The following is a 57671-nucleotide window of genomic DNA, read 5'->3' as shown; positions in this document are numbered from 1 at the left end:
GGAAGATATTCTTTTAAATATAAAAATCAATGAAACAAAAGTAGTTGTTATTGATATAGCAGGAATTACAGTAGTTGATAGTTCTGTTGCATCACATTTAATAAAAATAGCTAAAGCAACTAATCTTATGGGATGTCGTTCAATTATATCTGGTATTTCTCCTGTAATTGCTACAAATATTGTTAACTTAGGAGTTGATACCTCAGATATTGAAACAACAAATACTTTAAAAGATTCGATGATAAAAGCTTATGAATATATTGGTTATGAATTAGTAAAGAAAAAGTAATGTTAAAAAGTAATACCTCTATATTTGATGATATTATTGTTATTGATATCGATATTGAAGATTTATATATTCAAAATTATTATTTTGAGTTTTCAAAATTAATTTCAGAGAATGAAATTTTAAAAGTTGTCTTTAACTTTGAAAATATTGATGTTTTAACAAGTAGTGATATTCAAAGTGTTCAAAAAATAGTTGATACATTACACTTAAATGGAGTAAAATCCATTGTATGTGGAATAAACCCTTATAGTGCATCTTTAATTTATACTTTTATAGATAAAATAAAATTTACTACGACTTTAGATGTAAAAGACGCAATTGATGCAATTTCAATTAAATAAATCGACAGATATACAATCTATAATTTCGCAAATTGAAAAATTTGTTTTGTCTAAGACTAAAAATAAAATCATTGTATCAGAAGTAGTTATTATATCTTCTGAGATTATATATAATATTATTAAGTTTGCACCTTTAGGAGAATTTTCAATAGCTTCACAAAATAATATGTTTATAATAAATGCAAATGATACAGGAAAAGGTTTTTCATTAACTTTAGAAGACAGCTTAAAAGAAGGGTTTAGTACAGCGAATAGTTTAGGGCTTGGACTTCCTTCTCTTTTTAGAATGTGTGATGATATAAAAATTACAACTTCAAATATAGGGACAAAGATTTGTTGTTTTAAGGAGTTTTAAATGATGGAATATTCAAAATCTGTAAAACCTTTTATTTCTGAAAAAAATTGTGGAGATTTTGCATTTTTACTAGACTGTGAAGATTCTTATCTAATTTGTATTGGGGATATTGGAGGACATGGTAATTTCAAGATATATGAGCTAGCTTTAAAAATAGAAAAAGAAGTAACCTTAAATAAAGAAAATAAGATATTTGATTTATTTAATCATATTAGTTCTATGAAGTCTGTAAAAGAATATGGTATGACTTTATTTATTGGAAGAGTTAATAAAGAACTCCCTGTGTTACATTATATTTGTATTGGAAATCTAAAACTTCATCTAATCAAAAAAAATCATGTAAATATATTAAAAAAACAAAATGGTGTTATAGGTTTAGAGATTCCTTCAACTATAGAACATAATCTTATAAAATTATCAGATAACACAAGTATTATAATTTCCACTGATGGTATAAATGACTATAGCAATTATTTATCTGAAATTGTTAATATTGATGATTTAAAAACAATAAGCAATACATTAATAAATAATTTTGCATTAAAAGATGATGATGCACTTTGTTTTGTCTTTAAATATAGTGGCAATAATATACAAGTAAGAAAAAAGATACATAATAATACTTTTATAAATAATGAAAAGATAGATATTCCAAACTATGAAGAAATAGTCGAAACTTCTAATGATGTATCAAATTCACAATCTGAAGTTTTTGCTTTAGAAAAAAAATACTTATTTGTTTCTATAAATAATTCTTTATTATCAAGAACAAAAGTTAATACTATGGTTGAATATTTGCAGTTTGATAAAATGACATCAATAAGAGTTCAAACAATAATTTTAGAATTATTAAAATTTGATATTGTACATTTAGATGTTTATGTAAATGAATATACTTTTCAAATACATACACCTTTAAATGAAGAGTTAGTAAAAAAAATAATACCTCTTTTTTATGATGCTAAATTTAATTATATAAAAGATAAATTTATTATCGAGTTTAAAATTTTGAAATATATTAACATAAATGATGATGAATATAAAGAACTAAAGCAAATGTTATTTGTTGGTTTAGATAAAAAGAACTATGAAATATATAAAAAAGAAAAAGAAAAAGATAAAATGCTTACAAATCAATCAAAATTAGCTTCAATGGGTGAAATGATAGGATCAATTGCACATCAATGGAGACAACCTTTAAATGAAATAGGAATAAAGGTTCAGAAACTAAAATACTATTATAGAAAAAATAAAATTGATGAAGATTTTATAGATAATCATATAAAAAGTAGTATGAATACGATAAAGTTTATGTCCCAAACAATTGATGATTTTAGAAACTTTTTTAGAGTTGATAAGAAGAAAACTATATTTCAAATTCAAAGTTCTATAGAAGAGATAATTAATATTCAAAAAGCACAATTGAAAAATCATGATATTGAAGTTGAGATTAAAGGTAAAGATTTTAACTTTTTAGGTTTAAAAACTGAATTTCAGCAAGTTATTTTAAATCTTATAAGTAATTCAAAAGATGCTTTTATCAAAAATAAAGTATCTAAAGCAAAAATAAAAATAGAGTTAAAAGAAAATAAAATTGAGATAAAAGATAATGCTGGAGGCATTAAAGATAGTATAATTGATAGAGTTTTTGAACCGTACTTTACTACTAAAGAACAAGGTGAGGGTACTGGTATGGGACTTTATATGTCAAAAATGATTATTGAAGATAATTTAAATGGTAAAATTAATATATCTAATATTAATAATGGCATTAAAGTTAGTATATTTTTAGGGATTTAGTTATAATTAATCCCCAAAATTAGCAAAAGCACTCTCAACATTTGGGATGTTTTTGTAATGGGTTTTAGATAATCTTACTTTTTTTGTTTTAAGATTACAAACAGCAATTCTAAAACTAGCACCCATGTAAGGTTCAACTACACATACAATATTGTCATTTATTTGTCTAGTTACATGGATAGTACCTTGTAGTGAATTAAAAAAATACTTTGGATAACTCAAAGGAGTAATTTCAACAATATCAATACTTTCAGGCGTTTGTAAAGTCTCCACAATCAAAGCAGCATCTTCATAGCTATCAAATTGAATACACCAATCATCAAAATATTTATTAAAATGTTCTAAATCTTCATCAAGAAACCCACCAGCCAAAGACTGTAACGCAAAAATAGACACAAAACCACCTTGTATATGAAAAGTTTTAAAAATTGATTTTAGCATATTTTGCTTTTAAAAATATATATCAAAGAAACACAGATGTATAATTACAAAATTATAGATTATTACTAGGAAGTTTATGTGCTAAATATAAAAGTATATTATGAGGACACGGATGTAGGTGGGGTTGTTTATTATGCCAACTATTTGAAGTTTTGTGAGAGAGCTAGGTCTGAGCTTTTTTTCAAAAAAGGTTTATCTCCTCATCAAGATGATGAGTTTTTTGTGGTTAAACATGTTGAGGCTGATTATATAAAGTCAGCTGTATTTGGGGATGATTTAGTTGTTACTTGTAAGCTTACAGAGAAAAAGGCTGCATCAGTTGTGATGTACCAAGAAGTTTTAAGAGATGGGGAAGTTTTATTTAAAGGCTCATTTAAATTGGCTTATTTAAAAAACTTTAAACCTACAAAAATACCAAAAGAGATGTTCGAGGTTTTAAATGATGAAAAATAGTATAGTTTTAAAATGTTTAGTTTTATTAGTTTTAGTTAATGGTTTTGCTTTTTCAAAAGATGCTTTTGAGTTAAAAAATACTAATGAAATTTACTTTCTACCAAAGCATGCAGATAAAACAAAAGATAAAATTATAGATTTGATAAAGCAATCAAAAGATAGTATTTATATTTCTATGTATAATTTTTCATATAAAAAGTTTGCTAAACAATTAGTAGAAAAGTCAAAAGAAAAAACTAAAATTACAGTTATTTTTGACAAATCTAAAGTAAAAAAAGATGATAAAATATATAAATTACTAGAGAAAAATGGTATTAAAACAATAATTGCAGATAAGAAACTACATACTAAAATAGCAATCTTTGATGAAAAAATTTTAGTTTTAGGTAGTACAAACTGGACAAAGGATTCTTTTAAAGACAACTATGAAGTTATTTTATTTACAAGAGATAATAAAATAATTCAAAAGTCTAAAAGCTTTATAAAAAAGTTTGATTAAAAGCAAAAAAAAACTCTAAAAGTTATATATAGTTTTAAAAATTAATTAGCTAATATTTCAGAATCGGAGATTAAGATGAAATATATAATAGCTTGTATTGATAATGATTTAATGATGTTAGATGAGCTTTACAATAAGCTTTCAAGGATTGTAGATAGTGATTATATTATTGAAAGTTATATTAATGCAGAACAGGCTTTAATAGGATGCTTCAATGATATAATTGCAGGTAATGAAATTTTAATCACCATAAATGGAAAAAATAATTCATCTTTAAAGTATGATGAATTTCTTTTAGAACTTTATAAAAACTCACCAAATACTAAAAACATAATTTTCCAAGATACTATAGATATAAAAAGTTTAGAAAAAGTTATTAATGAAGCTTCTGTTTATAAGATTATTCCTCGTACTTTAAAAAGAGTTGATTTTGAATTAATGATTTTAGAAGCTATTAAATTAAATGCACAAGAACGAAGATTAAAAGAGTATCAAAAAGTTTTAGAGTCAGCTGTTGATAAAAGAACAAAAGAGCTAAATAATATTAATGTAAAACTAAATGTATTAGCTACTACTGATTCTTTGACCGGTGTTAAAAATAGAAGAAGTTTTTTTGAATCTTGTGGACCAATGATATCTTATAATCGTAGAGAAAAAAAGAGTTTAAGTACCTTAATGATTGATATTGATAAATTTAAATTAATAAATGACAATTATAGTCATAAAGTTGGAGATGAAGTAATAAAACTTATGGCTCAAACTACCCAATCACTTTTAAGAAAGAGTGATGTCTTTGGTAGACTTGGAGGAGAAGAATTTGGTGTTGTTTTACCAAATACTTCTTTAAGGGGAGCAAAAAAAGTTGCAGAACATATAAGAAGTGAAATTGAATCATTAGAGTTTATAACTTCAAATAAATCAAAAGTTAAGTTTACTATTTCTATAGGAGTTAGTGTTTTAACTCCAAATGAGAATGATTTGAATAGTTTATTACATAAAGCAGATTTAGCTTTATATGAGGCTAAAAAGAATGGAAGAAATAGAGTTGAAGTATATTGTGAAGATATTGATAATGAGTGAGAATATCTTTACTAAAATAAAAGTAATAAAATAGTAATATAAGACTATATTATATAGAAGGATTATACGTGTTAGAGATTTTTGTGATGGGATATTGTTTATATTTTGCATTAAATATTTATACATCATTTATGCAAGTAGGTTATATTAAAAATGCAAGAAATTTAGAACCTATTATATTAGAAAAAAACAAATATTATGAAGCAGCAAATTATGCTGTAGAAAAAGAAAAACTAGCGATTGTTTCATCATTTTACGATTTTATTATTTTCTTTATGTGGATTGGTTTTGGATTATCTTTTTTAGATTCATTAGTTACTGTTGAGCAAACATGGTTAAAAGCTGTAGTTTTTATAGATTTATTTATAATAGTAAACTGGGTTTTAACTTTACCTTTTGATTTATATAAGACTTTTAAGTTAGATAAAAAGTATGGTTTTTCAAATATGACAAGTTCATTATTTATAAAAGACACTATAAAAACTGGTATTTTATTTTTAATTTTTGGATCAATTGTAATAGCTGGAATTTCATTTATCATTGAAAATTTACCTTCATGGTGGATTTGGGGATTTGCTTTTATTTTTGCTGTGATTATTATCATAAATATGGTTTATCCTTTAGTTAGAGATAAAATGTTTGATAAGTTTGAACCTTTGAAAGACAAAGATTTAGAAAGTAAAATTGAAAAATTACTTGATGAAGTTGGATTTAAAAGTTCAGGAGTTTTCTCAGTTGATGCAAGTAAAAGAGATAACAGATTAAACGCATATTTTGGTGGATTAGGTAGTACAAAAAGGGTTGTATTATTTGACACTTTAGTTGAAAAATTGACTCACAATGAATTACTAGCTGTATTAGGCCATGAATTAGGTCACTTTAAAAATGGAGATATTCTAAAAAATATCGGAATTATGGGTGTTGTTATGTTTGTTTTCTTTGGTATTTTTGGTAATCTACCAGAAGAGTTATTTTTAGGTTTATCACTAAATCAAGAACCAGCAACAATTATTGCTATTTTTATGATTTTTTCACCAATATTATCATTTTTCTTAATGCCACTTATTTCTCTTATTTCAAGACATAATGAGTATGCAGCAGATGAGTTTGGTTCAAATTTACAATCTAAAAATGATTTAGTAAATGCACTTTTAAAGCTTGCAAATGAAAATAAATCATTTCCTTTATCTCATCCTATTTATATTTTCTTTTATTACTCTCACCCACCTTTAGTGGAGAGATTTAAAGAGTTGGGATATGATGTACACAACAGCTCAAAAGATGCCTTAAAAGAGGAATTAAATATAGATGAATAGTGTTATTGAGGTAAATACACTCACACTTACTTTAGCTATAATAGCCATAACTTTAATAGTTATGGCTATTTTGCATTTTATTAAACAAAAATATGAAGACAAACTTCAAAATTTACAAGATGAAATATTCTTGAAATTAAATACCGCAAATGAAAAAATAGAACTTACAAGCTCTTTTTATGAAGATAAAATCAAAACTATTCAAAATCAATCTGATCAAATTCAAGAAAATCTTATTGAAACTTATGAATTGAGATTAGAAAATTTAGCAAATGAATATAAAATAAAAGAAGACTCTTTTAATGAAAAAATTAATCTTCTTGAAGAATCAAAAGAAAAAATGAAATTAGAGTTTGAATCTTTAGCTACAAAAGTTTTCGAACAAAGCCAAAAAAAATCAAATGTCACTTTAAATCAGTTACTAACTCCTTTTAAAGAGCAGTTAAACTCTTTTGGGAAAAGAGTAAATGATATTTATAACGAAGAAACAAAACAAAGAAGTTCATTACTTACAGAAATAAAAAATCTAAAAGAGCTAAATCAACAAATCTCAACAGATGCCGTAAATCTTACAAAAGCCCTAAAAGGTGATAACAAAACTCAAGGGGATTGGGGTGAAATGATTTTATCTTCTATCTTAGAACAAACGGGTTTAAGAGAAGGAAAAGAATATTCAACTCAAGGCTCTTTTACCGATGAACATGGAAAGAGATTAAGACCTGATGTTATTGTTCATTTACCTTCAAATAAGGATATTATTATAGATTCAAAGGTTTCACTAAAATCATATATTGATTATACAAATAGTGAAGATGAAGGCAAAAAAGTCCTTGCAAAAAAAGAATTAGTTAAATCAATAACAACACATATAAAAGGACTTAGTTCTAAGAAATATGAAGAGATTGAGGGAGTTAGAACTTTAGATTTTGTGCTTTTATTTATTCCTATTGAAGGTGCTTTTTTACTTGCTAGTACAGAAGAAGAAAATTTATTTAAATTAGCTTTTGAACATAATATTATGTTAGTTTCTCCTTCAACTTTATTTGTTACTTTAAGAACCATAGAAAATATTTGGAGAAATGAACAACAACATGAAAATGCATTACTTATTGCAAAAAAAGCTGGATATTTGTATGATAAGTTTGCTTTATTTGTAAAAGACTTAGATGAAGTTGGAACACATATAAATAGAACACAAAAATCCTATGATAGTGCGATGAAAAAGCTATCAACTGGAAATGGAAACCTACTTAAAAGATCACAAGAGTTTATAGATCTAGGAGTAAAACCTAAAAAACAAATTGATAATAAAAATTTATTGGAAGAAGAATAATATGGAATTAGCTCACGATTTTGCACAAAACTTTTTAACACTTTTAGATGCTTTTGCTCTTTATATAATAGTAGGACTTTTTATTGCTGGTATTTTAAAACAAATAGTACCAGCAGATTTTGTATCAAGACATTTAGGTAAAGACTCAACAAGTTCTGTAGTAAAAGCTACATTATTTGGAATACCTTTGCCTGTGTGTTCTTGTTCCGTTATTCCTTTAGCTCAAGGACTCAGAAAAGAAGGTGCTAGTAAAGGTGCTGTTCAAAGTTTTTTAATTTCAACTCCTATTACTGGTGTTGATTCTATTTTAGCAACATTTTCACTTTTTGGTTTGGTTTTTACTGCTTTTAGAGTGATTTCTTCAATTCTTATAGCTATTAGTGTTGGTTTAATTCAAAATCTTTTTGAAAAAAATGAACAAGTTAATAATAAAATAAAACCAGCTTTTAGTGTAAATCCTATAACTACAAAGTCTCAAGTTAACTTTGCCCAAAATTTCTCTACAACAATGAAAGAAGCAAAAGAAGAAGTAGAAAGTTGTTGTAGTAGTACAAATGAAAATAAAAAAGGTTTTTCAATAAAAGCCGTATTTACTTATGCTTATATTACACTTTTTTCAGATATGACAAAGGCTTTATTAGTAGGTCTTATTTTAGGGAGTTTGTTCATTACTTTTATTCCAAAAGAGTATAGTAGTATGCTTTTTGATAATCAATTTCTAACATATTTTGTAATAATGCTTTTTGCTATTCCTTTATATACTTGTGCAACAGCATCCCTTCCAATAGCAGCAGCTTTAATGATTCAAGGTATGAGTGGTGGTGCTGCTTTTATTTTTCTTACAGCAGGTCCTGCAACTAGTGCAGTTACTATGAGTATTGTTTATAAAATGCTAGGAAAAACATCTCTTATTATATATGTATCAACAATATCTATATTAGCTCTAATTTTTGGGATTTTATTTGATTTATTTTTTGATAATTTGGAAATATTAAAAGTTTCAATGGAACATGAGGGTAGTTCTTTTGTTGAAAGTATTGCTTCATTAGCTGTTTTACTTTTAATTTTTTATCATTTATTTAAAGATAAGTTTTCAAAAAAAGAGCAAACAAAATCTTGTTGCTCTTAAAGTTTTAAATGAACTATTATTTTAGTTCATTTAAAAGTAAAATATCTACTAAATCACCTTTTTTAATATCTTCACTATCTTCTCTTTGAATAAGTAGAGCAGGGCTTTCAAGCATATTTGTTAAAATAGCACTTGTTCCTTTTTTCTTACCATCAAAGTTAATAGTATATTCGCCATTTGTGTACTCAACATTACAAGCTGTAAATACTGTTTTTGGCATTCTTCTTGGGAAGTTTTCATTTATTCTAGCTTTCACTATTGGAAGCTTTTCATTTGAACCTCTAAGTTTATAAATAAGTGGTAATACATATAAAATAGCACAAACAGTTGAAGAGTAAGCAAAACCAGGTAAAGCAATAATAGTTTTACCATCTTTAACAGCTGCAAGTAAGTGCATACCAGGTTTTATAGTTACCCCATGAAATAAAACTTCTGCTTGAAGTTTATCTTTTATAACATCTTGTACAAAATCATAATCTCCAACTGATACACCACCAGTTGTTACAACTATATTAGATTTTGATAGAGCAGTTTTTAGCATATTAGTAATTGAATCAATATCATCTTTTACAATCCCCAGTTGAAGAGTTGAAGCACCTGCTTTTTTACATAAAGCTTCAATAGTTAGATGGTTTGAACTTCTAATTTGTGAAGCATTAGTTTGTGTTTCTCCAAGATCTAAAATCTCACTTCCTGTACTAGCAATCGCAACTGTTGGGTTTACAACCACTGGAATTTGAGCTATATTCAATGAAGCTAATACTCCAACTTCAGCAAATCCAACAACAGTACCTTTTTTGATTAAAACTTCATCTTTTGCATAGTTTTCACCAATTGCTCTTGTGGCAAATCCAAATGGCACTTCTTTTATAATAGTGATTTCATCACCATTTACTTCTACATTTTCAATAGGTATTAATGTATCACTACCTTGTGGCATAAGTGAACCTGTAAATGTTTTAATACAAACACCATTTTCAACTTTTGATTCTACTACAGTTCCTGCTGGGTTTTTATCAATAATTTTAATTGTTTTTAAAGTTTGGTCTTCATGTTTGATAGCATATCCATCCATTCCCGATGTAGGAAACTCAGGTGAGTTATGATCAGCTATAATATCACTTGCTATTACTTTTCCAATAGCATTTATTAAAAACTCTTTTTCTGTAGTGATTTGTGGTAGTTTTATATTATTTAGTATTTCTAAAGATTTATCATAGTTTATAAATTGTCTCATTTCATTCTCCTAATAGGTAAATGAAATATTACCAAAAAATAAAAAATACTTACTTAATGCAAAGTATTTTACTTTGCATTTTGTTCGATAAATTCTTTGTATTTTAAAGCAGTGTTGTAGCTTACTTGTGCTTCTTTTGACACAGAATAAACTGTGATTTTCTGATTAAACATTCTCATCATATTTACAGAAGCTTCAATTTTTCGTTTAGCTGTTTCTTGTCTAGTTTTAGTAGCTTTTTTAGTAGCTTTACTTTTCTTTTCAGTTAAACTTTTTTGATACTTCTCTTCTTCTAAATGAAGTTTTTTATATAGTTCTGCTTGACCATGGTCTTTACAAAGCTCTTGTAATATTTTTAAGTCTTTTACTGAAACTGTAATTCTTATTTTTAAGCCTTTAAATTTATTTTTGGGGCGAAATTATAACGACACATAATTAAAATTTGCTAAATTTGGTTTTATCCAAATGAATTAACAGTTAATTATTTGAGTTTTTATTATTTAAATTATATTTGTAAACCATGATTTGTTCAAATAACATATCACCAAAAGCAGGATTTATCTCTTCATTGTCTTTTAATACATTTAAAATTACTATTCTAATTTGCTCTTCTGTCATATTTACTGCAACTGGTAAAATAGTTTCGGCAATTTTTTGTTTAAACTCTTCTTGTTCTTCTAGTGTCATTTTATTTCCTAATGAGTGAAAGTATCTGAAATTATAATGAATTTTTCTAAATGTTTAGTAAAATATAGACAATTTATATAATTAATATAAAATTTATAAATATAAAACAAAAATTTGAGAACTTTTTCGATATACTTTCAAAAAAATTTAACTAGGATATATATCTTGATTGAACTAAGTAAAAAAATATCTAAACTAGTAGGAAAAACAAATGCTGAATATAGCCTTATTAAAGAAGGTGATAGAGTATTAGTTGGTTTTTCTGGTGGTAAAGATTCAACTACCCTAATTCATGCATTAAAAAGACTACAAAGTGTTGCTCCATATAATTTTGAATTTAAAGCTGTTACTGTAACTTATGGAATGGGTGAGCAAGTACAGTTTTTAGCAGATCATTGTAAAGAACACGGTATTGATCATGAGATTGTTGATACGGAAATCTTTGAATTAGCTGGTGAAAAAATTAGAAAAAACTCTTCATTTTGTTCATTCTTTTCAAGAATGAGAAGAGGATATTTATATTCTACTGCATTAGAGCAAGGATATAATAAAGTTGCATTAGGACATCATTTAGATGATGCAATGGAATCATTCTTTATGAATTTCTTTTATAATGGGACTATGAGATCAATGCCTCCTGTTTATAAAGCTGAAAATGGATTAGAAGTTATTAGACCTTTAATTTTTTGTAGAGAAAGACAATTAAGAGCATTTGCTGATAGTAATGAAATAAGCGTTATTGGTGATGAGGCTTGTCCTGGTCTTAGATTTGATGTTAAAATGCCTTATGCAAGAGCAAAAACAAAAGAGTTATTAGCTAAATTAGAAGAAGATAATCCTCAAATTTTTGTATCAATGAAAGCGGCATTTAATAATATCCAATTATCTACATTTTTTACAAAAGATGAGCTAGATAGAATAGATCCAATAGATGAGGAAGCTTAATATATGAAGCTTCTAATTTCTTCGTGTTTATTAGGAGAAGATGTAAGATATGATGGAGGTAACTCATCAATTGCAATGGGTGCTTCTTTTAGCTTCTCTCAAAAAGAGTTATTTATGGATATATTATGTGAAAATGAAATATATTCTTTTTGTCCAGAAGTATCAGGTGGTTTAACAACACCAAGACAAGCAGCAGAATTAGTAAGTTCTAATAAACCTTTTAAAGTATTAACTAAAGAAGAAGATGACGTGACTATAAACTTTTTACTTGGAGCAAAGAATGCTTTAGATCTTTGCGTAAATGAAGGTATTAAAGTGGCTTTATTAAAATCAAAATCTCCATCATGTGGAAATAGTTTAATATATGATGGAACATTTTCTGATAAATTAGTTGAAGGTAAAGGTTTAACAGCTAGATTATTAGAAGAAAATGGTGTTGTTGTTTTTAATGAAACACAATTAAAAGATTTAAACAAATTTATAAAAACTAATTCTTAGTTTTTATAAATTCTCATTTACTAAATTTGAAAGTCTTAATGGATCTAAAGCACCACTAACTCTTTTTACTTCATTTCCTGCTTTATATACTACTAGTGTTGGAATAGATCTAATTGCATATTTTGCACCTAAAGCTTGATGTTCTTCTGTATTTACTTTTACAAATAAAGCTTTTAGAGGATACTTTGTTGCTGTTTCATTAAAAATAGGTGTCATTATTTTACAAGGTCCACACCAAGGTGCCCAAAAATCAACTATTACAGGAATATCTGAATTTACTATTACATGATCAAAATTTTCTTCATTTAATTCAATTGGATGAGTTTCTAATAATGAATTTTTACATGAACCACAATTTGCTTTAGAATATGAATCTTTTTTGGGAATAGCATTGACTTTTAAACATGATGGACATACAACATTTATTTTACTCATTTATTTAAGCCTTTATATCTAAAAGTGAATCTACAACTTGTTGTTGTGTAACAATTCCTTGTGCATTTGCTTCATAAGCTATAACTTGTGGAATTTGATTAACTATTGAATTTATAAAATCAGCTGTTACTTCTTGAGTTGCAGGATCGCCAGTGATATTGGCAACTTGTGCTAGGTTTGAAGCTGTTTGAGTTACTTGTGCTTGTGCGGCTAACATACCATTTAAACTATTACTGTCTGTTATTTGCATCATTTACTCCTTCATTTTCTTGGCTACTTAAAAGTAGCATTTTATTTAAGTTTGCAGCTCTTGCTATTGAAGCATCTGCACTACTTAATTCGCTTGGTGCTCCTGCAGACCTTGAAAGTTTAGCAAGCTTAGCAAGTGCTGCATCTTTATCTTGTGGTAGAGATGTATCAAGTCTTACATGACCTCCTGTAGCATAAAGTTTACCATCGGGTCCTACTTGATAGTTATATGAAATTGCACTTTTTGTATCACCTAAACTTGCATGTTGTTGTTCATGTGCTTTAGTTTGTGCATCAAGTCTTTTGAACTTTTCTAATACTCGTTGATAGTCATTTTCATCATAGTTTTTTCCAGAAATATCAACAGTATCATTTTTTTCAAAGGATGATTTTTGCTCCTCTTTTTTATCAATTGCTGCAAGTTGTGCTTTTTTAACTGCGATTTGTTGATTTATAGAAGAGGCAGATTGATATCTATCAAAAATTTCCATAATACACCTCAAGTTTATATATGTAATAATTTTAGCTAATTTTTAAGATTAAGTAAATAAGAGAAATTAAGTCCCATTAATTGGGACTTAATATAAGAGAAGTATTTAATAGTTGATAGCAACTTTATAGTTTGGATCATCTTCTTCATAAGTACAAAATGGTCCAGCATTTTTAAGAATTTTTTTACAATCTTTACTTAAATGTCTAATAACAAGCTTTTTATTCGCATCAGCATATTTTTTTGTAATTGCATCAATTGCTTCTACTCCTGAAATATCCATAACTCTAGCATCTTTAAAGTCTAATACAATATTTTCAGGATCATTTTCAATATCAAAGTTTTCATTAAAAGATGTAACACTTCCAAAAAATAAAGGTCCATCAAATTCATATACTTTTGAACCATCTTCTTCTACGTGTTTGTTAGCTGTAACTTTTGCATGATTCCATGCAAAAACTAAAGCAGAAATAATTACACCAGAAATTACTGCAATAGCTAAATCTTCAACAATTGTAATACCTGTTACTGTTACAAGTACAAAAGCATCACTTTTCGGCATTTTTGTAATTCTAGCAAAAGAACTCCATTCAAAAGTTCCGATTGAAACCATGAACATGATACCCACTAAAATAGCAACAGGAATAATATTTAAAAGATCAGTTAATGTAGCAACTAATAAAATAAGTCCAATAGAAGCCACAACACCTGATAATCTGCCAAGACCTCCTGATGTGTAGTTGATAATAGATTGACCAATCATTGCACATCCTGGCATTGCACCAAAGAAACCACAAGTAATGTTTCCAGTACCTTGAGCAATACACTCTTGATTTGCACTACCTCTTGTATTACTAATCTCATCTAAAACTGATAAAGTCAGTAATGATTCAATAACACCAACAAGTGCAACAATAACCGCATAAGGAAGTACAAGCATAAATGCGTCTAAATCTAAAATTACATCAGGAACATGAAATTGTGGTAATAAACCTTTAAATTCTGTTAAGTTTGCTAAATCACCTACAAGTTTAGTATCAGCCCCTGTAAAATAAACAACAAGAGTAAATAAAATAATAGCCACTAAACCACCTGGAACAGCAGATGTAAGTTTAGGTAAAAAGTACATAATAGCCATTGTTCCGATGATAATCCCATACATAATCATTCCAGCACCATCTAAAAATTTAAATTGACTAGTAGCAATAACGACAGCTAAGCCATTTACAAATCCATGAAGTGCAGGTTGAGGAACTAAACGAATAAATTTACCCATTTTAAAAGCACCAATTAAAATTTGAATAGTCCCTGCAACTATACCTGTAAGAGTAATATATTGAATTATTCCAAATGAAAGTGCATCACCTGTTAATCCTTGAGCAATTAAAATCTCTTTTGATGCAATACTAACACCTACTAAAACAATCGCAACAGCACCTGTAGCACCAGATATCATACCTGGTTTTCCACCCATTAATGCAGTAATTAATCCAAGAATAAATGCAGCATAAAGACCAACTATAGGACTTACTTGTGCAATAAATGAAAATGCAATAGCTTCAGGTACCAATGCAACTGCTACAACAAGTCCAGATAAAATATCACTTTTAGGGTTTTTCCCTATAAAAGTATCTTTTATGTTTAACAAATTTTTAACCTTTGTGTTTGTATTAATTCGCGATGATACCTAAGATGTACTTAATCTTAGTTAAATGATTTTTTCAATAAAATAATGCGATGAAATATAATTTTTTTAAATCAGTTACTTTTAAATTGATAATGTTAGTTTTTATTGTAATGTTTGCTTTAATAACTGCATCGTTGATATTTAACTCACATATTGATAAATTAAAAAATCAAATTGATAATATCTATTTTGGGAATTTTATACCTATTGTAAAATTAGAAAAAATTCAAGATAATTATAGAAAAATTATTTCATGTCGAACTCTAAGATATATTTGTGATTTTAAAAAAGAACAAGCAACTATTGAGAAAGAGTGGGCTTACTATTTTAGTGCTTACAAAAATACAAAAGAAAAAGAAGTAGTTAAAAGTGTTGATAAATCAATAAAAGAAACATTTAAAGTAAATAAACTTCATATTTTTAAAAGAGTAGTAAAAAAAATTGACTATTTAATAGAGTATGAAACTCAAATGGCATTTAAACAAAGAAAATTGTTTTTAGTTGATTATCAAAGTATGAAAAGCTATTTACTTTATAGTGTTATTTCTATTATAATTTTATCTTTTGGATTAATCGGATTTATTATTTTACAAGTAGTGAAAAAAGATAACCAATTAAGAATTCTTAACAAGAAATATAAAATAGATTCTATTACAGATGGAATGACTAAATTATATAATAGAAAATATTTTGATACAATTTTTGATAATATGCCATTTATTGCCAATGCAAATAACTGGCAATGTGCTTTTATAATTTTAGATATTGATTTTTTCAAACAATATAATGATACTTATGGCCATGATTTAGGTGATGAAACACTTAAAAAAGTAGCTAGTACTTTAAAAGATTATTTTAATCAAAAATACGAATTTGTATTTAGATTAGGTGGAGAAGAGTTTGGTGTAGTACTGTTTGATATAGATGAGACTACTTTAGAAAGCTGTTTGGAAGATATTAATAGAAGAATTATTGATTTGAAAATTGAACATAAAGGTAGTAAAATACTTGATGTTGTTTCAGTATCAATTGGAGCTATAATGTATCAAGCAAATAGTTATATTTCAGCTAATAAATTATATAAATTAGCTGATGAATGTTTATATAAATCAAAGCAAAATGGTAGAAATCAATACCATATTCATAAAGGGGAACAATGACATTTTTGTTTAATAAAAACAATCATTTCAATTTAGCAAATATTGTAACATTTTTTAATATTACAGCAGGAATATTCGCAATTTATTTTATAACTCATCAAGAGTTTTTTGCAGCAGCACTTTTTGCATGGCTTGCAGGGGGTTTTGATATTATTGATGGAAAAATTGCTAGAAAATATAATCTATCTACGGAGTTTGGAATACAATTAGACTCTTATGCAGACTTTTTATCTTTTGTTATTGTTCCTACAATGTATATTTATTTTGCAGTAATTGATACAAAAGAGTTAGAATTAAATACTGTATTAGTAATTTTTGCATTTGTTTATTATGTAATTTCAGGTCTTAGAAGATTAATTCAATTTAATATTAATTCAAATGAAGGTGAAGTTTCAAAATATTTTACTGGAGTTCCAACACCACTTGGTGCAATTTTATTATGGCTTACATATCTTGTATATTTAACAGGATTTATAAGTGAAACTATAGTTTTAATATTAATGATTATAATAGGTTTTTTATTAAATTCAAAAATTAAAATTCCTCATCCTTAAGTAGCATAGTTAATGAATGAAATTGTAAGTATTGATTTAGGATCAAACTCTTTTAGAGTTTTGAAATATAATTGTAAAGACGAAAAGATTATTGCAGAGTATAATGAAGTAGTAGGTATGGCAGATGGTTTAGTTGATACAGGACTAATCTCAAATGAAGCCATGCAAAGAGTAATTGATGCTATAAATAAATCTATTGAAATAGTTGAATATGATACAAAAAAAGCAGTTGCAGTAACAACAGCTGCTATGAGAAAAGCTAGTAATAATCAAGAAGTATTGAAATATTTAAAAGAAAAAACTGGTGTTGCTTTTACAATTATTAATGGAGAAGAAGAAGCTAGATTAACTTTGTTGGCTGTAAAATATGCCTTAAAAAGAGAAAAAATTAACTCATCAAAATTTATACTTTTAGATATTGGTGGAGGTTCTACAGAAATAATAGTAAATACAAATGATACTTATCAAGCTCATAGTTTTGATTTTGGAATTGTAACTATGACACAAGAGTATTTACATTATCATGATTTAAATAGTGATTTAGAAAAAAGAAAAAAAGAAATAAAAAAGTATTTAGATTCTTTAGAAATAAATTTAGATGAATATACTTTTGTAGCAACAGCTGGCACACCCACTACTGTTGCTGCTGTAAAATTAGGTCAAGACTTTTTCTCTTATGATAAAGATATTGTAAATGGAACGATTGTAAACTTAGATGATTTACAAACTTGCTTAACTTTACTTTCTAACTCTTCAAAAGAAGAGATTACTAAACTTGTTGGTCGAGGTAGAGTTGAATTTATAGAAGTTGGTATTTTTATTTATCAAGCTATTTATGAGGTTTTAGAGAAAACTGAATCTATTGTTTTAGATGATGGTTTAAGAGAAGGTGTAGCTATAAATGCCTGTTTAGTGTAAGACTTAAGATAAAAGTCTTACACTTTGTTCTTGTACTATGTTCGCTTGAGATGCTGCTAAATATCCACTGTTTGCATTTACATTTGTTTTATTAAAGTCTGTTGATTCTTTTCCAAAATCTCTATTTTGGTTAGCTTTATTTTGATTATATAAATTCTGTTGTTCTATTATGTTTTCTTTAGCACTACTTTCTAATCTATTTCCAAATTCAGTAAATTCAGAAGTAATACTTTGTAATTGTCTTGAGGCTTCTTCAACTTGTTTTGAAACTCTTTGTAAATCTTCAGGGTTATTTAGATTTGCTTCATTCAATTCTCCAAAAATATCATTTGCTATTTGTGGCGTATTTGGTTTTTCTATAGAAAAATTGTTGTTACTTGTATTTATTTCAATATTAGTTGATTCATCATTTAATTCTTGATTTAATAAAGTTTTATTATTAAATTTTGTTTCATAAGCAATTTGATTGAAGTTTTTTAAATCTTCATTTATTTCTTGTTTTATATCATTTTTATCTCTTGCTTCATATTCATAGTTCTCTACTTTTTGTAAATTATCTTGAATATTTGAAAGAAATTCATTTTGTTTATTTAAAGCATTTTCAGAAATTTTGCTAATAGCAAGACCTTCATTTATTGATTGAATATTTAATGATAACTCATCTCTTTTTTGATTATATTGATTTACAGATAATACTAAAGATGCATTTTCTACATTTTCAATCTTTTCACTTTGGTGGGTTCTCCCACTTTGAAGGGAGGTAGGGGTATTATTAAGGGTATTTATATTGTTATTAATATTATTTACATCCATAATCACTCCTTACTATTTATCTAATTCTTAAATTATATTTAAACTTAACTAAAAAAATGATAAAACAAATAATTTAGGTTTTTATATCTAAAGGTTAATTAATATAATTTTCTATATAATATCCACTTATTTTAAAACGGAGAATTATTATGAAAATGACGGGCGCACAAATGGTTGTAGAATCATTACATCAAGAAGGGGTTGAAGTAGTATTTGGATACCCTGGAGGCGCTATTATGAACGTCTACGATGAAATATACAAACAAAATTATTTTCAACACATTTTAAATAGACATGAACAAGCATCTATCATAGCTGCACAAGGTTATGCAAGATCAACTGGAAAAGTTGGTGTTGCTATTGTTACATCAGGGCCAGGTTTTACAAATGCAGTTACTGGTTTAGCAGATGCTTATATGGATTCTATTCCTTTGGTTGTTATTTCAGGGCAAGTTCCTACTACTATTATTGGAACTGATGGATTTCAAGAAATAGACGCTGTTGGTATTTCAAGACCATGTACAAAGCATAATTATTTAGTAAATAATATTGATGATTTACCAAGAATTATTAATGAGGCATTTCATATCGCAAGTACAGGAAGACCAGGTCCTGTACATATTGATATTCCAAAAGATATTACAGCTGAGATATCAAGTTTTAAATATCCAGCTAAACTTCATTTGCCAACTTATAAGCCAACTGTCAACTACAATAAAAGACAGTTGAAAAAAGCAATGGATGCAATATCTAAAGCAAAAAAACCATTATTATATATTGGTGGAGGTGCTGTTTTATCTAACTGTGGATATGAAATCAGAGAGTTTGCTAAAAAAGCAAATATACCTGCTGTTGAAACACTAATGGCTAGAGGTGTAATGGGTCACGATAATCCATTATTCTTTGGTATGCTTGGTATGCATGGTGAGTTTGCAGCTAATATGGCTGCTTATGAAACAGATCTTTTGATTTCTTTAGGTGCAAGATTTGATGATAGGGTAACTGGAAGACTTGATGAATTTGCTTCAAAAGCAAAAGTAATTCATGTTGATATTGATCCAACAAGTATTGGAAAATTAGTTACACCTGATTATCCAATTGTAGGAGATTTAAAACTTACTGTAGAAGCTATGATTGAAGCAGCAAACGAAGCTGATTTTAATGATTATTCTAATTGGGTTGAATTATTAACTGATTATAGAGAAAAAGAACCTTTAAGATATAATGATTCTAATGAGGTTATTAAGCCACAATGGCCAATTGAAAGAGTAGGGCAATTATTAGGTGAAAGAGCTGTTGTTTCAACAGACGTTGGACAACATCAAATGTGGACAGCACAGTTTTATCCTTTTGCATATCCAAGACAATGGATTACATCTGGTGGATTAGGAACTATGGGATTTGGACTTCCTGCAGCTTTAGGTGTTGCAAGAGCTATGAAAGGAACAGATAAAGTTTCTGTTAACTTTACAGGTGATGGTTCAATTTTAATGAATATTCAAGAATTAATGACTTGTGTAGAGTATGAATTACCAGTAATTAATATCATTTTAAATAACAATTATTTAGGTATGGTAAGACAATGGCAAACAATGTTCTATGATAATAGACTTTCTGAAACAGATTTATCTGCACAGCCTGATTTTCCAAAATTAATTGAAGCATTTGGAGGACTTGGATATAGAGTTACAACTAAAGAAGAGTTCGATGCAGCATTAAATGATGCAGTTGAAAAGGGTAAACCTGCAATGATTGAAGTAATTGTTGCAAGAGATGAGGAAGTATTGCCTATGGTACCAAATGGTCATGCTTTAAATGAAATGACATTAATAGAAGGAGCAAAATAATGTTTAAAGATAATCACTATTACGATACAGAAGAAATCAGACAGGTTATCTCTGTTATTGTTATGAATGAAAACAGTGTTTTATCTAGAATTGTTGGACTATTCTCTGCAAGAGGTTATAATATAGATTCTTTAACTGTTGCCCCTATAGAAGGAAGTGAATACTCAAGAATGACAATTGTAACAACAGGTGATAAAAGAGTAATTGATCAAATTGTAAAACAATTAAATAAGTTGATACCTGTTTTAAAAGTAAACGAACATAGAAATGTTGTTGAAAAAGATACTGTAATTATGAAGTTTTCATTAGATAATAATTTATCAGATATTGATGTAATAGCAAGAGCTTATCATGGTTCTATTCAAAATGTAACTAGTGAAGCTATTATTGTATCAGCTACTGATTCTAGTTCAAGAATCATGAATTTTATTAAAATTATGCAAAAATTTAATCCACTTGAAGTAGTAAGAAGTGGTATTGTAGCAATGGAAAGATAAGAGAATATTCTCTTATCTTTTTTACTATATAACTCTATAAGGATACTTATGACATTACAAAAAATAGCGAAAACCTTAGAGTTAGAGTGTGACAGTAAGATTGAAATATCTGGATTAAATACTCTTAAAGACTCAAATAAAAATGAATTAACTTTCTTAGAAAATAAAAAATATATAAATGATTTAGAAAATACAAAAGCCTCAGTAGTATTAGTAAAAGAAGAGCATGCTTCAAGTGTACCAGATGGTACAATAGCTTTAATTTGTGAAGAGCCTTATTTAGCATTGGCAAAAATTAGTAAACTTTTTGCACCTAATATTATAGAAATAGATGGAGAAAAACCTAAAATTGGTGATGGAACAAAAGTAATGCCAAATGTTTATATTGGTAAAAATTCATCTATTGGTAAAAACTGTACTATTATGGCAGGAGTTTTTATTGGTGATAATGTTATTGTAGGAGATAATACAGTTTTATATCCTAATGCAGTTGTTTATAGAGATTGTAAAATAGGAAATGATTGTATTATACACGCTGGAACTATTATAGGTAGTGATGGTTTTGGTTTTGCTAATACTAAAGATGGAAAATATATTAAAATCTATCAAAATGGAAATGTAGAAATTGGAAATGATGTAGAAATTGGTGCAAATTGTACTATTGACAGAGCAGTATTTAAATCAACTATAATTGAAGACGGAGTAAGAATTGATAATTTAGTTCATATTGCACATAATTGTAAGATTGGAATGGGTTCTATTCTTGTTTCTCAAGTTGGTTTATCAGGTTCTACTACTTTAGGTAACTATGTTGTAATGGGTGGTCAAAGTGGTACATCAGGACACTTAGAAATTGCACCATTTACAACGATTGCTGCACGTGGTGGAGTTACTAAAACAATTACTGAGCCTAAAAAGTCATGGGCTGGATTTCCTTTAATGGACCATAGAACATGGTTAAAATTACAAGGAAGAATAGCAAAATTATTAAAATAAGGGATATAAAATAGCTAAAAAAATTATTTCACTAATTGTATTATTTATCTTAGTATATTTTGAATATGCTACTTTTTTTAGTAGTAAAGAAATAGTAGGTGAATTTGGATCTACTTTTGCAAAGTATTCATTAGAATATTTTGGTTTTTTATCATACATATATCTATTTTTATTTATTTATACTTTGTATGTTGTTAATTTCAAAAAAGATTTTGATGTAAAAGATTTTATTGTAAATCTTTCAGTTGTATTACTTATACTTTTTGTTTCTTTGACACTACAAGCCTTACTTGTTGAAGGAGAATTTAGTGGTAAAATAGGAAATATACTAATAGAATCATTAAGTCCTTTTATTGGTAGAGCAGGGCTATTTATTTTTGTACTTGTAGGATATGTTATTTCATTTATGGTTGCTTTTGAAAATAGTGAAATGGATTTTCAAAAAGTTAAAAACATAAAACAAAGACTTAAATTAAGAAGTTCTCAAAATGAAGCAAAAAAAATTGAAAATAAAAGAAGAACAAAAAGAAAAGAACAAAAAGTAAGAGTTAAAGAAACAGGTAATGTTGCTGAAATTACTTTAGAAAAAGAAGTAAAACAAAATGATTTTAATACAAATGATTTTGCTGTAAAACCTGATATGTATGAAGTTATTGAAGAAGTAAAAGATGAAACTTTAAATGCACAAGTTGATAATGTAGAAACTCAAAATAATACTAATATAGAAGAACCACCTGTTATTGAAGAAGTTGCAGTTGAATCTCATGGCGTAATAGTTGATGAACTTGAAGAAAATAAAAAGCTTCTTGATGATATTGAACTAGGGCAAACAGAAAAACCTAAAGATTTTAAGTTACCTCCAACAAAGTTTTTTCAAAAAGCACCAAAAGATAATAAATCAAAAGTTTCTGAAAGCGTAATTGATCAAAAAATTTGTGATCTATTAGATAAGCTTTCAATGTTTAAAATTGAAGGAGATGTTGTTAGAACTTATACGGGACCAGTTGTAACTACTTTTGAATTTAAACCAGCTCCAAATGTAAAAGTTTCAAAAATTCTAAATCTTCAAGATGATTTAGCAATGGCTCTAAAAGCACAGACTATTAGAATTCAAGCTCCAATTCCAGGGAAAGATGTAGTAGGAATTGAAGTTCCAAATGAAGATAGTCAAATTATTTATTTAAGAGATATGTTAGATAGTGAACTTTTCCAAAATGCAAAATCACCTTTAACAATGATTTTAGGTAAAGATATAGTTGGAAAACCATTTGTAACTGATTTAAAAAAATTACCACATTTACTTATTGCAGGAACTACAGGTTCTGGTAAATCAGTTGGTATTAATTCTATGATATTATCTTTATTATATAAAAACTCACCAGATAGTTTAAAGCTTGTTATGATTGATCCAAAGATGCTAGAATTTTCTATGTATAATGATATTCCTCATCTTTTGACTCCTGTTATTACAAAAGCAGGTGATGCAATAAATGCCTTATCAAATATGGTAAGTGAGATGGAGCGAAGATATACTTTAATGTCTCAAACTAAAACTAAAAATATTGAAAACTTTAATGAAAAAGCTGCAAAACATGGACATGAAAAAATGCCATATATTGTCGTTGTTATTGATGAGTTAGCTGATCTTATGATGACAAGTGGTAAAGATGTTGAGTATTCAATAGCAAGACTTGCACAAATGGCAAGAGCTGCAGGAATTCACCTCATTGTTGCTACTCAAAGACCATCTGTTGATGTTGTAACAGGTCTTATTAAAGCAAATTTACCTAGTAGATTATCATATAAAGTTGGTCAAAAAGTAGATTCTAAAATAATTCTTGATTCTATGGGTGCTGAGTCTCTTCTTGGTAGAGGAGATATGTTATTTACCCCTCCTGGAACTTCAGGTCTTGTAAGGATTCATGCTCCTTGGTCAAAAGAGGAAGAAATTGAAGAAGTTGTTGAGTTTTTAAAAGCCCAAAGAGAAGTTGAATATGATATGAATTTTATTAAAGATTCAAACTCTTCTAGTTTAGGTGCTACATCATCAGATGCAGAACTTGGAGACTTAGATGAATTATATGAAGATGCTAAACAAGTTGTTTTAAGTGATAGAAAAACTTCAATTTCATATATTCAAAGAAAACTTAGAATTGGATATAACAGAGCAGCTACAATTGTAGAGCAATTAGAGCAAACAGGTGTACTTTCAGAGGCAAATACTAAAGGAAATAGAGAAATTTTAGTATAAGCCAATATTTTTATTGTATAGCTTAATTTTAACAGACTCTTTTTTTATTTTATTTATGTTAGAATAAATAAATTATTATTAAGGAGTTTGTTATGAATACAAGTATTGTAGGAAGACACATAGATTTAACTGAGCCAATAAAAGATTATATTAATAGCTCTGTAGAAATATTCAAAAAATATAACTTAGATATTATTTCTGTTAATTCGATTATTTCTCAAGAAGAAAAACATGGTAAAAAAGCATTTTCTTTTGAATTTACATTAAATGTAGCACATTTAGATACTATTGTTGTAAAACAAAAAGATAAAGATTTATATTCTGCAATTGATATTGCAGTAGATAGAGTTTCGAAAGTTTTAAGAAGACACCATGATAAAATCACTGGACATAAAGCTACAAAACTAACTGAAGTAGAATCACAAGTAATAGAAGATCAAATTGCTAATGAATTAGAAAAATTTGAAGAAGAGATTACTCCTGTTAGATTAACTTCATACAAACCAATAGATATTGAAGAAGCATTAGCTGACTTAAAAAGTTCAGATGCTCAATTTAAAGTATTCTATGATAAAGATGATAACATGAGAGTACTTTACAGAACTAAAGAAGAAGGAAAATTTGGATTATACTAATCCTTTTTTTCAACAAAAAAAAGAGGTATTAGCTATAGCTAATACCTTTTTTTATTTATTTAAAATTATAGGAGTTCATAAAAATGAATACTGAACTAAAAAAAATTGCATTAATTGGTCAACCAAATGTAGGTAAATCTTCACTTTTTAATAGAATTGCAAAGCAAAGAATTGCTATTGTATCGGATTTGGCAGGAACTACAAGAGATATTAGAAAACATGAAATCGAGATTTTTGATAGATCTGCAATGATGCTAGACACTGGTGGTATTGATGAAACTAATGATGCGATATTTTCTAATGTAAAAAGAAAAGCTATTGAAACTGCAAAAGAGGCTGATATAATACTTTTTATGGTTGATGGTAAGAAAATACCTGATGATAAAGATAAAGAATTATTTTATGAGCTTCAAGCATTAGGTAAGGAATTAGCTTTAGTTGTAAATAAAATTGATAATGACAAAGAAAATGAAAGATTATGGGAATTTTTTGAGTTTGGAATTTCAGATGAAAACTTATTTGGAATTTCTGTATCTCATAATAGAGGTACTAAATCTTTGTTTGAATGGATTTATAATCATCTTCCTGAAACAATTGAACCAGAACTTACAGAAGAAGAACAAAATAAACTTGAAGAAGCATTGAAAAGTGAAGACTCTTTAGAGAAAGCTAAAAGAGAAGAAGTTGATGAGAAAAATATCAAAGTAGCTATTATTGGTAGAGTAAATGTAGGTAAATCATCTACTTTAAATGCAATAATTGGAGAAGAGCGATCAGTTGTATCTGAAATAGCTGGAACTACTATTGACCCAGTTGATGAATCTTTTGAATATAAAGATAAAAATATTACTTTTGTTGATACCGCTGGTCTTAGAAGAAGAGGTAAAATTGAAGGTATTGAAAAATTTGCTTTAATGAGAACTAAAGATATGCTAGAAAAAGCAAATGTTGCTTTAGTTGTACTTGATGCTTCAGATGTTTTTAGTGATTTAGATGAAAAAATTGCAGGTTTAGTTGATCAATATGGTTTAGGAACGATTATTGTATTAAATAAATGGGATGAAAATATGGATACCTTCCAAAAACTTGAATCAGAAGTTAGAAGAAGATTTAGATTTTTAGAATATGCTCCAATTATCGCAATTTCTGCTAAAACAGGTAGATCGGTTGAAAGATTAAAAGATAAAATTATTGAAGTACATGAAAACTATACTAGAAGAATCCCAACATCTGCTTTAAATAGAGTAATTGAGCAAGCAGTTATTAGACATGCTCTTCCAAGTCCTGCTGGTAATTATTTGAGAATTTATTATGCAACACAGTTTAGTGCACAACCTCCAAAAGTTGCATTAGTTATGAATAAACCAAGAATGCTTCATTTCTCTTATAAAAGATATTTAATTAATTTTTTAAGAGATAACTTTAATTTTGAAGGTACACCTATTCATTTAATCGCAAGAGGTAAAAATGATAAAATTGGTGATGAAGAGTATTTAGAAGAGAATAATTAACGTTTAAAATGTAGAGTTTAATTTTGCAAAGAAAAATATATTTACTTAATAATCTTAAATATGATAATGTTGAAAATATTGAAGTATTTAAGATTGAGTATCTAAAAAAAGAAATTGATTTTACTAAATATGATGCATTAGTTTTTACATCAAAAAATGCAATTTATGCTCTTGAAAATAGCTGTTCTAAATGGAAAGATATTCCATCTTATGTTATAGCTTCAAAGACAGCAAAAATATTAGAAAAATATAATGGAAAATTAAAATTTGTTGGAAATTCAGGTCATGGAAATGATTTTGCCAAAGAATTAATACCTCTTTTAAAAAATAAAAGAACTTTGTATTTAAAAGCAGAAAAAACAGTTTCAAATTTAGTTGAAATTCTTAAAAGCAATAATATTGATATTGATGATATTGTAGTTTATAGAACATACTGTAATAAAATAGATATGGAACTTGAAAAAAACAGTGTAATTATTTTTACCTCTCCATCTAGTGTACAATGTTTTTTTAAAAATTTCAAATGGGATGAAAGTTTTAAAGCAGTTGCTATTGGTAAAACTACATTAAAATACTTGCCTTTTGATATAAAAACACATTTAAGTTCTAAAACTTCTGTAGAAGAGTGCATAAAAGTAGCTTTAACTCTATAAGTTTAAACTCAAATTTAATAAGTTTTGATAAAATAAAGAATATCTAAACAGTTCGGGATTTCCATCGTTGAGGGTCCGATACTGTGTTTTTGTATGTAATCGTAATCGTATGGTGTGCAGCAATTTACCATTTGGTATTTTTGCTCCTAAAGTACAATTCTTACGTGCAGTTATTGGCTTTTGTGGGCCATTTGATGGTTAACGGCTGTTTGGATAACTTAACATAACTTAAAAAACTAATAATACAAGGAATTATCGTGAATATATTGATACTAGGAAGTGGTGGTAGAGAATACTCTATTGGATTAGCAATATATAATGAAAATGCTCATAATTTATTTTTCATGCCAGGAAATGGTGCAACTTCGCAATTAGGTACAAATATTAATATTAAAGATTATAATGAATTAGCACTATGGGCAAAAGATAATTCTATTGATTTAACAATTGTAGGACCAGAGGCTCCATTAGTAGATGGTGTTGTTGATATATTTAAAAGCAATGATTTAACAATTTTTGGACCAAGTGCAGCAGCAGCTCAACTTGAAGGTTCAAAAGTTTATATGAAAAATATACTTAAAAAGTACAACATACCAACAGCAGCGTTTATTGAAACAACTTCTGAAGAAGAAGCTCATAATTTTATTGATACTATGAATGAACCGATTGTTGTTAAAGCAGATGGTTTATGTGCTGGTAAAGGTGTAATTATTGCACAAACAAAACAAGAAGCAAAAGAAGCTGCAAGTGATATGTTATCTGGTTCATCTTTCGGTGATGCAGGTACTTCTATCGTAGTAGAAGAGTTTTTAGATGGTTATGAATTATCTATTTTTGCTATTTGTGATGGAGATAACTATAAAGTACTTCCTGCCGCACAAGATCACAAAAGAATAGGTGACGGTGATACAGGACCAAATACAGGTGGTATGGGTGCTTATGCACCAACTCCTTTAGTAAATGATGATATTTATAAAAAAGTAGAAGAAAGAGTTATAAAACCAACACTTGAGGGTATGAAACAAGAAGGTGCTCCTTTTGAAGGTGTATTATTTATAGGTGTTATGGTTGTAAAAGGTGAACCAATTATTTTAGAATATAATGTAAGATTTGGAGATCCAGAATGTGAGATTCTAATGCCATTACTTGAAACGCCAGTGTCAGAATTATTTTATAAAGGTGCAACTAAACAGTTAGATAAATTAGATATTAAAATCAAAAATGAATTTGGAGTAGGAGTTGTAATTGCTAGTGAAAATTATCCTTACTCTTCTTCTAAACCTGCTGAAATAATTGTAGATGAAATAATTGATGAAGACTTAAAAACTAATTCTCATATTTCTTATGCAGGTGTTTCTAATGAAGATGGCAAATTAATGGCTACAGGTGGTAGAGTATTAGTTTGTGTAGGTTTTGGTAAGACGATAAAAGAAGCAAGAGATAGAGCTTATGATTTATGTGGGCAAGTTCACTTTGCTGGTAAAAAATGTAGATCAGATATTGCATATCAAGCATTAAAATAGAGATTAAATAATGCAAGAAAATAGTTCAAATGATCTTCAATTAGCAACACTTAGTTCAAGAGCAATGGCTTTTATAATTGATGATTTGCTTGTTACTTTTTTAATTATTGCTATGTTTTGGGATAAGATAATTAATGCAGGCAATAGTATGGAATCAATGGTTTATTTAATGAAAGTAGAGATTGTAGGTCCACTGATTATGTTAAAAGTTATATATCATACTTTTTTTGTTTGGTATTATGGTGCTACAATTGGTAAAATAATTACTAAAATTAGAATTATTGATTATAAGAGTTTAGGAAGAGTTTCAATATTTTCTTCATTTCTTAGAGCTGTTGGTAGAGTTTTCTCTGAATGGTTTGTTTATATAGGTTTTATATTTGCATTCTTTAATGATGGAAAAAGAACTTTTCATGATTTTACTGGTAAGACGTTGGTTGTAAATGCTTAGAAGTGTAGTAGCCCCATTAATATTATTATCAGTATTTTCTTATTCAAAGGAACTAAATAATGAAAAGTTCCAGCTTCTTGCAAAAAATATTGATACAAAAAATAGTACTGTTATTGCAAATGGTGATGTAGTAGTTTTTTCAAAAAGTTATTATATAACAGCTGATAAAATTATTTATGATAAAGAAAAAGAAACTTTTGAATTATTTAATAATGTATTAATTTTAAAAGATAACAATATCCAAACACAAAGTGATTATGCTTTTTTAGATATTAATGATGATACATACAATCAATCACCTGTTTTACTTATGGAAAAACAAAGTAATTTATGGATTAATTCAAAATCTTCTAAAAAAAATAAAACTGAAATTGAATTAGAAGATTCTATTATCTCTTCATGTGATTGTATAGATCCTGTTTGGAGTATAAAAGTATCATCTGCTTCTTTTGATACAGAAGATAAATGGTTACATGCATATAATACAAGATTATATATAAAAGATGTTCCAGTATTTTATACACCTTATTTAGGGTTTCCTACAGATAAAACAAGAAGATCAGGTCTTTTAATACCAACTATTGGTTACTCAAAAAATGATGGAGGTTTTTATTCTCAACCTATATATTTTGCTCCTGCAAAAAATTATGATATTGAATTAATACCACAAATTAGAACAAAAAGGGGATCAGGGCTTTATGCATATTATAGATTGGCTGATTCTCCTTATTCTTTATTAAAATTAAAAACTGGTTATTTTGAAGAAAAAGATGAGTATAGAAAAAAATTTGATTTAAAAAATGAAAAACATTATGGTTGGAGTATTGATTATGAAAGAACAAAACTTTTTTCTGAAAAAAACTCTCATCAAGATGGTTTATATGCATCAATTAATTGGTTAAATGATATTGAATACAAAACAGTTGAAGATGAAGAAAATATTATATCTACAGAGAAAAAAGTTGAGTCAAAATTAAACTATTTTTATAATACACCGGAGTATTATGGTGGTTTGTATGCAAGGTACTATATTGATACAGATTTAGATTCAAATGATACAACATTACAAGAATTACCACAAGTACAGTTACATTCATATAATAAAGATTTAGGACTTAAAAACTTAATTTATTCAATAGATGCTAAAGCAATAAACTATGAAAGACAAAAAGGTTTAAATGCAACTATTTATGAAATGAGTTTGCCAATTAGTTATACTAAATATTTTTTAGATGATTTTTTATATATTAATTTAGAAAATAAAAGTGTAATTAGTAGATATCAATATTCAAACTCTAATGCAACTTCTTTTGATGACGGTACTTTAGTTCAAAATGAATCATCTATTACTCTAGGTACAGATTTAATTAAACCTTATAAAGATTATTTGCATACTATTAATTTAAGTGCAAAATATTCATATCCAAAAAATATGCAAAAAGATGGAGATTTATATAATATTACAGTAGAAAAGGGTGATTCTAAGTATAATGCTTTAGAACCTTTTCCTATAGTTCAAGGGAAAAAGAATATTAAATTACAATTGAATCAATCTTTATATTCAAAAAATAATTTTAAGCAAATTATAAATCATAAAGTATCACAGTCAATTTTATATGATGAAAGTGATAATGCTAAGTTTATGGATTTAGAAAACTTTGTTAAATATAACTATTCTTATGGAACAATTACAAATAAAATAATTTATAATGTTGAAGATAAACATTTTACAGAAAATACTTCAAGTTTTACTTATAATTATGAGAATTTCAAGTTATCTTTAGGTTATTATAAATCAAAAGAAACACTTAATTCAAATAAAGAAGAGTTAGAATCATATAGAATTAAAACTTCTTATGATATTTCAAATGATTATAGAATTTCATATTATGAAAATTACAACTTAAAAGATGAAGTAAGAAATAAGCAAGGTATTGGATTTGATATTTTTGATAGATGTTGGGCATTAGGTTTAAAATTTGAAAAAGAAGTTGTTCCTTCAACAAGTACTAATACAGAAGGAATTAATCAAAATATTTTATATTTAAATCTTGAACTAAAACCTCTTGGTGGGATTAAGCAGAAATATAACTTTAAGGATAGAAATGAATCCTGAAAGTAATATCTATTTTAAAAATAGAGAAGTAGCAGCTTATAGATTACTTGATGTGATGCCCATAGATAAAATGAAACTTGAAAACTGGACTGTTATATCTAGTTCTTGTAGTGGTTATGAAATTGCAAAGATTATTGCAGATACATTAAATGCTAAACTTGATATAATGATTAGTGAAAAAATTGATGCACCTTCAAATGATGAGTGTGAAGTCGCTATTGTAACTGAACATGAAGAAGTTGTTATTCATGAAGAATTAGTAAAATGTTTTGATATTAGTTTAGACTATATCTATGCTAAATCAAAACAGGTTTATGAAAACGTAGTGTTAAATAAAGTCAATAGATTAAGACATGGTAATCAAATAGCTACATTAGAATATAAAAATGTTTTAATCGTTGATGAAGGAATAAATACAGGTCTTACTATGATGGCTTGTATAAAAACAGCAATTAATTTAGGTGCAAAATCTATTTCAGTAGCAACACCTATATTGCCAACTGCAAGTATTCAAACAATTGAATCTATTGCAGACGATTTGTATTATGTTAAAAAACTAGATCATTTTATATCAATTGATTTTTATTATGACAGTTTAGAAGATGTAAAGTTTGAAGATTTAGAAAAAATAAAAAAGGATAAGTAAGTATGTCAACAGTTTGTGAATTTGTATTAAATGAAAAAGAAGAAATTTTTGAATTTGGAAAGGTTGCTAAGCAGGCAAATGGCTCTGTATTAGCAAAATTAGGGAAAGCTGTGGTTTTAGCTACAGTAGTTAGTGAGTTTGATAACCCAGTAGATGAGGATTTCACTCCATTAACTGTACAATATGTTGAAAAAACTTATGCAGCTGCAAAATTACCTGGTGGTTTTATTAAAAGAGAAGCAAAACCAAGTGAATTTGAAACTTTAACATCAAGAGTAATTGATAGAAGTTTAAGACCATTATTCCCAAAAGGTTATGTTTATCCTACTACAATTACTGTGATGGTTTTAAGTGCTGATAAAGATGTTGATTTACAAATGTTAGCTTTAAATGCTGCTAATGCTGCTTTATATACTTCTAATCTTCCTATAAAAAAATCTGTATGTGGTGTAAGGGTTGGTAGAATTGAAGGGGAATATGTAATTAACCCTACTTCTACACAATTAGAGGAATCTACATTAGATTTATATGTAGCTGGTTCTAAAGATGAATTATTAATGATTGAAATGAAATCAATTTCTTCATCAGAATTAGTAGAAGTTGATATTGAAGCTTTTACAAAAGTTCATAATGCAAATGAAATGGATGAAGCACAATTAGTAGAAGCAATTGGTGTTGCACAAAAAGCACTATATGAATCAAATACTACTTATGAAGAAGGTTTTGAAAGTGTGTGTGCTCCAATGAAAGAAGTAGAATTAGTAGAGTTTAGTATTGATGAAGAAGTTATTAATTATGTAAGAGATAACTATAGTTCAAATATTAAAGAAGCTATTAAAAAACTGGCAAAAAGTGAAAGAGCAACAGAACTTAAAGATGTAGCTAAACTTATTGCACAAGATGAAAATTGTGTTTCAAAAGAGATTGAGTATAGTATAATTTATGAAGCAGTTTCAATTGTAAAAAGAGAATTAGTAAGAGATATGATTGTAAAAGAAAAAGTAAGAGCAGATGGTAGAGGTCTTAAAGATGTAAGACCTATATCAATTGATACAAATATTTTACCTTCAGCACATTCTTCTTGTTTATTTACAAGAGGTGAAACACAAGCTTTAGTTGTAGGAACAATTGCAGGTTTAAAAGATGGGCAAATGTATGAAGTTTTAACAGATAAATCAACATCAATGGAAAACTTCATGGTTCACTATAATTTTCCAGGTTTCTCTGTAGGTGAAGCGAAACCTATGTTTGGTGTAGGTAGAAGAGAATTAGGACATGGTAACTTAGGGAAAAAAGCGCTTGAAGCTACTATTGATAAAGATTATACAGAAACAGTAAGACTTGTATCAGAAATTTTAGAATCGAATGGTTCTTCTTCAATGGCTACAGTTTGTGGTGGTTCATTGGCTCTTAAAGCAGCAGGTGTTCCTATATCTGGTTTAGTTGCAGGTGTTGCTATGGGTATGGTTGTAGAAGGTAATGAATATTCTGTTCTTACAGATATTATGGGACTTGAAGATCATGATGGAGATATGGACTTTAAAGTTGCAGGAACTAAAGATGGAATTACAGCTTTACAAATGGATATTAAACTTGGAGGAATTGAGCTTTCTGTATTAAAAGAAGCTTTACTTCAAGCAAAAGAGGGTAGAGAACACATCTTAGGAATTATGGAAGAAGCAGCCCAAGAGATTGTTCCAAGTGAAGCTTTACCTTTAGTTGAACAGTTTGCAATTGATCCAAGTAAAATGATGGTTGTAATTGGAAAAGCTGGTGCTACTATTAAAGAAATAATTGAGAAGTTCTCAGTTGCTATTGATTTAGATAGAAATTCAGGTAATGTAAAAGTAAGTGGAGAGTCTAAACAAAATGTTTTAGATGCTTGTGAACATATTAAAACAATTTCAAATAACGCAACTTCAAGAAAAGAACCAAAAAGTGTAAATTTTGAAGATTTATATAAACCAGAAGATATTTTAACTGGAAAAGTTGAAAGAATAGTAGACTTTGGTGCTTTTGTATCTTTACCAAAAGGTGGTGAAGGATTATTACATATTTCAAAAATCTCTAAAAAAAGAGTAAACAATGTTTCTGATGTTTTCTCAGTAGGAGATAATGTAGAAATCAAAGTATTAAATGTAAAGAAAGATAGAATAGAATTATCTTCAGCTTCTCTATAAAAACAAAATAAAAAGACTTAGGTCTTTTTATTTAACTCTTTAAACAATAAATAATTTTAAACCTTACCTCTATAGTAATAAAAAGTAACACATAATGTTTATTATTTATAACTTTTATGATATAATAAACAACTATGCAATAGCAATATATTCTAAAGTTTGCTATTCAAATGTAATATACTAAGAATTATTTATAATTATAAACTTACATTAATAATTCTTACGATAGTATAGTAAAAATAATTTTTTTAAAAAACTAAGGGGTTTTATAATGGCTAAGCTTTTAATTGTAGATGATTCTACTATGCTAAGAGATATGCTGAACTACGCATTAAATGAAGGTGGATACACTGATGTAACAGAAGGTGTTGACGGTGTCGATGGTTTGGCTAAAGCTAAGGCTGAAGAGTTTGATTTGATCATAACAGATGTTAACATGCCAAATATGGATGGATTAACGCTAATAGGTGAATTAAGAAAACTTCCACAATATTCAAAAAAGCCTATTTTAGTTCTTACAACTGAAAGAAGCGATGAAATGAAAGCAAAAGGTAAAGCAGCTGGTGCTACTGGTTGGATTGTTAAACCTTTTGTTCCAGATCAATTACTAAAAGCTGTTAATATAGTTTTAAGTAGATAATAAAAAGGGGTTGCCATGTCATTTGATATTTCTAAATACAGAGAAATGTTTCTAGAAGAAGCTGAAGAGCTTTTTGAATCTGCTGATAATGTATTATTAGAAGCTGAAAATAATGGAACATTAACTGATGATGAAATGGGTCAATTATTTAGAGATGTACATACACTTAAAGGTAGTGGTGCATCTGTAGAATTGACTATGTTTGCTGAATTTACTCATGATGTTGAAAACATGATGGATAAATTAAGGAATCACGAAATAGAATTTATTCCAGAAATGGCAAGTACTCTTATTGATGGTTTAGACGTAATGAGAGAGATTCTTGATTTAGAAGTTGCTGAGGATTTAAATAGAGAAACATTTGAAGAAATGACAGCTGCTCTTTTAGAAGAAATTAGAGCATACTCTAGTGGAAATACTCCTGTTACTAAGGAAGAGCCGAAAGTTGAAGCAAAAATAGTTACTCCTGAACCAGAAAAAGAGATTAAATCTGTAGATCATATAGAAATTGATAATGACAATATTGGGTTTTTTGATGATGATTTAAATGACCAAAGAAATAGTAATGCTTATGGTATTTTCGAGGATGATTCAATCGACGAGGAACATAAAAATTATGGTTTCTTTGATGATGATTTAGAAGAATTAGCTCAAAGTATAAATGATTCAGATGATGACATGGTTGACACAGATGATGATAGAGAAAACTTTGGTTTCTTTGATGATGTTCCTTCCATTACTCCTGATGCTGTTATGGAAACAAGCAATGTTATTGAAGAAGTAAAAAAAGAAGAATCTTCTGTTCCTTCAAAAGAAGAAAAAACTGAACAAAGTAAGTCAAATACACAAGCTCAAGCAAGTGTAGAAGATAAAAAAGCAGTAAGAAAACCAAGAGAACAAAAAGAAGGTACAAAAAAAGCAGCAGCAAGTAGTAATATTAGAGTAAATCTTGATAAAATTGATTTACTTATGAATAATGTGGGGGATTTAGTAATTACTAATGCTATGTTAACTCAATTTGCTACTACTATAGAAGCTGCAAAAACAAGAAATGCGGTACTTGAGAGATTAGAACTACTTGAAAGACATATTAGAGATATGCAAGATTCAATTATGAGTATCAGAATGGTTCCAATGGAATCAATTTATTCAAAGTTCCCTAAAGTTGTGAGAGATATTTCAAGAAAACTTGGTAAAAAAGTAGAGTTTATTCACTATGGTGATAATGTTGAGATTGATAAAGCAATGATTGAGGGATTAACTGATCCTTTAATGCACATTATTAGAAACTCACTTGATCATGGATTAGAAACTACAGAAGAAAGAGTAGAAGCTGGTAAGTCAGAAGTAGGTTCTATTACTATTTCAGCTGAACAAGCAAATGGGCAAATGATTATTACTATTGATGATGATGGTAGAGGAATTAATGCTCAAAAAGTTGCTCAAAAAGCTTTAGATAATGGACAAATTGATGAGAATCAATTTAATACTATGAGTGATAAAGAAAAAGCTATGCTTGTATTTGGTGCCGGAGTTTCAACAGCAGATCAAATTACTGATATTTCTGGAAGAGGTGTAGGAATGGATGTTGTAAGAACTAATATCCATAAATTAGGTGGAGCCATTGAATTAGATACAAATGTTGGAGTAGGTACTACGATTACAATCATGTTACCTCTTACACTTGCTATTCTTGATGGATTAGATATTGCAGTTGGAGATAAAAAATATATTTTACCTTTAAGTTCAATTGTTGAATCATTACAACCAAGTTCAGAAATGATTAAAAAAATTGGTGATGGTACACAAGATTTATTAATGTTAAGAGAAGAATTTATTCCTGTAGTAAGACTTCATGATCTATTTGGTATAGAGAAAAGCTTTGACAAACTTGAAGATGGAATGCTAATTGTTGTTAAATCAAGTAATACAAAAGTTGCATTATCAATTGATGAGTTCTTAAATCAACATCAAGTAGTTGTTAAGCCATTAGATAAAAACTTTAGAAGTGTACAAGGTATTGGTGCTGCTACAGTTAGAGGAGATGGAAGTATAGGTCTTATTTTAGATGTTGTTGGTATTATTAATGCTCAGATAAAAAGAGAAAAAGATATGAGCTTTGCTAAAAGAGCTTCATAGAAAGTAATTTTATGAAAAAATATACTACTCAAGATGCTCATAATAGAATTAAAAAGCTTCTTTATTCTTTAACTGGAATTACATTAGCTGACAATAAAGATATTATGATATCTAATCGAATTGATAAATTAAAAAGAGATTCAAAATATCAAGGTGATATTATGGATCTTTTAGATTTAGTTGAAAATGGTAGTTATGTTACAGAATTTATAAATTCTTTTACAACTAATAAAACACATTTTTTTAGAGAAGATTTTCATTTTTTAGATTTAAAAGATAGAGTTCTTCCTGAAATTGTAAAAAATGGTGGTAAGATAAAAATGTATTGTTCTGCTTCTTCTACAGGAGAAGAACCATACTCTATGGCAATGACAATTTTAGAAGCAAAAGAAGAATTAGGTAAATATATAGATGCTTCAATTATAGCAACAGATATTGATACAAATGTATTGCAGTATGCAGCCAATGGAATTTATAGGTTTTCAAAATCTTCAAAAGAATTCCCAACTTGGATTAAACCACAGAAATATTTTAAACGAAGAGTTCAAAAAAATCTTGCAGGTGAAGAAATTTTAATTAAAGTAAAAGATGAATTGAAAAAAATGATTACTTTTAAGGTTATGAATCTAAATGATGACTCTTATCCTTATCAAAATAATCAATTTGATGTGATATTTTGTAGAAATGTTTTGATTTATTTTTCAGCAGAAGATCAAAATAAGATTTTGAAAAAACTTTTTAAGCATCTTAAAATAGGTGGAACTTTATATTTAGGACATTCAGAAAATCCTCAAGATTTAATAAATTATGTAAGTAGAGTTGGACAAAATATTTTTGTAAAACAGAAGGAAATAAATTGATTGTTATAGGTCATAAAGATGGTAGTATTGAAAAAGCTTCTGCAGTAAGATTTACACAAAAAACAAAAGGTTTATTGACTCATACAGTAATTGGTGGTGAATTTGCCGTAGGAAGTGATATAGAACAAATTGCATTTAAAACACTTTTAGGTTCTTGTGTAGCAATTATGTTTTATGATAAAGTTAAAAAAATAAAAGCAATGAATCATTTTTTGTTACCAACTACAAACAATACAAATGATGATATGAAATATGGACTATATTCTGTTGAAGCAATGTTAAATGAAATGTATAAACTAGGATGTTCAAAAAACAACATGGTAGCAAAAATCTCAGGTGGTGCAGACATAATGCAACTTAATATGTCTTCTCTATCAATAGGACATAGAAATGTTGAGTTTGCAAAAGATTTTTGTAAATCAGAAGGTTTTAAACTTATAAGTGAACATACAAGAGGTGAGCATGGTAGATTAATTTTACTTGCTAATGAGTTTGAGACATTTATTAAAGTTACTCAAAAATCAGAAACTGATAGTAAAATTGCTAATGAGGAAAAATCTTTACAAACAGAAATTACAAAAGCACCAGTTATCAAAGAATATGTTGGTGGCGTGGACTTATTTGGTTCTGATAATGAGGAAGCAGAGCCTCAAATGGAAATCGATCTTTTCTAAAATAGGGTAGGTGAAAGTGTATACAGTTTTAATTATAGACGATTCTTCTTCAATGAGAAGAATTATTAGAGATATGATAAATTCAATTGATGAGTTTGAAGTAGTGGGAACAGCTGTTGACGCTTACGATGCAAGAGAAAAAATCAAACAATACGAGCCTGATTTGGTTACTATTGATATTAATATGCCAAAGATGGATGGGGTAACATTTCTTAGAAATTTAATGAGATTGCATCCTATGCCTGCTGTTGTTGTATCAGGTGAGAGTGTAAGAGGGAATGATATTTTTGATGATGGTGCAGTTGGTTTTGTACCAAAGCCTGAAGCAGGAGAGTCAATGAATTCTTTTCATGCAAAAATAAAAGATACTCTTTTAAATTTAACTTTTTTATTAAAAAGATATACTTTAAAAAAACCAAAACCTCTAAAACAAATAAAAAGTACAAAAGTTGAAGTGCATCATAAAGTTCATCCTGATGAAGTTATTCCTTCAAGACCAGCTTTAATGCCAGGAAGTAAAGTAATAGCAATTGGTTCATCTACAGGTGGAGTTGAATCTTTATTAAAAGTATTTAGAAATTTACCAAGTGGTTTACCCCCTATTGTAATTACTCAGCATATTCCTTATGGTTTTTCAAACTCTTTTGCTCATAGATTAAATGATAATTCAGAAGTAAATGTACATGAAGCAAAAGATGGTGAAATTTTAGAGAGAGGTTATGCTTATCTTGCCCCAGGAAATATGCATTTAACAATAGAAAAAGTTGGTTCAAATTATAAAACTAAACTTCTTGATACAGTAAAAGTTAGTCAACATAAACCAAGTGTTGATGTACTTTTTAGATCTATAAATAATAATGTTGGATCTTCTGCAATGGCTGTTATGATGACAGGTATGGGAGATGATGGTTCTATTGCTATGAAGAATATGTTTGATAATGGTGCATATACAGTAGCCCAAAATAAAGAATCATGCGTTGTTTTTGGAATGCCAATGAAAGCTATTCAAGCAGGTGCAGTAAAAGATATCATTCATTTAGATGAAATTGCACAATATATTGTAGAATACTCAAAAGGCAAAAGAAGATAAAATCTTTTGCCTAAAATATATCTGTAGTCTTTTCTAATTTATCTTTATCAAAATGAGTATAAATTCGGGAAGTATTAATATCAGCATGACCTAATGACTCTTGAACTAATATTAAATCTTTATTTTTTTGATAAAGTAGGGTAGCAAAAGTATGTCTTAACATGTGTGCCCCATTTTTTTCTTTTCTAATACCAACACTTAATAAAATTTTTTCTACAATACTACTTATATATGCTTGACTTAAAGCTTTGCCTTTTTGATTACAAAATAAAAGATTGTTTTCACAACACTTAATACTAAACCATTCCTCCAGATCTTTTTTTATAATATTTTCTTTTATCATAACAACTCTTGGTTTATTACCTTTTCCTCTAACTTGAATAATATATGCGTCACCATCTTTATTAAAATCTTTTAAGTCTATATTTATAGCTTCGCTAACTCTTATTCCTGTATAAAGAATAGTCTTTATAACAAGTCTATTTCTTGCCGCAATTTTTGAACTAAATGGATATTTATCAATACCTTGTATAAATTTTTGTACTTCATCTTTTTGCATAAAAGAGGGCAGTTTTGTACCACTTTTACCAGCTAAACCTCCCCAGTTCTTAAGTTCGATGCCATATCTATATACGTAATTATTGTTTTCTTCATTTTGTTTATCCAGATAAGCAAAAAAAGTAACTAAAGCTATTCTATAGTTTTTCTTTGTCGCATCTGATAAAGTACTAGTTTCTGTAGCTAAAAAGTCACTTAGTAGTTCTTCGTCAATTTCTTTCATAGAACTAGCACCAAAATTTATCATAAATCTATATAGTTTTTCTAATGGAATGTAATATACGTGAATACTATTAATTCCAATATTTCTTACTTCTTTTATCGTTATCTTTAAATCTTCAATAGATGTAAAGCCTTTAATTAATTCTTGTAGAATTTGTGCTAATCTTTCTTTATCTTTAACTTGTCGATTAGAAAGACTTGTAATTTTACTTCTTATAAATCTTGATAGCCAAAACAAATAAGTATCACTAAAGTTGGATTCACAATCTAATGGATATTTCACTATGTACCTTTAAATATTTAATTTACTTTTGGAAACTATAATTTCCAAACTATTATATTTAGACTTAAATCAAACTATTCTTTGATTCAATTCTACCAGAAACTTTCTGTTTCGTATGGATTTGTTTTTTGATTGTCTAACTCTAAATATACATTATCACTATAATCTATGTATAAACTATAATCACCTATGTAGACAGAGTTTTCTATTTGAGATTTATTTAAATAAGCATCTTCACTATATTGGCTTAAGTCCGATAAATAGTACTCTACCATAGAAGGTGCCATTTTGTTGACAGCATCTTCTAGGCAGTTGAAGTCATTAACTCCAAAAGTATTATACAAAGAATTTTTATTTAATAGTATTGTCATTTTGTTTTTTTCAATTTAATTATTAAATCCATTTAACAATGAAGCCATTCTATTTAAGTCAATCTTATTATCATTGGATTCGTTTTCTTTACGTTCTTCAACTTTTAATCCAAGATTATCAAAAGAGTTTAAAGCAGTATTTTCACCCTCTTCTTTTCTATCATTCGTGGTATTGTTGAGATTGTCTTTATTATGCTCATTTTTCTTTTCAAAATTATTATGATTATTATTTGAGTTTACATTTTTATCATCATTTTTTTTGTTTTCTTCATCATCATTTTTAGAATTACTATCTGAATTTAATAAAGATTCAATTTTTCCAAGCATTGATGAAATATTTGAATTGTCTTTTTCTTTATTTTCATTAAACTCTTCTAAATTACTTTCTAATTCCATTTTTTGTAGTTCTAAATCTTCTTTAGCAGACTCTAATTCTAAAACTTCATCTTCTAATTCATTTATTCTATTTTTTAAATCATTATTATCATTTTGAAGTTCTTCATACGCTTTTATTAAAGTATTTAAAGCATTATTTAATTTTGAAATTGTTTCTGCATTTGTCATTGTTATAAAATCCTTGTTTGTATTATAATTTAAAGTGTATTATGGCAAATTTTAGCTAATAATTCCATCAATTTTTAATAAAGAATCAACACTTGCTTGTCTTTGCGCAAAATCAAAGAATAATTCATCCATATTTTTTGAACCACCCTTGCTTAATATTGTATCTTTATATTTAATTGCTAAATCTTTGTTGAATACATTTCCTGAATCTATAAACATATAAAATGCATCAGCACTTAAAACTTCAGCCCACTTATAAGAATAGTACCCCGCAGCATATCCTCCTGCAAAAATATGAGAAAATCCATTTTGGAATTTATTATATCTAGGTGGTGTAATTGCAGCAAACTCTTTTCTTACTTCATCTAATACATTTTGAACTTCTTCTTCACTTTTGTATAGCTTTTGATGTACTTTAAAGTCAAACAGTGCAAATTCAACTTGTCTTACTAGTGCTAGTGATGATTGGAAGTTTTTAGCTTTGATTATTCTTTCTATAGCTGTATCATCTAAAACTTCTTTTGTTTCATAATGCTTTGCAAACAGTTTTAAAATATCTTTATCATAAGAAAAATACTCTAAAAATTGTGATGGAAATTCAACCGTATCCCAAGCAACACCTGAAATTCCACTTACATAAGCTTCTGTAACTTCACTTAATAAATGATGTAAGGCATGTCCCATTTCATGAAATAGTGTAACAACATCAGAATGTCTAAGAAGTGAAGGAGTAGTTTCAGTTGATTGTGGGAAATTACATACAATATAAGCCGTAGGAAGATGAGTTATACCTTTTGAGTCAGTATAATGTGAGTGCCAATTATTCATCCAAGCACCACCTCTTTTATCTTTTCTTGCTTCTAAATCTAAATAGATTCTAGAACTTAACTTTCCATTTGAACTGATATTGTAAACTCTAACTTTTTCATCCCAAGTAGGGGCATCAACTTTTTCAAATTTAATATCAAATATTTTATTTAAGAAATCAAAGAAACCATTTAAAACTGATTCTTGCTCAAAATATGGTCTATAATACTCTTCATCTAAATCATACTTAGCTTTTTTCAGTTTTTCTGAATAGTAAGCCATATCCGATGATCTAAATTCATCATTAGAAATCCCATCTTCTAAAGCTATTTGTTTTATCTCTTCTAGCTCTTCTTTTGCTTTTGATTTTCCTTTATGACCTAACTCTTCTAAGAAAGATACAACTTCATCTTCTGTTTTAGCCATTTTAGTTGATAGAGAGTACTGTGCATAACAATCAAAACCTAAGATTTTTACTTTTTCATCTTTTAATTTTAATATCTCTTCAATAATTTTTCCATTTTGGGGCGCTCTTGTACAATAAGCTTTATAAATCTCTTCTCTTTTGTCTCTATTTGTACCATAAGTAATGTAAGCTAAGTAAGATGGAATTTGTAAAGTGAATTTATATTTAGTTTTTCCATCTTCTTCAAACTTTGCTAATTCTAAATCTGATTTTGGAATCTCTTTTACATCTTCAAAATTTTCAATTATCATTTCCCATGAATTTGTAGCATCTAAAAGATTATGAGAGAATTTTTGTGATAGTTCACCTAATTTTAAATTAAGCTCTTCAAGTCTTTTCTTTTTGTTATTATCTAAATGGCATCCTGATAATTTGAAGTCTCTAATCTCATTTTCTAAAACTTTGTTTTGTATAATACTTAAAGTATTTTTTTCTTTAGACTGTATATTTATTAAAGTATTATAAATATTTTCATTTTGCCCTATTTCAGTTTCATACTTTGAGATGATCGGAAGACATTCTTCGTATACTTTTCTCGTTATTTCTGAGTTCTTAACTGAATCAATATGAAAAATAGGAGTTAAAAAATCATTAATACTCTCCCCTATTTCTTGATATGGTGTAACAAAATTTTTATATGTTTTTTCTTCTATATTTAATAAGTCATTTATTTTTGTTCTACTTTCATTAAGTAGTTTTTCTAATATATTTTTTGAATCTTCTAAATTTTCTAAATTAAAATCTTTAAACATTTATTCTCCTTTTATTTTTTAAATTGTATTGTGAAACCTCTATCAAATTTTTCATAGTCTTGATAAAAGCTATACTCTTTTATATTAAACTTTTTGAAATACTCTTCTAAAGGTTTCTTTTGATCATATCCCATTTCACATAATAAATACTCAATATCTCTTTTATTTGTTTCATCTATTATGTTTTTTAATAGTTCATCACCAACTTTTCCTCCAAATAAAGCATTTGATGGTTCAAACTTTACATTTTCAGGAAGTTTATAATCATCTGCAATATATGGAGGGTTTGATATTGTCATATCTATAGATTCATCTACTTTTTCATATAGGTTACTTAGTCTAAACTCTATTTTATGCTCAACATTATGCTTTTTAGCATTTTGTTTTGCCAATTCAATTGCTTTTTCATTTATATCCACAGCAATTATTGAAATATCTTTTATTAATAAAGCTAGCATTACAGAAATAATTCCTGAACCTGTTCCTATTTCAAGTACTTTAAATGCTCTATTTTCTTTTTTTATAATCTCAACGGCATTCTCTACAAGTATTTCAGTTTCAGGTCTTGGTATTAAAACACCCTCTTTTACTATAAAGTTCTCACCATAAAAAGTAGCTTTATTTATAAGATACTCTATTGGATAGTTTGTTTCTCTTTTTTTTATTAGTTTTTCTAACTCTTTTTCTTTATTAAATTCTTTATTATAATTTAAATGAAGCCAAATAGTATTTTTATCTAATAAATACATCATTAAAATTTCTACTTCTTTAGCTGGAATATGTGTTACATATTTCAATCTTGAGGAGTATTTTTTAATCGTTTCTTTTATTGTCATGATTTTTAATCCTTTAAAACGTATTATTATAGTAAAAAGAGTTTTTATTAGCCTAAAATATATAAGGCTAACTCATCAGATAGTAAAAACTCTTTATTATAAACTCTATTATCTTTTTTCTCTAATTTTTGGTATTCTATTAAATCTTCTATCTTTTCAAGCTCTTTCTCATTAAAAATGGATAAATCAACGCCATTTGAACATCTAAACCCTAAAAGAGTCTTTTCTGTTTTTATATCTTCTAAACTTAACTCTTCAAGTTCAATATTTAAGGGGTTTTGTATATATTCTTCTATATTTTTTGTTGGGTATCTTCTATTATTTTCATAGTATCCAACTGCTCCTGCGCCAATTCCTAAATACTCTTTATGTTCCCAATATCCATAATTATGTTTTGATTCAAACTCTTTTGCTCTAGCAAAGTTAGAAATTTCATATTGAGTAAAACCTTTTGAATGAATATAATCAAAAATCTCTTTTGATAACTCTTCATCATCTATTTTTACACTACTTCTATCAAAGAATTTTGTTCCTTCTTCTATAGTTAAAGAGTATGCACTTAAATGAGTTATAGGTAGTGAAAAAGCAGTATTAAAATCCTCTTTCATTGAAGATAGTGTATCTCCTTGTACTCCGTAAATAATATCGCAATTAATACCATTAAAGCCTATACAATTAGCATTTTGTATAGCTTTTATAGCACTTTTATTATTATGCGAACGACCTAAGAATTTTAATTTATCTTGATGAAAACTTTGTACTCCAAAACTTATTCTATTTACTCCTAATTCAAACATACCTTTTTGCCAATCAAAAGAAGCTGAGTTTGGGTTTGCTTCAGTTGTAATTTCTGCATCTTCTTTTAAGTAAGGTTTTATTAATTCAAAGACCTCTTCATATTCATAGAATTTTATTGTTGATGGAGTTCCTCCTCCAATAAATACTGTTTCTATTTTTTTATTATTTTTTTCTACATAATTTTGTAATTCATATTTTAATTGTGCTTTTAAAGCTTTCATATACTCTTTTTTTAGATGAAATTTATCTGTATAAGAGTTGAAAGCGCAATAAAAGCACTTACTATCACAAAACGGTATATGTATGTATAAAAGCAATTTTTAATCCTAGTAGTTATATAATATCGGGCTAATTATAAGGGAAAATATATTTATGACTGATAAAAATGAGAAAAAAACAAATAATGAGAAGAATTTTAGACCTAATGTAGCAGCAATTGTACTATCAGCAAAATACCCTCAAACATGTGAAATTTTTATAGCTTCACGAACTGACGTAGATAATGCTTGGCAATTTCCTCAAGGCGGTATTGATGATGGAGAAAGTGCTAAAGAAGCTTTATTTAGAGAACTTGAAGAAGAGATTGGCACAAGAGATGTAGAGATTATTGCAGAGTATCCAAAATGGGTTTCTTATGAATTTCCTCCTGCAATTGCAAAAAAAATGCAACCTTATGATGGTCAAATACAAAAATATTTTTTAGTAAAACTAAAAAAAGGTGCAAAGATTGACATTAATACAGAAATACCTGAATTTAGTGAATATAAATTTGTACCAACAAAAAATATATATGATTATATAACATTCTTTAAAAGAACTGTTTACAAACAAGTATTGAAATATTTTAGAAATGAAGGTTATATTTAAGAAGGATAGAGAATTAGATGTTAAAAGTACTTAAATTTGGTGGAACAAGTGTAGGAACACTTGAAAGAATTCAAAACGTTGCGAATATTATAAAAAGTATAAAAGATGAAGGACATGATGTAATTGCTGTAGTTTCAGCTATGAGTGGTGAAACTAATAAACTAATTGAGTATGCAAATACATTTTCAAATGATCCAAAATCGGATGAAATGGATATGCTTTTAAGTTCAGGTGAAAGAGTTACTTCGGCTCTTTTATCAATAGCTTTAAATGAACAAGGTTATAAAGCTTGTTCTATGAGTGGTAGACAAGCTGGAATTGTAACTGATAATGCACATACAAAAGCTAGAATTGAATCTATTAATACAAAAGGTATGAAAGATGCAATTAATGATGGTAATGTAATTATTGTTGCAGGTTTCCAAGGTGTAACACAAGATACGAATAGAGTTTCTACTTTAGGTAGAGGTGGAAGTGATTTAACAGCAGTTGCAATTGCAGGAGCAATTGAAGCAGATGTATGTGAGATTTATACTGATGTTGATGGTATTTATACTACAGATCCAAGAATAGAGCCAAAGGCTAAAAAACTTGATAAGATTTCTTATGATGAAATGTTAGAATTGGCGTCTTTAGGTGCAAAAGTTTTACAGAATAGATCAGTTGAGATGGCAAAAAAATTAAATGTAAATTTAGTATCAAGAAGTAGCTTCACTCCTGAAGTTGAAGGTACATTAATAACAAAGGAAGAAAATATTATGGAAAAACCAGTTGTAAGTGGTATTGCTTTAGATAAAAACCAAATAAGAGTAGGAATGTATGGTGTAACAGATAAACCAGGAATTGCAGCATCTATTTTTACTTCACTTGCAGATAATAATATTAATGTTGATATGATAGTTCAAACAGTTGGTGTTGATGGTTCAACAGATTTAGATTTTACTATTCCAACTACAGATTTTGAAGCTTGTAAAAAAGTTATGGAAACATTTAAAACAGATGCAAAAAATATTGATTACAATGATGCAATTTGTAAGGTTTCAATTGTTGGTGTGGGAATGAAATCTCATACAGGCGTGGCTTCTAAAGCATTTTCTACATTAGCAAAGGAAAATATTAATATCAGAATCATTTCAACTTCTGAAATTAAAATCTCAATGATTATTGAAGAAAAATATGCAGAGTTAGCGGTTAGATCTTTACACGAAGCTTATGAACTGGATAAATAAAAGTGCAAGAGTTTTTAAACTGGACAGTTGATTCAATCAGGGAAGATAGACTTATATCTCCTTGGTTAGAAGAAAAAAAGTATGAATGGACACCTTTAGTATCTAAAAATATCGTAAATCTTTTAGAAAAAGGTTGTTCAGTTATTGTTTTAACTGATAAAGAAAGAGAATGGTTTTTAGAGTATGTTTTAACACATATTAATTCTCCAAAATTAAATAGGCCTTTTTTGCCTTTTTATGATTTTAAATCATTTTATAAATATATAGATAATATAAAATCAGATGATGATATTGCTTATATAAAGGATATGTTAAATATTTCTTTTCCAAATGGTTATGTGTTTTGGTATATTGGGAAAAGTCAAGAAGCAAGAGCATTAATTCCAAAGGTTTCTAAAAACTCTTTTTTATGGCTTTTTGATGAAGAAAAACAAGATGCTTTTAATCTAAGAAGTAGTGATGAAGCTTTAGATATGAAGTTATTACAAATGTTTAGACTTTATAATAAAACAGTTAGTGCAGCATTATTTGCGCAAATAAATGTGGAAAATTAAAATTTATGATTACACAAATAATTGAAAACTCAACAATACTTGTAGTAAATAATTTAGAAACAACTTTAAATGAGTTAATTCCTTTTTATCCTAGACATCTAGTAAGGATAATAAAAAATGAAGAAAAAGATGAGTTTTTAATTGCCCAAGCAAATCTTGCTATAAAAGAAGCCTATATAGCTTCAAATGAAAAAAAATATATATTTTTATGCGGTTCAATTTTTAGAAATGAAGCTCAAAATTCATTATTAAAAGTTTTAGAAGAACCTCCTAAAAATGTAGTGTTTATTTTGATTACAACTTCAAAGTCTTCAATTTTACCAACAATTTATTCTAGAATACCATATAAATATTTAAAAGAGTCTACTTTAAAAGAAGTATCACCGTTAAATATTGCAAAGCTAGATTTAAAAGATATTTATAATTTTATAAAACAAAATCAAAAAATTTCTAAAAATGATGCTAAAGATTTAATTGAATCAGTTTTATTAAAAGTTAAAGAACAAAATCTTTTATTAGATGAATCTCAATTAAATATTTTTTCAAAATCAATAAAATTAATAGAGTTAAACGCAAGACCAATAAATGTTTTAACTACCCTACTTTTATCTTTATCAAAACAAAAAAAATCTTTTTAAAGGATTTGTATGCAAACATACAAAATATCAATAAATGATGCTAAAAAACTATTTACTCAAATGAATTGTGATAAAGGTGGTATAAGTATACTTTCTAAAAAAACTAAACTTCATAGTTTATATATAAAACAAATGCATGTTGGGGCTGCAAATATTTTGAAACAAGATGCTTTATCAATTGGAGCTGATTTAGCAGTTCCTACAGGAGTGATAACTGCTAAAGAAAAATATGTGGATGCTATATTATTAGGAACAACAAAACATTTTGAAGTTTTAGCAAGAAAAGAATTAGCCCAACCCTTTGGTTTGAAAGAACTAGCAAAAAGTTTAAAAGAATATTTAAAAGAAAATAAATATACAACAAAGATTATGGGTGTATTGAATGCAAATGAGGACTCTTTTTTTAAAGATAGCAGATTTAATTCAAAACAAGCAAGTCAAAAAATAGAGTCAATGATTGAAGATGGAGCTAATATTATTGATATAGGAGCTGTATCTTCAAGACCTGGAAGTAATCCTGTTGAACCAAAGATAGAACTAGAAAGACTAAAAGATATAGTTGATACAATTTATAAAAATAAATATTATGATAAGATTGATTTTTCAATTGATTCTTATGAGCCTTTAGTTATTGATTATGTATTAAATAAAGGCTTTAAAATAGTAAATGATATTACAGGTTTAGCAAATGGTGAGGTATGTAAAATAAGTGCTTCATATAATGCTCAAGTTGTAATTATGCACATGCAAAATGATCCTAAAACAATGCAAAATAATCCTGAATATAAAGACATAATGATAGATTTAGATGAGTATTTTACAAAACAAATACAAAAAGCTAATTCTTTTGGTATAAAAGATATTGTTTTAGATGTTGGTATTGGTTTTGGTAAAAATTTAGAGCATAACTTAACTTTATTGAATAATTTAGAGCATTTTAAACATTTTGGATATGAACTTTTAATAGGTGCAAGTAGAAAATCTATGATTGATAAAATAACACCTTCTTCAATTGAACAAAGACTTCCTGGAACATTAGCTATTCATTTAGAGTCTATTAAAAATGGAGCTTCTATTATTAGATGTCATGATGTAAAAGAACATCATCAGGCAATAAAAGTTCAAGAAGCTATACATAGTATAAATTAAATAATTTTAAATACATGAAATACTTTTTTAAAGTATCTCATGTAAGCTATTTGCTTTTTTCATCCACTCTTTTAATTCATCATAATCTTGGTTTTCAACCATGTCTCTTACTTTTTTCATGTGATCTTCAAATAAATCAATAGATTTTAATAGGTTTTCTCTATTTTGTTTAAAAATATCAGTCCACATATCAGGACTTGACTTAGCAATTCTACTCATATCTTTAAATCCACCAGCAGCTAGTGCTATAATTGACTTTGGATCTTCATGTCCCATAACTGTATTTGCTAGGGAATATGAAATTGCATGTGGTAAATGAGACATATAACAAGCATGAATATCATGCTCATCTGAATCCATTACAACAATTCTCATACCAATTGCTTGAAAAACTTTAAATGCTCTATTTACATGAATATTTTCATTGTCTTCAAGATTACATAAAACAACAGTCTTTCCTTCATATAAATCATCTATGGCAGCTTTAGGTCCAGATTTTTCTGTACCTGTCATAGGATGTGCTGCAATAAAATTTTGTCTGATAGATTCTGGAATATTTTTAACAATAAAATCTTTAGTTGAACCTAAATCCATAATAGTTGTTTTATCTTTAATATCAAGAAATTCTGGAAGTATTGAGATAATATTATCAACTGGTATTGCTAAAACAATTAAGTCACACTTCTCTTTTAATTTTTTTATATCAACTAGTTCGTCTACAAGATTTAATTCTGATATTTCTTTTTTAGATTTTTCACTTCTTGCATACCCGTATACTTTTGTGGCTATTGCATATCTTTTAACAGCTTTTGCAAAAGAACCACCCATTAGTCCTAAACCAACAATTCCTATATTCAAATTCGTACCTTTTTTTATAATAATTTCGAGATTATATCTTAATATTTATATAATCTATATTTAGCTATATTATTGCCTTATTAAGAAATTAAGGAAAGTCGTGAAAAATAAAGCAGTACTATTTTCTTTAGCGTGTGCAACAGCACTTTGTGCAAACACGATAAAATCTATTGAATATAAAAATTTGAATAAAATATCGCCTAAAATCGTAAATGAAACTTTAGGTTTTAAAACTGGTGACAAACTTGATAATGAAAAGTTAAATAATGCAATTAAAAAGTTTTATGACTTTGGCTATTTCGATGATATCATTGTTTTAAACAATAATGGTAATATTGAATTAGTTTTCAAAGAAAAGCCTTCCATTGCGAAAGTTGAAATTAAAGGTTATAAAACTAGAGAAGAAGAAATCGAAACAATGAAAGATTTCATGAAGGTTAAAAAAGGTGTTATGTATACACCTCAAAGAGTTGAAGATGGGAAAAAAGTTATTCTTGATCTTTTAGAGAGTGAAGGATATATTAACTCTGTAGTAGAAATAGAAACAGAAAAACTAAATGAAAATTCACTAAAGGTTACATATAATGTAAACAAAGGTGATGAAATTATTATCAAAAAAGCAAATTATTATGGTGCTGATAAACTTGATGGTGATGATTTTGAAGAAGTTACTGCCAATAATGAGAAAGAGTTTGCTTCTTGGTGGTTTGGTCAAAATAGTGGTGAGGTAAAAGTAGATGAATTAAAATATGATTCAAGAAGAATAAATGAATTATATTTTGAAAATGGATATTTAGATGCACAAGTTAAAAAACCTTATTTAAATATTGATTTTGCTTCAAATCAAGCAAATTTAGATTTTTTTATTAGCGAAGGTCAAAAATATACAACAAATGATATAAAAATTTATGTAGATTCTACAATTGTAGATCCAAAATATCTTTTAGAAAATTTAGATTTGATTATTGGTAATACATTTAATATTAAAAGATTAAGAGCTGACCAAGAATATATACGGACTCAAGTAGCAAATCAAGGTTATGGCTTTGCTCAAGTAAAATTTGATATTAAGAAAAATACAGAAGATTCAACAGTTGATGTTGTATTTAATGTAATTCCAGGAGAAAAAGTTTATATTAATGATGTTAAAATTTCTGGTAATACAAGAACACTTGATAGAGTTATTAGAAGAAATGTATATTTAGCTCCTGGAGATTTATATAGTGCTACTGATTTAAAAGACTCAATTTCTAAACTTAGAAGAACTAGAAGTTTCGATGATGTTAAAATTGAAGAAAAGCGAGTTTCTGAAAATAAGATTGATTTACTTGTAAAAGTAGTTGAAACTTCTACTGGTTCATTAATTCTTGGTGGAGGATATGGTTCTTATGATAAATTAATGATTAATGCATCTGTTAGTGATTCAAGTATTTTTGGTTCAGGTATTGGTGTAGGTGTTAATGCTGATTTATCTGCTACAAGAAGTAAATTTTCATTTAATGTAAAAAATCCAGCTATTAATGATAGTGAATATAATGGTGAGTTTGAAATTCATAATAGTGAAGATGAAATTACAAGAGATACTTATGACTTAGATAAAAACTCACTAGGGTTCTCTGTTTCTGTTGGAAAAGAAATAATAAGAGATATGTATGTAGGATTAAGATATAGACTTGACTCAATTGAAGAAGATTATCAATATAAAGATGCTTCTAAAAACAATAACTCAAAATACTATCAAGACGCTGAATATATTACAAGTTCAATTACTCCATATTTAAATTTTGATAACACAGATGATTTTTATGTGCCAAGAGAAGGTTATAAAATGTCTTCATCTTTAGAGTTTGCAGGAGTTGGTGGAGATTCACAATATTTAAAATCAACAACTTCTTTTAAATACTTTCAATCAATTGAAGATTTAACTGAACTTGATTGGATTTTTAGATTTAAAACACAAATGAAAGTTTTAGGAGATTTAGGACAGTTAAATCCAGGAGACTCTTTATATATGGGAGGACCTAGATCACTTAGAGGATACAAGTCTTATGCATTTGGGCCAAGTAATGAAGAAGGTATAAAAGAACCCCCATATAAAAGATTATGGACAAACTCTTTAGAATTAAATTTCCCTCTATCAAAAAGTGCTAAAATGAGATGGGGAGTATTCTATGATTATGGTATGACAGGTGTTGATGACTTTTCTGATGTTAAAAGATCAAGTACAGGTGCCCTACTTGAGTGGATTTCACCAGTTGGTCCTTTACAGTTAATTTTCGCACAACCTTTAGATGATGAAGCTGGTGATGAAACTTCATCATTTGAATTCTCTCTAGGAGCGAGTTTCTAATGGTAAAAAAATTTGAAAATAAAATTGATACAGATATTATAAATAGAAGAATATCAAATGAAGAAGCTTTGGATTTAATCCAAAATGCTTCTTTATTAGAATTAGGAGAATTGGCTTCTTTAAAAAAAGCTCAATTACATCCAAATAAAGTAACAACTTTTATAGTTGATAGAAATATCAATTATACAAATGTTTGTTGGGTTGATTGTAAATTCTGTGCATTTTATAGGCATGGAAGAGATGAAGATTCTTATGTTTTAAAGTTTGATGAGATTGATAAAAAGATTGATGAATTACTTGAAATTGGGGGAACACAAATTCTTTTCCAAGGTGGTGTTCATCCAAAATTAAAAATTGATTATTATGAAGAGTTAGTTGAGCATATTCATACAAAATATCCTCAAATTACTATTCATGGTTTTTCAGCTATTGAAATTCATTTTATAGCAAGAGTTTCAAAAATCTCTAAACTTGAAGTTTTAAAAAGATTACAAGCTAAGGGATTAAGCTCTATCCCAGGAGCTGGAGCTGAAATTTTATCTGATAGAGTAAGAGATATAATAGCACCAAATAAAATGGATTCAGAAGAATGGTTAGAAATCCATAGACTTGCTCACTCTATTGGTATGAAAACAACTGCTACTATGATGTTTGGAACAGTTGAAACTGATGAAGAAATTATTGAACATTGGGAAATGTTAAGAAAACTACAAGATGAAACAGGTGGTTTTAGAGCTTTTATTATGTGGTCTTTCCAAGGTCAAAATACAAAATTAGCAAAAGAACAACCAAATATAAAACCTCAATCATCAAATAGATATTTAAGACTACTTGCTGTTTCAAGATTATATTTAGATAATTTTAAAAATATGCAAAGTTCTTGGGTAACTCAAGGTTCATATATTGGTCAAATGGCTTTAAAATTTGGAGCTAATGATTTAGGTAGTACAATGATGGAAGAAAATGTAGTAAAAGCAGCAGGTGCAGCAAATAGAATGAATCAAGATGAAATGATTAGATTAATTAGAGATGTTGAAGAAAAACCTGCAAAAAGAAATACTGCTTATGAGATACTTGAAAGGTATTAAGTCTAATGAGATTTTCAAAACTTTTATTAGCAACAATGATTATACAAGGAAGTTTAATGAGTGCTGTAATAAAGCATATAAAAATAGATGATATTAAAGTACCTGTAATTTTTGAAGAACAAAAAAGTTTGCCAACACTAAACTTACAACTTGTTTTTCAGGACTCAGGATATATTCAAGATAAAGAAAAAAGTGGATTAGTAAGTCTTTCTTCTAAACTTTTAAATGAAGGAACTAAAGAATTAGGTTCTACAAAATTTGCACAGAAATTAGAAGAAAATGCTATTTCATTATCAACTTCAAATGGATTTGAAACATTTGTAGTGGAACTATCTAATATAAAAGATGTAAGTAATAAAGCAATTAATTTATTAACTCAGCTTTTAGGTTCTCCAAACTATAGTGATAATGTTTTAGATAAGTTAAAGACTATACAAATTGGAGCACTAAAAAGAAAAGAAAATGATTTTGATTATACAGCTAGAAATCTTTTAAAAGCTACTTTATTTGAAAATACACCGTTACAAAACCCAAGTTCTGGGACTATTGAGTCTATTTCTAAAATAAAGCTAAATGATATAAAAGAGTTTTTAGATGAAACATTAGTTTTAAACAAATTGATTGTTGTAGCTGGTGGGGATTTAGATTATGAAGAGCTTAAAAAATTAATTAAGCCACTTTTAAAAACTCTTAAAAAAGGTGATAAACCATCACTTGAAAAAATTGAATTTAAATCAAAACAAAAAGAAGAAGTTATATTAAAAGATACTCAACAAGCTTATATTTATTTTGGTAGTTCTTGTAATGTAGAAACAAAAGATAAAGACTCTTATATGGCAAAAGTTGCTTCATTTATTTTAGGTGGTTCAGGTTTTGGTTCAAGATTAATGGAAGAAATAAGAGTTAAAAGAGGTTTAGCTTATAGTGCTTATGGATATATTTCAGTTAATAAATCCCATTCTTATTTTACAGGTTATTTACAAACTAAAAATGAAAGTGCCAATGAAGCAAAAGAGTTAGTATCTTCAATAGTAAAAGATTTTGTAAAAAAAGGTGTTACAGCTGAAGAATTAGAAGCAGCTAAAAACTTTTTAACAGGAAGTGAACCTTTAAGAAGTGAAACCTTAGCACAAAGATTAAATAGAGCATTTACTCTTTATTATAGAGGTTTACCTCAAGATTATTCTAAAAAAGAGTTAGAAAAAATTCAAAATTTAAAACTTGAAGATTTAAATAAATATATTGCATCTCATGATGAAATAAATAAATTAACATTTGCAATAGTAAGGAAATAGATTTGTTAAGATTTGCACCAAGTCCAAATGGAAGTATAAATATTGCTAGTTTAAGAGTAGCAATTTTTAACCATATTGTCTCAAAGCAAAAGAATGAAGATTTAATTATAAGAATTGAAGATATTGAAAAAGACAAAATCGTTGAAGGTAAAGATAAAGAAATTTTAGAAATATTAAGTCTTTTTTCTATTGATTATTCAAGAGCAGCACATCAAAGTGATTCTTTAAAATATCATCAAAAAATGGCAATGCAACTTATGGCACAAAAGAAAGCTTTTGCTTGTTTTTGTGGAGATGTAAAACTTAATGAGTTAAAAGAAGAAGCTAAAAAAGCTGGAAAAAATTTTAAATATGATGGTTTTTGTGAAACTTTATCAGATGAAACAGTTTTAAATACAAATGCTCCTTTTACTGTAAGAATTAAAGAGTCAGATTCAAGTATAAGATTTACTGATTTACTGCAAGGGGATTTTAAATATAAACCAAGTGATATGAATTCCTTTATTATTTTAAATCATGATAAAACACCAACTTATGATTATGCTTGTGCAGTTGATGATATGATTATGGATATTTCAATAGTAATTAGAGAAGAAAAGCATTTAGAGTCTACACCTAATCAAATCTATGCGAGAAAGTCTTTAGGTTATGATAAAAAAATTGATTATGTTCATTTACCTTTAATAAATGAAGGTCATATATCTGTAAAGTTTTTAATTGAAGAAGGTTTCTTGCCAAGTGCTATTGCTAATTATTTAGTTCTTTTAGGAAATAAAACACCTAAAGAAATATTTACTTTAGAAGAAGCAGTAGATTGGTTTGATATTACAAAAATATCAAAAGAAAAAGTTACTTTTGATATTGATAAATTAAAACAGATTAATAAAAAACATTTAGAGACTTTAGATGATATGAGGCTATCTAAGATTTTAGGTTATGCAGATATTGATTTAGGTAAATTGGGAAAGATTTTTTTAGAAGATTCATTTACAATTAAAGAGATAAAAGAAAAGATAGATTTTATTTTTACTCAAAAGTCAACTTGTGAAGGATATGAAAAACAATTTATAGAAATTAAACTTTGTATTCAAGATGCTCCTTTCTTTGAAGAGTATGAAGACTTAGTTACTTATATTTCTGAAAAAACAGGTTTTAATGGTGACTTTTTACAAAAGCCATTAAGTTATATCTTTGTTGGTAAAAAGGATTATGATAAACTTTCTTTAGTATATCCTTTAATTAAAAATTATTTAGGAGAAATTGCAAAATGATAGATGCACTTTTAGCTTCAATATTTACAGTTGTTTTAGGCATAATTTTCTTATACAAATGGGTGATTATTATTTCAGCTATTTTATCATGGGTAAAACCAGATCCTTACAATCCTATAGTTCAAATGTTATATAGACTTACAGAACCTGCTTATGCTTTTGTAAGAAGATATATCCCTACAGTTTTTGGAGGAATGGATTTAGCTCCAATTATTTTAATTTTTGCTCTAATATTTTTAGAGACATTTCTAAAAAGTCTAGCCTTTTAATTATGAAAAGGCTAGCAACTTCACTTATTTGTTTTATTACTTTTACAACTTCAACTTTATCTGCTAATGAAACATCTTTTTTAAAAAAAGATTTTGAACCTACTCTTTCTTGGTTAGAAGAAAAACCTAAATCTTATGCAAGAGATTTTTTTATTATTCAGTATCTGAAACAAAATGATATTACAAAAGAACAAGCGAAAAAAGCTTATGATTTAGCAAAAAGAAAATCTAATAGAGTAAATAAAGCATATAAAAAATATAATGATGAAATACCTATAGAAGATTTAAAATGTTATAGAGCCACAAGTAAAGAACTTTTTTTAGAAGATGATAGATGTTTAGCTTTAGGGCTTACATTAAAAGAAGCTACTAAACTACCTATATCTTATGTAAAAGAAGCAGTAAAACGAGTTTCTAAGTACCCTACTTTGATGAATGACTTAGAGATTATTGCATCTAATCAACCTTTTTTAAAAATAATTAAAACTTATCCTCATAGATTTTATAGAATCTTTTTTGATGTTGGAGAAGAATATAGAGTTAAAGAATTAAATCATCCAATGCCAAAAGATTTTATTGCTAAACTTTCTTTAGAGAAAGATTTTAATAAATTTATTAGATATGTTGTTCCAAATCCTAAATATAATTTTATTCAAAGGTCTTTATTTGATGTCCTAGATAATCAGAATTTAACACATCAAACAGTTTTCTTTCTTTCTATGAATGCAATTAGACATAAAAAAGAAGAAGTAGCCTTAAAATATTTAGAGTATGCTTCTAAAAAAGCATATTTCAAAATGGATAAAGATAAAGTACTTTTTTGGCAATATTTAATTACAAAAAAAGAAAGTTTGTTAGAAGAATTAAGTAATAGTTGGGATATAAATATATACTCTTTATATGCAAAAGAAATCTTAAACAAAAAGATTGATAATATATTTTATGAGTTAAAAACAAAAGAAAAAGAAACATCTTTTGATATATATAATCAGTTTGAATGGATAAAAGTACTTGATGATATTAAAGAA

General features: G+C 27.5%; 59 protein-coding genes (2 of these 59 only partly in view). 43 read left to right on the top strand and 16 right to left on the bottom strand.

What is annotated here, in order from left to right; all coding sequences use genetic code 11:
• The 4 genes in view from ACH5BK_RS02130 to ACH5BK_RS02115 are tightly spaced (at most 3 nt apart) and all read left to right on the top strand, a layout consistent with a single transcriptional unit that may run on beyond the window.
• Positions 1-289: the 3' portion of an STAS domain-containing protein gene (locus tag ACH5BK_RS02130; RefSeq protein ID WP_404304157.1), read on the top strand. 173 nt of this gene lie to the left of the window's left edge; the window shows 289 of its 462 coding nt (coding positions 174-462); its start codon lies beyond the left edge, outside the window; the stop codon is at positions 287-289.
• Positions 289-630 (top strand): hypothetical protein, encoded by a 342-nt coding sequence (locus ACH5BK_RS02125; RefSeq protein ID WP_404304156.1) that lies wholly within the window; start codon positions 289-291, stop codon positions 628-630. Before ACH5BK_RS02130 ends, ACH5BK_RS02125 begins: the two co-directional genes overlap by 1 nt.
• Positions 611-985: a hypothetical protein gene (locus ACH5BK_RS02120; protein ID WP_404304155.1), complete on the top strand. Its 375-nt coding sequence runs from the start codon at positions 611-613 to the stop codon at positions 983-985. The genes ACH5BK_RS02125 and ACH5BK_RS02120 overlap by 20 nt, the downstream gene beginning before the upstream one ends.
• Positions 986-988: 3 nt before the next feature.
• Complete coding sequence (locus ACH5BK_RS02115; RefSeq protein ID WP_404304154.1) at positions 989-2785, top strand: sensor histidine kinase; 1797 nt, start codon at positions 989-991, stop codon at positions 2783-2785.
• Between the two features lie 6 nt (positions 2786-2791).
• Here ACH5BK_RS02115 and ACH5BK_RS02110 read toward each other — a convergent pair whose 3' ends face one another.
• Entirely contained in the window at positions 2792-3181 is a 390-nt protein-coding gene (locus ACH5BK_RS02110) for a hypothetical protein (RefSeq protein WP_404304650.1), read from the bottom strand.
• 123 nt (positions 3182-3304) lie between these two features.
• Here ACH5BK_RS02110 and ACH5BK_RS02105 point away from each other — a divergent pair, with 123 nt between their 5' ends.
• From ACH5BK_RS02105 to ACH5BK_RS02080, 6 genes are all read left to right on the top strand, one after another.
• The gene (locus ACH5BK_RS02105) at positions 3305-3679 is read left to right on the top strand and encodes a YbgC/FadM family acyl-CoA thioesterase (protein WP_404304153.1); all 375 of its coding nucleotides are present in this window, start codon (positions 3305-3307) and stop codon (positions 3677-3679) included.
• The gene (locus ACH5BK_RS02100; protein WP_404304152.1) at positions 3666-4178 is read left to right on the top strand and encodes a phospholipase D-like domain-containing protein; all 513 of its coding nucleotides are present in this window, start codon (positions 3666-3668) and stop codon (positions 4176-4178) included. Before ACH5BK_RS02105 ends, ACH5BK_RS02100 begins: the two co-directional genes overlap by 14 nt.
• A gap of 75 nt (positions 4179-4253) precedes the next feature.
• Entirely contained in the window at positions 4254-5258 is a 1005-nt protein-coding gene (locus ACH5BK_RS02095) for a GGDEF domain-containing protein (protein WP_404304151.1), read from the top strand.
• Positions 5259-5326: 68 nt separating this feature from the next.
• Entirely contained in the window at positions 5327-6574 is a 1248-nt protein-coding gene (locus tag ACH5BK_RS02090; RefSeq protein ID WP_404304150.1) for a M48 family metallopeptidase, read from the top strand.
• Positions 6567-7907, top strand: coding sequence for a DNA recombination protein RmuC (locus ACH5BK_RS02085; protein WP_404304149.1), 1341 nt, complete (start codon positions 6567-6569; stop codon positions 7905-7907). The genes ACH5BK_RS02090 and ACH5BK_RS02085 overlap by 8 nt, the downstream gene beginning before the upstream one ends.
• 1 nt (position 7908) lies before the next feature.
• Complete coding sequence (locus tag ACH5BK_RS02080; protein ID WP_404304148.1) at positions 7909-9036, top strand: SO_0444 family Cu/Zn efflux transporter; 1128 nt, start codon at positions 7909-7911, stop codon at positions 9034-9036.
• Positions 9037-9052: 16 nt separating this feature from the next.
• Here the strand turns inward: ACH5BK_RS02080 and ACH5BK_RS02075 are convergent, their stop codons facing one another.
• Together ACH5BK_RS02075 and ACH5BK_RS02070 are read right to left on the bottom strand one after the other, a co-directional pair.
• A complete protein-coding gene (locus tag ACH5BK_RS02075) occupies positions 9053-10273 on the bottom strand; it encodes a molybdopterin molybdotransferase MoeA (RefSeq protein ID WP_404304147.1) in 1221 nt (406 codons plus the stop codon).
• 477 nt (positions 10274-10750) lie between these two features.
• Complete coding sequence (locus tag ACH5BK_RS02070; RefSeq protein WP_404304146.1) at positions 10751-10960, bottom strand: hypothetical protein; 210 nt, start codon at positions 10958-10960, stop codon at positions 10751-10753.
• 165 nt (positions 10961-11125) lie between these two features.
• On the opposite strand from ACH5BK_RS02070, the gene ACH5BK_RS02065 reads away from it, so the two are divergent.
• Entirely contained in the window at positions 11126-11905 is a 780-nt protein-coding gene (locus tag ACH5BK_RS02065; RefSeq protein WP_404304145.1) for a tRNA 2-thiocytidine biosynthesis TtcA family protein, read from the top strand.
• A gap of 3 nt (positions 11906-11908) precedes the next feature.
• Positions 11909-12403 (top strand): DUF523 domain-containing protein, encoded by a 495-nt coding sequence (locus ACH5BK_RS02060; protein WP_404304144.1) that lies wholly within the window; start codon positions 11909-11911, stop codon positions 12401-12403.
• 3 nt (positions 12404-12406) lie between these two features.
• On the opposite strand, the gene trxC is transcribed toward ACH5BK_RS02060, so the two are convergent.
• From trxC to ACH5BK_RS02040, 4 genes are all read right to left on the bottom strand, one after another.
• Positions 12407-12838, bottom strand: coding sequence for a thioredoxin TrxC (trxC, locus tag ACH5BK_RS02055; protein ID WP_404304143.1), 432 nt, complete (start codon positions 12836-12838; stop codon positions 12407-12409).
• Positions 12839-12842: 4 nt separating this feature from the next.
• Positions 12843-13088, bottom strand: a complete 246-nt coding sequence (locus ACH5BK_RS02050; protein ID WP_404304142.1) for a hypothetical protein — start codon at positions 13086-13088, stop codon at positions 12843-12845.
• A complete protein-coding gene (locus tag ACH5BK_RS02045) occupies positions 13069-13578 on the bottom strand; it encodes a putative metalloprotease CJM1_0395 family protein (RefSeq protein WP_404304141.1) in 510 nt (169 codons plus the stop codon). The genes ACH5BK_RS02050 and ACH5BK_RS02045 overlap by 20 nt, the downstream gene beginning before the upstream one ends.
• 105 nt (positions 13579-13683) lie before the next feature.
• On the bottom strand, positions 13684-15225 hold the full coding sequence (locus ACH5BK_RS02040) for a SulP family inorganic anion transporter (protein WP_404304140.1): 1542 nt from the start codon (positions 15223-15225) through the stop codon (positions 13684-13686).
• Positions 15226-15314: 89 nt separating this feature from the next.
• Here ACH5BK_RS02040 and ACH5BK_RS02035 point away from each other — a divergent pair, with 89 nt between their 5' ends.
• The 3 genes from ACH5BK_RS02035 to ACH5BK_RS02025 are packed head-to-tail and all read left to right on the top strand — an operon-like array spanning position 15315 to position 17896.
• A complete protein-coding gene (locus ACH5BK_RS02035) occupies positions 15315-16424 on the top strand; it encodes a GGDEF domain-containing protein (RefSeq protein ID WP_404304139.1) in 1110 nt (369 codons plus the stop codon).
• A complete protein-coding gene (locus tag ACH5BK_RS02030) occupies positions 16421-16978 on the top strand; it encodes a CDP-alcohol phosphatidyltransferase family protein (protein WP_404304138.1) in 558 nt (185 codons plus the stop codon). The genes ACH5BK_RS02035 and ACH5BK_RS02030 overlap by 4 nt, the downstream gene beginning before the upstream one ends.
• Positions 16979-16990: 12 nt before the next feature.
• Positions 16991-17896: an exopolyphosphatase gene (locus ACH5BK_RS02025; protein WP_404304137.1), complete on the top strand. Its 906-nt coding sequence runs from the start codon at positions 16991-16993 to the stop codon at positions 17894-17896.
• 3 nt (positions 17897-17899) lie between these two features.
• Here ACH5BK_RS02025 and ACH5BK_RS02020 read toward each other — a convergent pair whose 3' ends face one another.
• Positions 17900-18709 carry a flagellin gene (locus ACH5BK_RS02020; protein WP_404304136.1) on the bottom strand — a complete coding sequence of 270 codons (810 nt, stop codon included), beginning with the start codon at positions 18707-18709 and terminating at the stop codon, positions 17900-17902.
• 149 nt (positions 18710-18858) lie between these two features.
• Here ACH5BK_RS02020 and ACH5BK_RS02015 point away from each other — a divergent pair, with 149 nt between their 5' ends.
• From ACH5BK_RS02015 to lpxD, 3 genes are read left to right on the top strand one after another with little or no spacing between them, the layout of a single operon-like run.
• Positions 18859-20556, top strand: a complete 1698-nt coding sequence (locus ACH5BK_RS02015) for an acetolactate synthase large subunit (RefSeq protein WP_404304135.1) — start codon at positions 18859-18861, stop codon at positions 20554-20556.
• On the top strand, positions 20556-21053 hold the full coding sequence (gene ilvN, locus ACH5BK_RS02010; protein ID WP_404304134.1) for an acetolactate synthase small subunit: 498 nt from the start codon (positions 20556-20558) through the stop codon (positions 21051-21053). The genes ACH5BK_RS02015 and ilvN overlap by 1 nt, the downstream gene beginning before the upstream one ends.
• 48 nt (positions 21054-21101) lie before the next feature.
• Complete coding sequence (gene lpxD / locus ACH5BK_RS02005; RefSeq protein WP_404304133.1) at positions 21102-22049, top strand: UDP-3-O-(3-hydroxymyristoyl)glucosamine N-acyltransferase; 948 nt, start codon at positions 21102-21104, stop codon at positions 22047-22049.
• On the opposite strand, the gene ACH5BK_RS02000 is transcribed toward lpxD, so the two are convergent.
• Positions 22041-22208, bottom strand: a complete 168-nt coding sequence (locus ACH5BK_RS02000) for a hypothetical protein (protein ID WP_404304132.1) — start codon at positions 22206-22208, stop codon at positions 22041-22043. The genes lpxD and ACH5BK_RS02000 overlap by 9 nt on opposite strands.
• Here ACH5BK_RS02000 and ACH5BK_RS01995 point away from each other — a divergent pair.
• The 14 genes from ACH5BK_RS01995 to ACH5BK_RS01930 all read left to right on the top strand — a co-directional run bounded on the left by ACH5BK_RS01995 (position 22141) and on the right by ACH5BK_RS01930 (position 39418).
• On the top strand, positions 22141-24300 hold the full coding sequence (locus ACH5BK_RS01995) for a DNA translocase FtsK 4TM domain-containing protein (RefSeq protein WP_404304648.1): 2160 nt from the start codon (positions 22141-22143) through the stop codon (positions 24298-24300). The two genes, ACH5BK_RS02000 and ACH5BK_RS01995, sit on opposite strands and share 68 nt — an antisense overlap.
• A gap of 92 nt (positions 24301-24392) precedes the next feature.
• The gene (hpf, locus tag ACH5BK_RS01990; RefSeq protein ID WP_404304131.1) at positions 24393-24935 is read left to right on the top strand and encodes a ribosome hibernation-promoting factor, HPF/YfiA family; all 543 of its coding nucleotides are present in this window, start codon (positions 24393-24395) and stop codon (positions 24933-24935) included.
• Between the two features lie 83 nt (positions 24936-25018).
• A complete protein-coding gene (gene der, locus ACH5BK_RS01985) occupies positions 25019-26446 on the top strand; it encodes a ribosome biogenesis GTPase Der (protein WP_404304130.1) in 1428 nt (475 codons plus the stop codon).
• A gap of 23 nt (positions 26447-26469) precedes the next feature.
• Positions 26470-27099 (top strand): uroporphyrinogen-III synthase, encoded by a 630-nt coding sequence (locus ACH5BK_RS01980; RefSeq protein WP_404304129.1) that lies wholly within the window; start codon positions 26470-26472, stop codon positions 27097-27099.
• Positions 27100-27356: 257 nt separating this feature from the next.
• A complete protein-coding gene (purD, locus tag ACH5BK_RS01975) occupies positions 27357-28622 on the top strand; it encodes a phosphoribosylamine--glycine ligase (protein ID WP_404304128.1) in 1266 nt (421 codons plus the stop codon).
• Between the two features lie 10 nt (positions 28623-28632).
• Positions 28633-29073, top strand: a complete 441-nt coding sequence (locus ACH5BK_RS01970; protein ID WP_404304127.1) for an RDD family protein — start codon at positions 28633-28635, stop codon at positions 29071-29073.
• Positions 29066-31189 (top strand): LPS-assembly protein LptD, encoded by a 2124-nt coding sequence (locus ACH5BK_RS01965; protein WP_404304126.1) that lies wholly within the window; start codon positions 29066-29068, stop codon positions 31187-31189. Before ACH5BK_RS01970 ends, ACH5BK_RS01965 begins: the two co-directional genes overlap by 8 nt.
• Complete coding sequence (locus ACH5BK_RS01960) at positions 31179-31835, top strand: phosphoribosyltransferase family protein (RefSeq protein WP_404304125.1); 657 nt, start codon at positions 31179-31181, stop codon at positions 31833-31835. Before ACH5BK_RS01965 ends, ACH5BK_RS01960 begins: the two co-directional genes overlap by 11 nt.
• A gap of 2 nt (positions 31836-31837) precedes the next feature.
• On the top strand, positions 31838-34015 hold the full coding sequence (locus ACH5BK_RS01955; RefSeq protein ID WP_404304124.1) for a polyribonucleotide nucleotidyltransferase: 2178 nt from the start codon (positions 31838-31840) through the stop codon (positions 34013-34015).
• 271 nt (positions 34016-34286) lie between these two features.
• Complete coding sequence (locus ACH5BK_RS01950) at positions 34287-34655, top strand: response regulator (RefSeq protein WP_404304123.1); 369 nt, start codon at positions 34287-34289, stop codon at positions 34653-34655.
• Positions 34656-34670: 15 nt separating this feature from the next.
• Positions 34671-36794, top strand: a complete 2124-nt coding sequence (locus tag ACH5BK_RS01945; RefSeq protein WP_404304121.1) for a chemotaxis protein CheA — start codon at positions 34671-34673, stop codon at positions 36792-36794.
• Positions 36795-36805: 11 nt separating this feature from the next.
• A complete protein-coding gene (locus ACH5BK_RS01940) occupies positions 36806-37654 on the top strand; it encodes a CheR family methyltransferase (protein ID WP_404304120.1) in 849 nt (282 codons plus the stop codon).
• A complete protein-coding gene (locus tag ACH5BK_RS01935) occupies positions 37651-38328 on the top strand; it encodes a chemotaxis protein CheD (protein WP_404304118.1) in 678 nt (225 codons plus the stop codon). Before ACH5BK_RS01940 ends, ACH5BK_RS01935 begins: the two co-directional genes overlap by 4 nt.
• Before the next feature lie 16 nt (positions 38329-38344).
• Positions 38345-39418, top strand: coding sequence for a chemotaxis response regulator protein-glutamate methylesterase (locus ACH5BK_RS01930; RefSeq protein WP_404304117.1), 1074 nt, complete (start codon positions 38345-38347; stop codon positions 39416-39418).
• A 10-nt stretch (positions 39419-39428) separates the two neighbouring features.
• Here ACH5BK_RS01930 and ACH5BK_RS01925 read toward each other — a convergent pair whose 3' ends face one another.
• From ACH5BK_RS01925 to hemW, 6 genes are all read right to left on the bottom strand, one after another.
• Entirely contained in the window at positions 39429-40481 is a 1053-nt protein-coding gene (locus ACH5BK_RS01925) for a tyrosine-type recombinase/integrase (protein ID WP_404304116.1), read from the bottom strand.
• A gap of 92 nt (positions 40482-40573) precedes the next feature.
• Positions 40574-40852 (bottom strand): hypothetical protein, encoded by a 279-nt coding sequence (locus ACH5BK_RS01920; protein ID WP_404304115.1) that lies wholly within the window; start codon positions 40850-40852, stop codon positions 40574-40576.
• A 15-nt stretch (positions 40853-40867) separates the two neighbouring features.
• Positions 40868-41416, bottom strand: coding sequence for a hypothetical protein (locus ACH5BK_RS01915; RefSeq protein WP_404304114.1), 549 nt, complete (start codon positions 41414-41416; stop codon positions 40868-40870).
• A gap of 51 nt (positions 41417-41467) precedes the next feature.
• Positions 41468-43441 carry a M3 family metallopeptidase gene (locus ACH5BK_RS01910; RefSeq protein ID WP_404304113.1) on the bottom strand — a complete coding sequence of 658 codons (1974 nt, stop codon included), beginning with the start codon at positions 43439-43441 and terminating at the stop codon, positions 41468-41470.
• Between the two features lie 11 nt (positions 43442-43452).
• On the bottom strand, positions 43453-44277 hold the full coding sequence (prmC, locus tag ACH5BK_RS01905; protein ID WP_404304112.1) for a peptide chain release factor N(5)-glutamine methyltransferase: 825 nt from the start codon (positions 44275-44277) through the stop codon (positions 43453-43455).
• A gap of 47 nt (positions 44278-44324) precedes the next feature.
• Positions 44325-45392 (bottom strand): radical SAM family heme chaperone HemW, encoded by a 1068-nt coding sequence (hemW, locus tag ACH5BK_RS01900; RefSeq protein ID WP_404304111.1) that lies wholly within the window; start codon positions 45390-45392, stop codon positions 44325-44327.
• 55 nt (positions 45393-45447) lie between these two features.
• On the opposite strand from hemW, the gene ACH5BK_RS01895 reads away from it, so the two are divergent.
• From ACH5BK_RS01895 to folP, 5 genes are read left to right on the top strand one after another with little or no spacing between them, the layout of a single operon-like run.
• Entirely contained in the window at positions 45448-45942 is a 495-nt protein-coding gene (locus ACH5BK_RS01895) for an RNA pyrophosphohydrolase (protein WP_404304110.1), read from the top strand.
• Positions 45943-45959: 17 nt separating this feature from the next.
• A complete protein-coding gene (locus tag ACH5BK_RS01890; RefSeq protein WP_404304109.1) occupies positions 45960-47171 on the top strand; it encodes an aspartate kinase in 1212 nt (403 codons plus the stop codon).
• Between the two features lie 2 nt (positions 47172-47173).
• Positions 47174-47725: a HobA family DNA replication regulator gene (locus tag ACH5BK_RS01885; RefSeq protein ID WP_404304108.1), complete on the top strand. Its 552-nt coding sequence runs from the start codon at positions 47174-47176 to the stop codon at positions 47723-47725.
• A 5-nt stretch (positions 47726-47730) separates the two neighbouring features.
• Positions 47731-48363, top strand: a complete 633-nt coding sequence (locus tag ACH5BK_RS01880; protein WP_404304107.1) for a DNA polymerase III subunit delta' — start codon at positions 47731-47733, stop codon at positions 48361-48363.
• 9 nt (positions 48364-48372) lie between these two features.
• Positions 48373-49512 (top strand): dihydropteroate synthase, encoded by a 1140-nt coding sequence (gene folP, locus ACH5BK_RS01875; protein ID WP_404304106.1) that lies wholly within the window; start codon positions 48373-48375, stop codon positions 49510-49512.
• Between the two features lie 27 nt (positions 49513-49539).
• Here the strand turns inward: folP and ACH5BK_RS01870 are convergent, their stop codons facing one another.
• Positions 49540-50370: a prephenate dehydrogenase gene (locus ACH5BK_RS01870; RefSeq protein WP_404304105.1), complete on the bottom strand. Its 831-nt coding sequence runs from the start codon at positions 50368-50370 to the stop codon at positions 49540-49542.
• Between the two features lie 100 nt (positions 50371-50470).
• Here ACH5BK_RS01870 and bamA point away from each other — a divergent pair, with 100 nt between their 5' ends.
• The 6 genes in view from bamA to ACH5BK_RS01840 are tightly spaced (at most 5 nt apart) and all read left to right on the top strand, a layout consistent with a single transcriptional unit that may run on beyond the window.
• Entirely contained in the window at positions 50471-52720 is a 2250-nt protein-coding gene (bamA, locus tag ACH5BK_RS01865) for an outer membrane protein assembly factor BamA (RefSeq protein ID WP_404304104.1), read from the top strand.
• Complete coding sequence (locus ACH5BK_RS01860; RefSeq protein WP_404304103.1) at positions 52720-53808, top strand: dehypoxanthine futalosine cyclase; 1089 nt, start codon at positions 52720-52722, stop codon at positions 53806-53808. The genes bamA and ACH5BK_RS01860 overlap by 1 nt, the downstream gene beginning before the upstream one ends.
• 5 nt (positions 53809-53813) lie before the next feature.
• Positions 53814-55103 (top strand): M16 family metallopeptidase, encoded by a 1290-nt coding sequence (locus ACH5BK_RS01855; protein WP_404304102.1) that lies wholly within the window; start codon positions 53814-53816, stop codon positions 55101-55103.
• A 2-nt stretch (positions 55104-55105) separates the two neighbouring features.
• Entirely contained in the window at positions 55106-56374 is a 1269-nt protein-coding gene (gene gltX / locus ACH5BK_RS01850; RefSeq protein ID WP_404304101.1) for a glutamate--tRNA ligase, read from the top strand.
• Positions 56371-56643, top strand: coding sequence for a YggT family protein (locus ACH5BK_RS01845; RefSeq protein ID WP_404304100.1), 273 nt, complete (start codon positions 56371-56373; stop codon positions 56641-56643). Before gltX ends, ACH5BK_RS01845 begins: the two co-directional genes overlap by 4 nt.
• A 2-nt stretch (positions 56644-56645) precedes the next feature.
• Positions 56646-57671, top strand: partial view of a lytic transglycosylase domain-containing protein gene (locus ACH5BK_RS01840; RefSeq protein WP_404304099.1) — the 5' portion only. 633 nt of this gene lie beyond the right edge of the window; 1026 of the gene's 1659 nt are visible here — the first part of the coding sequence; its start codon is at positions 56646-56648; the stop codon falls past the right edge of the window.

The organism is Arcobacter sp. YIC-80, assembly GCF_044841725.1.
In the GTDB taxonomy this organism is placed as follows: Bacteria; Campylobacterota; Campylobacteria; order Campylobacterales; family Arcobacteraceae; genus Arcobacter_B.
Note: the sequence above shows the minus strand (reverse complement) of the source record. Positions and strands in the feature narration are given on the sequence as shown.

What these genes read in the sequence shown, in the direction of transcription:
- ACH5BK_RS02125 (WP_404304156.1), top strand. Translation starts at nt 289, where the DNA reads ATGTTAAAAAGTAATACCTCTATATTTGATGATATTATTGTTATTGAT.
- ACH5BK_RS02120 (WP_404304155.1), top strand. Translation starts at nt 611, where the DNA reads ATGCAATTTCAATTAAATAAATCGACAGATATACAATCTATAATTTCG.
- ACH5BK_RS02115 (WP_404304154.1), top strand. Translation starts at nt 989, where the DNA reads ATGGAATATTCAAAATCTGTAAAACCTTTTATTTCTGAAAAAAATTGT.
- ACH5BK_RS02100 (WP_404304152.1), top strand. Translation starts at nt 3,666, where the DNA reads ATGATGAAAAATAGTATAGTTTTAAAATGTTTAGTTTTATTAGTTTTA.
- ACH5BK_RS02095 (WP_404304151.1), top strand. Translation starts at nt 4,254, where the DNA reads ATGAAATATATAATAGCTTGTATTGATAATGATTTAATGATGTTAGAT.
- ACH5BK_RS02085 (WP_404304149.1), top strand. Translation starts at nt 6,567, where the DNA reads ATGAATAGTGTTATTGAGGTAAATACACTCACACTTACTTTAGCTATA.
- ACH5BK_RS02080 (WP_404304148.1), top strand. Translation starts at nt 7,909, where the DNA reads ATGGAATTAGCTCACGATTTTGCACAAAACTTTTTAACACTTTTAGAT.
- ACH5BK_RS02075 (WP_404304147.1), bottom strand. Translation starts at nt 10,273, where the DNA reads ATGAGACAATTTATAAACTATGATAAATCTTTAGAAATACTAAATAAT.
- ACH5BK_RS02070 (WP_404304146.1), bottom strand. Translation starts at nt 10,960, where the DNA reads ATGACACTAGAAGAACAAGAAGAGTTTAAACAAAAAATTGCCGAAACT.
- ACH5BK_RS02060 (WP_404304144.1), top strand. Translation starts at nt 11,909, where the DNA reads ATGAAGCTTCTAATTTCTTCGTGTTTATTAGGAGAAGATGTAAGATAT.
- trxC (WP_404304143.1), bottom strand. Translation starts at nt 12,838, where the DNA reads ATGAGTAAAATAAATGTTGTATGTCCATCATGTTTAAAAGTCAATGCT.
- ACH5BK_RS02050 (WP_404304142.1), bottom strand. Translation starts at nt 13,088, where the DNA reads ATGCAAATAACAGACAGTAATAGTTTAAATGGTATGTTAGCCGCACAA.
- ACH5BK_RS02045 (WP_404304141.1), bottom strand. Translation starts at nt 13,578, where the DNA reads ATGGAAATTTTTGATAGATATCAATCTGCCTCTTCTATAAATCAACAA.
- ACH5BK_RS02035 (WP_404304139.1), top strand. Translation starts at nt 15,315, where the DNA reads ATGAAATATAATTTTTTTAAATCAGTTACTTTTAAATTGATAATGTTA.
- ACH5BK_RS02030 (WP_404304138.1), top strand. Translation starts at nt 16,421, where the DNA reads ATGACATTTTTGTTTAATAAAAACAATCATTTCAATTTAGCAAATATT.
- ACH5BK_RS02025 (WP_404304137.1), top strand. Translation starts at nt 16,991, where the DNA reads ATGAATGAAATTGTAAGTATTGATTTAGGATCAAACTCTTTTAGAGTT.
- ACH5BK_RS02020 (WP_404304136.1), bottom strand. Translation starts at nt 18,709, where the DNA reads ATGGATGTAAATAATATTAATAACAATATAAATACCCTTAATAATACC.
- ACH5BK_RS02015 (WP_404304135.1), top strand. Translation starts at nt 18,859, where the DNA reads ATGAAAATGACGGGCGCACAAATGGTTGTAGAATCATTACATCAAGAA.
- ilvN (WP_404304134.1), top strand. Translation starts at nt 20,556, where the DNA reads ATGTTTAAAGATAATCACTATTACGATACAGAAGAAATCAGACAGGTT.
- lpxD (WP_404304133.1), top strand. Translation starts at nt 21,102, where the DNA reads ATGACATTACAAAAAATAGCGAAAACCTTAGAGTTAGAGTGTGACAGT.
- ACH5BK_RS02000 (WP_404304132.1), bottom strand. Translation starts at nt 22,208, where the DNA reads ATGTATGATAAAAAACCAAAATATTCTAATGAATACTTTGCAAAAGTA.
- hpf (WP_404304131.1), top strand. Translation starts at nt 24,393, where the DNA reads ATGAATACAAGTATTGTAGGAAGACACATAGATTTAACTGAGCCAATA.
- der (WP_404304130.1), top strand. Translation starts at nt 25,019, where the DNA reads ATGAATACTGAACTAAAAAAAATTGCATTAATTGGTCAACCAAATGTA.
- ACH5BK_RS01970 (WP_404304127.1), top strand. Translation starts at nt 28,633, where the DNA reads ATGCAAGAAAATAGTTCAAATGATCTTCAATTAGCAACACTTAGTTCA.
- ACH5BK_RS01965 (WP_404304126.1), top strand. Translation starts at nt 29,066, where the DNA reads ATGCTTAGAAGTGTAGTAGCCCCATTAATATTATTATCAGTATTTTCT.
- ACH5BK_RS01960 (WP_404304125.1), top strand. Translation starts at nt 31,179, where the DNA reads ATGAATCCTGAAAGTAATATCTATTTTAAAAATAGAGAAGTAGCAGCT.
- ACH5BK_RS01955 (WP_404304124.1), top strand. Translation starts at nt 31,838, where the DNA reads ATGTCAACAGTTTGTGAATTTGTATTAAATGAAAAAGAAGAAATTTTT.
- ACH5BK_RS01950 (WP_404304123.1), top strand. Translation starts at nt 34,287, where the DNA reads ATGGCTAAGCTTTTAATTGTAGATGATTCTACTATGCTAAGAGATATG.
- ACH5BK_RS01945 (WP_404304121.1), top strand. Translation starts at nt 34,671, where the DNA reads ATGTCATTTGATATTTCTAAATACAGAGAAATGTTTCTAGAAGAAGCT.
- ACH5BK_RS01940 (WP_404304120.1), top strand. Translation starts at nt 36,806, where the DNA reads ATGAAAAAATATACTACTCAAGATGCTCATAATAGAATTAAAAAGCTT.
- ACH5BK_RS01920 (WP_404304115.1), bottom strand. Translation starts at nt 40,852, where the DNA reads ATGACAATACTATTAAATAAAAATTCTTTGTATAATACTTTTGGAGTT.
- ACH5BK_RS01915 (WP_404304114.1), bottom strand. Translation starts at nt 41,416, where the DNA reads ATGACAAATGCAGAAACAATTTCAAAATTAAATAATGCTTTAAATACT.
- ACH5BK_RS01910 (WP_404304113.1), bottom strand. Translation starts at nt 43,441, where the DNA reads ATGTTTAAAGATTTTAATTTAGAAAATTTAGAAGATTCAAAAAATATA.
- prmC (WP_404304112.1), bottom strand. Translation starts at nt 44,277, where the DNA reads ATGACAATAAAAGAAACGATTAAAAAATACTCCTCAAGATTGAAATAT.
- ACH5BK_RS01895 (WP_404304110.1), top strand. Translation starts at nt 45,448, where the DNA reads ATGACTGATAAAAATGAGAAAAAAACAAATAATGAGAAGAATTTTAGA.
- ACH5BK_RS01890 (WP_404304109.1), top strand. Translation starts at nt 45,960, where the DNA reads ATGTTAAAAGTACTTAAATTTGGTGGAACAAGTGTAGGAACACTTGAA.
- ACH5BK_RS01880 (WP_404304107.1), top strand. Translation starts at nt 47,731, where the DNA reads ATGATTACACAAATAATTGAAAACTCAACAATACTTGTAGTAAATAAT.
- folP (WP_404304106.1), top strand. Translation starts at nt 48,373, where the DNA reads ATGCAAACATACAAAATATCAATAAATGATGCTAAAAAACTATTTACT.
- ACH5BK_RS01860 (WP_404304103.1), top strand. Translation starts at nt 52,720, where the DNA reads ATGGTAAAAAAATTTGAAAATAAAATTGATACAGATATTATAAATAGA.
- ACH5BK_RS01855 (WP_404304102.1), top strand. Translation starts at nt 53,814, where the DNA reads ATGAGATTTTCAAAACTTTTATTAGCAACAATGATTATACAAGGAAGT.
- ACH5BK_RS01845 (WP_404304100.1), top strand. Translation starts at nt 56,371, where the DNA reads ATGATAGATGCACTTTTAGCTTCAATATTTACAGTTGTTTTAGGCATA.